At 42.0% G+C, this 57,671-nt stretch carries 50 protein-coding genes and 2 pseudogenes (1 of these 52 running past the window's edge); 27 read left to right on the top strand and 25 right to left on the bottom strand.

What is annotated here, in order from left to right:
• The 6 genes from ruvX to RMZ41_RS26065 all read right to left on the bottom strand — a co-directional run.
• Positions 1 to 137: the 5' end (the start) of a Holliday junction resolvase RuvX gene (ruvX, locus tag RMZ41_RS26090; RefSeq protein ID WP_322639956.1), read on the bottom strand. The gene continues 340 nt to the left of window position 1, outside the view; the window shows 137 of its 477 coding nt (coding positions 1-137); its start codon is at positions 135 to 137; its stop codon lies beyond the left edge, outside the window.
• Positions 137 to 1,375 (bottom strand): GNAT family N-acetyltransferase, encoded by a 1,239-nt coding sequence (locus tag RMZ41_RS26085; protein WP_322639955.1) that lies wholly within the window; start codon positions 1,373 to 1,375, stop codon positions 137 to 139. The genes ruvX and RMZ41_RS26085 overlap by 1 nt, the downstream gene beginning before the upstream one ends.
• Before the next feature lie 222 nt (positions 1,376 to 1,597).
• Positions 1,598 to 1,804, bottom strand: coding sequence for a hypothetical protein (locus tag RMZ41_RS26080; RefSeq protein WP_322639954.1), 207 nt, complete (start codon positions 1,802 to 1,804; stop codon positions 1,598 to 1,600).
• A 144-nt stretch (positions 1,805 to 1,948) separates the two neighbouring features.
• Complete coding sequence (locus RMZ41_RS26075; RefSeq protein WP_322639963.1) at positions 1,949 to 2,440, bottom strand: hypothetical protein; 492 nt, start codon at positions 2,438 to 2,440, stop codon at positions 1,949 to 1,951.
• A 209-nt stretch (positions 2,441 to 2,649) separates the two neighbouring features.
• Positions 2,650 to 4,806, bottom strand: coding sequence for a pentapeptide repeat-containing protein (locus RMZ41_RS26070; RefSeq protein ID WP_322639953.1), 2,157 nt, complete (start codon positions 4,804 to 4,806; stop codon positions 2,650 to 2,652).
• A 185-nt stretch (positions 4,807 to 4,991) separates the two neighbouring features.
• Positions 4,992 to 5,336 (bottom strand): hypothetical protein, encoded by a 345-nt coding sequence (locus tag RMZ41_RS26065; protein WP_322639952.1) that lies wholly within the window; start codon positions 5,334 to 5,336, stop codon positions 4,992 to 4,994.
• A 667-nt stretch (positions 5,337 to 6,003) separates the two neighbouring features.
• Between RMZ41_RS26065 and RMZ41_RS26060 the strand changes: the two genes are divergently transcribed.
• Positions 6,004 to 6,435: a hypothetical protein gene (locus RMZ41_RS26060; protein ID WP_322639951.1), complete on the top strand. Its 432-nt coding sequence runs from the start codon at positions 6,004 to 6,006 to the stop codon at positions 6,433 to 6,435.
• Between the two features lie 49 nt (positions 6,436 to 6,484).
• Here the strand turns inward: RMZ41_RS26060 and RMZ41_RS26055 are convergent, their stop codons facing one another.
• From RMZ41_RS26055 to RMZ41_RS26045, 3 genes are all read right to left on the bottom strand, one after another.
• Entirely contained in the window at positions 6,485 to 6,856 is a 372-nt protein-coding gene (locus tag RMZ41_RS26055) for a hypothetical protein (RefSeq protein WP_322639950.1), read from the bottom strand.
• A 93-nt stretch (positions 6,857 to 6,949) separates the two neighbouring features.
• Positions 6,950 to 8,131, bottom strand: coding sequence for a glycosyltransferase (locus RMZ41_RS26050; RefSeq protein WP_322639949.1), 1,182 nt, complete (start codon positions 8,129 to 8,131; stop codon positions 6,950 to 6,952).
• 177 nt (positions 8,132 to 8,308) lie between these two features.
• A complete protein-coding gene (locus RMZ41_RS26045; protein WP_322639948.1) occupies positions 8,309 to 9,298 on the bottom strand; it encodes a GDP-mannose 4,6-dehydratase in 990 nt (329 codons plus the stop codon).
• A 792-nt stretch (positions 9,299 to 10,090) separates the two neighbouring features.
• On the opposite strand from RMZ41_RS26045, the gene RMZ41_RS26040 reads away from it, so the two are divergent.
• The 4 genes and pseudogenes from RMZ41_RS26040 to RMZ41_RS26025 all read left to right on the top strand — a co-directional run bounded on the left by RMZ41_RS26040 (position 10,091) and on the right by RMZ41_RS26025 (position 15,089).
• On the top strand, positions 10,091 to 11,671 hold the full coding sequence (locus tag RMZ41_RS26040; RefSeq protein WP_322639947.1) for a group II intron reverse transcriptase/maturase: 1,581 nt from the start codon (positions 10,091 to 10,093) through the stop codon (positions 11,669 to 11,671).
• A gap of 256 nt (positions 11,672 to 11,927) precedes the next feature.
• Positions 11,928 to 12,104 (top strand): annotated as a pseudogene (locus RMZ41_RS26035) (cyanophycinase); the annotation flags it as partial.
• A gap of 371 nt (positions 12,105 to 12,475) precedes the next feature.
• On the top strand, positions 12,476 to 14,116 hold the full coding sequence (locus tag RMZ41_RS26030; RefSeq protein WP_322639946.1) for an alpha/beta hydrolase: 1,641 nt from the start codon (positions 12,476 to 12,478) through the stop codon (positions 14,114 to 14,116).
• A 493-nt stretch (positions 14,117 to 14,609) separates the two neighbouring features.
• Entirely contained in the window at positions 14,610 to 15,089 is a 480-nt protein-coding gene (locus RMZ41_RS26025; RefSeq protein WP_322639945.1) for a DUF4383 domain-containing protein, read from the top strand.
• A gap of 67 nt (positions 15,090 to 15,156) precedes the next feature.
• Here the strand turns inward: RMZ41_RS26025 and RMZ41_RS26020 are convergent.
• From RMZ41_RS26020 to RMZ41_RS26000, 5 genes and pseudogenes are all read right to left on the bottom strand, one after another.
• Positions 15,157 to 15,497, bottom strand: a pseudogene (locus RMZ41_RS26020) (four helix bundle protein).
• A 91-nt stretch (positions 15,498 to 15,588) separates the two neighbouring features.
• On the bottom strand, positions 15,589 to 17,484 hold the full coding sequence (locus RMZ41_RS26015; protein WP_322639944.1) for a CheR family methyltransferase: 1,896 nt from the start codon (positions 17,482 to 17,484) through the stop codon (positions 15,589 to 15,591).
• Positions 17,485 to 18,088: 604 nt separating this feature from the next.
• The gene (locus tag RMZ41_RS26010) at positions 18,089 to 18,709 is read right to left on the bottom strand and encodes a chemotaxis protein CheB (protein WP_322639943.1); all 621 of its coding nucleotides are present in this window, start codon (positions 18,707 to 18,709) and stop codon (positions 18,089 to 18,091) included.
• A 109-nt stretch (positions 18,710 to 18,818) separates the two neighbouring features.
• Positions 18,819 to 19,724, bottom strand: coding sequence for a polyphosphate kinase 2 family protein (locus tag RMZ41_RS26005; RefSeq protein ID WP_322639942.1), 906 nt, complete (start codon positions 19,722 to 19,724; stop codon positions 18,819 to 18,821).
• 334 nt (positions 19,725 to 20,058) lie between these two features.
• Positions 20,059 to 20,652, bottom strand: a complete 594-nt coding sequence (locus tag RMZ41_RS26000; RefSeq protein WP_322639941.1) for a hypothetical protein — start codon at positions 20,650 to 20,652, stop codon at positions 20,059 to 20,061.
• 386 nt (positions 20,653 to 21,038) lie between these two features.
• Here RMZ41_RS26000 and rpmI point away from each other — a divergent pair, with 386 nt between their 5' ends.
• From rpmI to RMZ41_RS25980, 4 genes are all read left to right on the top strand, one after another.
• Positions 21,039 to 21,236: a 50S ribosomal protein L35 gene (rpmI, locus tag RMZ41_RS25995; RefSeq protein WP_174708400.1), complete on the top strand. Its 198-nt coding sequence runs from the start codon at positions 21,039 to 21,041 to the stop codon at positions 21,234 to 21,236.
• Between the two features lie 19 nt (positions 21,237 to 21,255).
• Positions 21,256 to 21,612 (top strand): 50S ribosomal protein L20, encoded by a 357-nt coding sequence (gene rplT / locus RMZ41_RS25990; RefSeq protein ID WP_010997578.1) that lies wholly within the window; start codon positions 21,256 to 21,258, stop codon positions 21,610 to 21,612.
• Between the two features lie 12 nt (positions 21,613 to 21,624).
• Positions 21,625 to 22,440, top strand: a complete 816-nt coding sequence (locus tag RMZ41_RS25985; protein ID WP_322639940.1) for a transporter substrate-binding domain-containing protein — start codon at positions 21,625 to 21,627, stop codon at positions 22,438 to 22,440.
• Between the two features lie 114 nt (positions 22,441 to 22,554).
• Entirely contained in the window at positions 22,555 to 23,079 is a 525-nt protein-coding gene (locus RMZ41_RS25980; RefSeq protein WP_322639939.1) for a tetratricopeptide repeat protein, read from the top strand.
• Positions 23,080 to 23,176: 97 nt separating this feature from the next.
• On the opposite strand, the gene RMZ41_RS25975 is transcribed toward RMZ41_RS25980, so the two are convergent.
• Entirely contained in the window at positions 23,177 to 23,314 is a 138-nt protein-coding gene (locus tag RMZ41_RS25975) for a hypothetical protein (protein ID WP_322639938.1), read from the bottom strand.
• 144 nt (positions 23,315 to 23,458) lie between these two features.
• Here RMZ41_RS25975 and RMZ41_RS25970 point away from each other — a divergent pair, with 144 nt between their 5' ends.
• Together RMZ41_RS25970 and RMZ41_RS25965 are read left to right on the top strand one after the other, a co-directional pair.
• Positions 23,459 to 25,441 carry a primary-amine oxidase gene (locus RMZ41_RS25970; RefSeq protein ID WP_322639937.1) on the top strand — a complete coding sequence of 661 codons (1,983 nt, stop codon included), beginning with the start codon at positions 23,459 to 23,461 and terminating at the stop codon, positions 25,439 to 25,441.
• Positions 25,442 to 25,742: 301 nt separating this feature from the next.
• Positions 25,743 to 26,312: a peptidylprolyl isomerase gene (locus tag RMZ41_RS25965; RefSeq protein ID WP_322639936.1), complete on the top strand. Its 570-nt coding sequence runs from the start codon at positions 25,743 to 25,745 to the stop codon at positions 26,310 to 26,312.
• A gap of 327 nt (positions 26,313 to 26,639) precedes the next feature.
• Here RMZ41_RS25965 and RMZ41_RS25960 read toward each other — a convergent pair whose 3' ends face one another.
• Complete coding sequence (locus RMZ41_RS25960; protein ID WP_322639935.1) at positions 26,640 to 27,170, bottom strand: GNAT family N-acetyltransferase; 531 nt, start codon at positions 27,168 to 27,170, stop codon at positions 26,640 to 26,642.
• A gap of 199 nt (positions 27,171 to 27,369) precedes the next feature.
• On the opposite strand from RMZ41_RS25960, the gene RMZ41_RS25955 reads away from it, so the two are divergent.
• A complete protein-coding gene (locus RMZ41_RS25955) occupies positions 27,370 to 29,250 on the top strand; it encodes an ABC transporter ATP-binding protein (protein WP_322639934.1) in 1,881 nt (626 codons plus the stop codon).
• 255 nt (positions 29,251 to 29,505) lie between these two features.
• Here RMZ41_RS25955 and RMZ41_RS25950 read toward each other — a convergent pair whose 3' ends face one another.
• On the bottom strand, positions 29,506 to 30,444 hold the full coding sequence (locus RMZ41_RS25950) for a hypothetical protein (protein WP_322639933.1): 939 nt from the start codon (positions 30,442 to 30,444) through the stop codon (positions 29,506 to 29,508).
• A gap of 1,035 nt (positions 30,445 to 31,479) precedes the next feature.
• On the opposite strand from RMZ41_RS25950, the gene RMZ41_RS25945 reads away from it, so the two are divergent.
• Positions 31,480 to 31,875 (top strand): hypothetical protein, encoded by a 396-nt coding sequence (locus RMZ41_RS25945; RefSeq protein WP_322639932.1) that lies wholly within the window; start codon positions 31,480 to 31,482, stop codon positions 31,873 to 31,875.
• A gap of 296 nt (positions 31,876 to 32,171) precedes the next feature.
• Here the strand turns inward: RMZ41_RS25945 and ileS are convergent, their stop codons facing one another.
• The gene (ileS, locus tag RMZ41_RS25940; RefSeq protein ID WP_322639962.1) at positions 32,172 to 35,123 is read right to left on the bottom strand and encodes an isoleucine--tRNA ligase; all 2,952 of its coding nucleotides are present in this window, start codon (positions 35,121 to 35,123) and stop codon (positions 32,172 to 32,174) included.
• 296 nt (positions 35,124 to 35,419) lie between these two features.
• Here ileS and RMZ41_RS25935 point away from each other — a divergent pair, with 296 nt between their 5' ends.
• From RMZ41_RS25935 to RMZ41_RS25900, 8 genes are all read left to right on the top strand, one after another.
• Positions 35,420 to 35,788, top strand: coding sequence for a Crp/Fnr family transcriptional regulator (locus RMZ41_RS25935; RefSeq protein WP_322639931.1), 369 nt, complete (start codon positions 35,420 to 35,422; stop codon positions 35,786 to 35,788).
• A 158-nt stretch (positions 35,789 to 35,946) separates the two neighbouring features.
• Positions 35,947 to 36,312: a Lin0512 family protein gene (locus tag RMZ41_RS25930; protein WP_322639930.1), complete on the top strand. Its 366-nt coding sequence runs from the start codon at positions 35,947 to 35,949 to the stop codon at positions 36,310 to 36,312.
• A gap of 169 nt (positions 36,313 to 36,481) precedes the next feature.
• On the top strand, positions 36,482 to 37,840 hold the full coding sequence (locus RMZ41_RS25925; protein WP_322639929.1) for a Rieske 2Fe-2S domain-containing protein: 1,359 nt from the start codon (positions 36,482 to 36,484) through the stop codon (positions 37,838 to 37,840).
• A gap of 178 nt (positions 37,841 to 38,018) precedes the next feature.
• Positions 38,019 to 38,357, top strand: coding sequence for a hypothetical protein (locus RMZ41_RS25920; RefSeq protein WP_322639928.1), 339 nt, complete (start codon positions 38,019 to 38,021; stop codon positions 38,355 to 38,357).
• A 747-nt stretch (positions 38,358 to 39,104) separates the two neighbouring features.
• The gene (locus RMZ41_RS25915; RefSeq protein ID WP_322639927.1) at positions 39,105 to 40,289 is read left to right on the top strand and encodes an AbrB family transcriptional regulator; all 1,185 of its coding nucleotides are present in this window, start codon (positions 39,105 to 39,107) and stop codon (positions 40,287 to 40,289) included.
• A gap of 197 nt (positions 40,290 to 40,486) precedes the next feature.
• A complete protein-coding gene (locus tag RMZ41_RS25910) occupies positions 40,487 to 40,864 on the top strand; it encodes a hypothetical protein (RefSeq protein ID WP_322734417.1) in 378 nt (125 codons plus the stop codon).
• Positions 40,865 to 40,893: 29 nt separating this feature from the next.
• Positions 40,894 to 41,553 (top strand): phosphoribosylanthranilate isomerase, encoded by a 660-nt coding sequence (locus RMZ41_RS25905; RefSeq protein ID WP_322639926.1) that lies wholly within the window; start codon positions 40,894 to 40,896, stop codon positions 41,551 to 41,553.
• 177 nt (positions 41,554 to 41,730) lie between these two features.
• A complete protein-coding gene (locus tag RMZ41_RS25900) occupies positions 41,731 to 42,546 on the top strand; it encodes a DUF1838 domain-containing protein (protein WP_322639925.1) in 816 nt (271 codons plus the stop codon).
• 15 nt (positions 42,547 to 42,561) lie between these two features.
• Here RMZ41_RS25900 and RMZ41_RS25895 read toward each other — a convergent pair whose 3' ends face one another.
• The 5 genes from RMZ41_RS25895 to RMZ41_RS25875 form a co-directional block, all read right to left on the bottom strand.
• A complete protein-coding gene (locus RMZ41_RS25895) occupies positions 42,562 to 46,032 on the bottom strand; it encodes a PAS domain S-box protein (protein ID WP_322639924.1) in 3,471 nt (1,156 codons plus the stop codon).
• Between the two features lie 122 nt (positions 46,033 to 46,154).
• Complete coding sequence (locus tag RMZ41_RS25890; protein ID WP_322639923.1) at positions 46,155 to 46,472, bottom strand: hypothetical protein; 318 nt, start codon at positions 46,470 to 46,472, stop codon at positions 46,155 to 46,157.
• A 269-nt stretch (positions 46,473 to 46,741) separates the two neighbouring features.
• Positions 46,742 to 47,977, bottom strand: coding sequence for an LL-diaminopimelate aminotransferase (locus tag RMZ41_RS25885; protein WP_322639922.1), 1,236 nt, complete (start codon positions 47,975 to 47,977; stop codon positions 46,742 to 46,744).
• A 213-nt stretch (positions 47,978 to 48,190) separates the two neighbouring features.
• Positions 48,191 to 48,592 carry a biopolymer transporter ExbD gene (locus RMZ41_RS25880; RefSeq protein WP_322639921.1) on the bottom strand — a complete coding sequence of 134 codons (402 nt, stop codon included), beginning with the start codon at positions 48,590 to 48,592 and terminating at the stop codon, positions 48,191 to 48,193.
• Entirely contained in the window at positions 48,576 to 49,229 is a 654-nt protein-coding gene (locus RMZ41_RS25875; RefSeq protein WP_322639920.1) for a MotA/TolQ/ExbB proton channel family protein, read from the bottom strand. Before RMZ41_RS25875 ends, RMZ41_RS25880 begins: the two co-directional genes overlap by 17 nt.
• Positions 49,230 to 49,572: 343 nt before the next feature.
• Between RMZ41_RS25875 and RMZ41_RS25870 the strand changes: the two genes are divergently transcribed.
• The 5 genes from RMZ41_RS25870 (at position 49,573) to RMZ41_RS25850 (ending at position 53,690) form a co-directional block, all read left to right on the top strand.
• Positions 49,573 to 51,138, top strand: a complete 1,566-nt coding sequence (locus tag RMZ41_RS25870; protein ID WP_322639919.1) for a TonB family protein — start codon at positions 49,573 to 49,575, stop codon at positions 51,136 to 51,138.
• 350 nt (positions 51,139 to 51,488) lie between these two features.
• The gene (locus RMZ41_RS25865; RefSeq protein ID WP_322639918.1) at positions 51,489 to 51,986 is read left to right on the top strand and encodes an Hsp20/alpha crystallin family protein; all 498 of its coding nucleotides are present in this window, start codon (positions 51,489 to 51,491) and stop codon (positions 51,984 to 51,986) included.
• Between the two features lie 37 nt (positions 51,987 to 52,023).
• Positions 52,024 to 52,164, top strand: coding sequence for a hypothetical protein (locus tag RMZ41_RS25860; RefSeq protein WP_409875977.1), 141 nt, complete (start codon positions 52,024 to 52,026; stop codon positions 52,162 to 52,164).
• Positions 52,165 to 52,396: 232 nt separating this feature from the next.
• Positions 52,397 to 52,642 (top strand): hypothetical protein, encoded by a 246-nt coding sequence (locus RMZ41_RS25855; RefSeq protein ID WP_084227393.1) that lies wholly within the window; start codon positions 52,397 to 52,399, stop codon positions 52,640 to 52,642.
• Positions 52,643 to 52,652: 10 nt separating this feature from the next.
• Positions 52,653 to 53,690 carry a hypothetical protein gene (locus RMZ41_RS25850; RefSeq protein ID WP_322639917.1) on the top strand — a complete coding sequence of 346 codons (1,038 nt, stop codon included), beginning with the start codon at positions 52,653 to 52,655 and terminating at the stop codon, positions 53,688 to 53,690.
• A gap of 70 nt (positions 53,691 to 53,760) precedes the next feature.
• Here the strand turns inward: RMZ41_RS25850 and ilvA are convergent, their stop codons facing one another.
• A complete protein-coding gene (ilvA, locus tag RMZ41_RS25845; RefSeq protein WP_322639916.1) occupies positions 53,761 to 55,272 on the bottom strand; it encodes a threonine ammonia-lyase, biosynthetic in 1,512 nt (503 codons plus the stop codon).
• 287 nt (positions 55,273 to 55,559) lie between these two features.
• On the opposite strand from ilvA, the gene RMZ41_RS25840 reads away from it, so the two are divergent.
• Positions 55,560 to 56,561, top strand: coding sequence for an aldo/keto reductase (locus tag RMZ41_RS25840; protein WP_322639915.1), 1,002 nt, complete (start codon positions 55,560 to 55,562; stop codon positions 56,559 to 56,561).
• 4 nt (positions 56,562 to 56,565) lie between these two features.
• Here RMZ41_RS25840 and RMZ41_RS25835 read toward each other — a convergent pair.
• Positions 56,566 to 57,671: hypothetical protein (locus RMZ41_RS25835; RefSeq protein ID WP_409875974.1), on the bottom strand; the 1,106-nt coding region annotated here is incomplete at its 5' end.

Raw genomic sequence — 57,671 nt, 5'->3', positions numbered from 1 at the left:
AAAGATGTGCGCTCAATTGTGGTTATCCCAGTAGCAATTAAACCCGTGCGATCGCACCCAGCCACACCAATTCGCTTGCGACCAAAATCTAGTCCCAACGCTGAAATAAACGGTTTTGGCTGCTCCTGGGATATCACTAATTCTCCTGCTCTGCATCTGCTGATTCAGTAATCGGTGATGCTTCTATACTAGGGTTTTTTACTGGAAAGTTAATCGGTTCTGACTTGATTGGCAGTGGTTTATCTGAGGATGGCAACTTTCCTGGTTGTATCCATGACATTCCACCTGGTATAGGTTTACGTGCTGGTTGTAAACCTTGCAGCATATCAGTCCACTGAATACCTTCTAGGGAGACAAATTTAGACTCCCGTAGCTTGTGCCACACAGAGCGAGACATTACTAATGTATGTTCTATCCGTTTTGCCCCAATTCGTTCCAAATACTCTTCTCGCTCTGCCTGATAGTCAGAGGAAGCTAATTGTAGCCCTTGCTGGGGAAAATCTTGAGCAATCCGAGCTAGTTGAGATAACAATTCTGGATACAGCCAAGTGTAAGCAGGATGAACCGTTAACGTTGCCACGTGGGGAACTTCGCCCTTTCGGTCAAGTTGTACTTGAAAATAGCCGATCGCAGCTTTGCGTTGTGGTTCAAATACGTAACCACTGACTACTTCTGTTTTCGTTAGCCATTGCTTCACAGCATCAGTTAAAGCGCCAAACAAACTGGTTTTAAAGTCGCGGGTATTTCTGTCAAAAACCTGACGTACCAGAGGTGGCATAGATGCTGTGTCTAGTTGATATAGCAACTGGGCATCAGCATTACTCACTGGCAAAAGGTTGGGTAAATCTGGCTCTGCTTGTGCCAATTCAGCCAGTAATTCTGGCCCTATTTCCCAGTATGTCATTTCTGCCAGACGTTGGAACCCATTTTGTCGATATAATGCCAGCGCTTCAATATCGTTGATGTTAACTTCTAGTAGCCAAGTGCGAGCTTCCAAAATCGATTCAAAGCAATGGCGCAAAAGTTGCGAACCAGTTCCTTGTTTATCGATACCACGCTCTAACAACACTTGATCGATGCGCCAAGTGCTGCGTGTCCGGTTAAAGGGTGATACTTGAATCATTCCTAGAAGCATCCGCCCTTGCTCTGCAACATAAGCACAGAGGCGATACTGAAGCGGGTTAGGGAACCAACTCAAAAACTTGAGTAATCCATACCAGCGACGCAGCCTTTGCATCTGACTGATGGCAAAACCTGCTCCCTGGGGAGTAAGGGCTGCGAATGACTCTTGAGTTATGCGCTCAATTCCGTCCAGATCCCGGTATTGGACTGGTCGAATAACAACGCTGAGGTTTCTGGGAAGTAATGAAGTCATTTTTATTCGAGCCGCTATTTAGCCTTAACTAACTGCTCTTCAAAGGAACTGCTGCAATAATATTAACTGCTTTTTGCCCTTTACTATTGCGCCAAAAGGGTGATTTTAGTCACTCAATACTTAAAAAAGCAGAAAAAGCAGACGTTGTGAGCATACCATTGGCATTAACCCAACAACATCTGCCTTTATCTTATTGGAATTTTGATTAAAATTTGTATATATTTACAGCCCTTGTCGAGAAACTAGCTTTTCAAAGTGAGCTTGAGTTTGATGGAGTAATTGCTGGCGACTATCTACCATTGTTTGTTTCAGGGATGGAACAAGATTGCGAGCTTGCAGAGTCATGTGAAGTTGCAGGTTGGCGACATATTCACTGAAATCTTGATTCACTTCATCTGCGCCCGCATCTGTTAATAAATTTGATTCCATTGCCACTGTGTTCTCCTGTGTTAATCCTATTCTGTCTCTCTTCATGACAAAAAATTATCATGTTGCTTGGACTAACTTCTTAATTTGCAATGAAGTTTAACGCTTCTTATGGATAGCGATCGCAGCAGGGTTTTGATTTGCCCATTAAAATCTAAAACCAACACCACCTTGTACAGAGATAGCTGTACCACCGCTATCACGGTAGGCATCAAAAGCGATGATGGCATTACCAAAAAGGACAGTATTGCTATTCGGAATCATATAATCAATACCCGGTTGTAAAGCAAAACTGATTTTGTCGCCCACAGGAGAAGATCCACCACCACCAGCCAATACTAACCCAGCACCCAGGTATGCATCAGCTTGCCAGTTAAGAGGAATATCGTAAGAAACCGTTGGCACAACTGCTGTATTACTACCTATTAAAACTTGGGCACGGAGTGAAAGGGGTGCTTCTAAAAGCTTGTAGCGCCCAGCTATTACTCCCCCAAATTGGATACCATCAGTAAAACCAACAGTGGGGCCTATACCTATATAACTGCCATACGCTACTTGAGCTTGTGCTGGTTTAGTAGTCGTCAGACTCAAAACCAAGCTAGCCCCCAAAACTGAAACAAAATATGGAATATACTTCATAATCGACTCCTCACACCAATTAGTCATTTGTCATTTGTCATTTGTCATTGGTCATTGGGCATTGGGCATTGGGCATTGGGCATTGGGCATTGGGCATTGGGCATTGGGCATTGGGCATTGGTTATTTGCCTTGTCTCCCTCATCCTCCCCTGCCTCCCCTGCTCCCTGCCCCCTGCTCCCCTGCTCCCTGCTCCCTGCTCCCCTCCATTCTACGGGCAACGAGGATGAATGCCCCCTTGAGTACAAATGTAGGCTAATTGCTTGGGATCTAAATTTTTAGCTTTAGAAAAATCAACCCCTTGGACTACAGCAGATACTGAGCCTAAATCTGGGGTTTTGACAAATTGATCTGCTGGATCTTCTTTGCTAGGAGCGAGAATTGCTCCCTTAAAATCTGCTCCTGCTACATTTGCTCCCCGTAAATCTGCAAGACTCAGGTCAGCATTTTGTAAGTTAACGTTTTCCATCTGGGCAGAACGCAAAACAGCACCAGCAAGACGAGTGGCGCTCAGATTAGCATTGCTGATATTGGCACGATCCAAATAAGCTCCTGATAAATCTGCCCCTTGCCAATCAGTATTAGTTAAGTTGGCAAAAGATAATTGTGTTCCGATAGCAGTGACGCGACCTAAACGGGCCGCGTACAGATTAGCTTCGTTCAATTTAGCATCGCCTAAATCAGCCCCAGTTAAGCTGGCTCTCTCCAAAACTGCGTTTCGCAGATCGGCTCCTACTAGTTGGGTGCTGTTGAGTTTTGCGTCATATAAACGTGCGTTGGATAAGTTGGCTCTGTTAAGAGTGGCACGGCTCAAATCGATCCGGTTCATCAAGACACGACTAAGATTAGCATCAGTCAGATTAGCTTGCTGCAACTGAGCTTGGCTTAAATCAGCCATTACATCGTCGTAGGTATCCCAACGTCCATCTTCACCCGCACTCCGAAAGCGGCTACCCTTAAAGCTAGCTTGGTTAAGATTTGCAGATTTAAACTTAACTCCTGATAAATCAAGGTTGTCTAGTACCAAGTTGAAGAATGAACTTCCTGAAGTACCGCTTTGACCTAATTGGGTACTACTAAGGTCAACGCCCTCCATTTTTCCGCTATACACAGAGAGAATTTTGTTGATCGTTCTCTGGTTTCTTTGTAACCGCCCTTGCCGTAAATCCCGTTCTTGGGTTGCAGCGCTGCCTACAGATTCCAGTTCGCTAACCAAAAACTGATTCTTATTTTTTAATTCGGGGATAGCTTGGGGGCCGACAGTTGTCAAAGCTTGTTGAATCGTATCCAGAAGGCTGGGGTTGGTTTCGCTAACCAATAAATCCGCCAGATATTTAATAGATTGTGGATCGTTAAGACCACCCATAGCCAAAATTGCACTTTGGCGTTGCTCATTAGTCGCCCCAGAGTTGGGAGTTAATTGTTTCACAAGTTCGAGGAACTGTTGGCTATTAATTTGCTTAGTTGCTCGTTGGGATTGTTGAATTTGGATATAAACTTGAGTACCGATTAAAGTTGCCAACACAGCAGTCATACTCGTAAGCCCTACCCCAAACAAAGTCAGGTTAGGATTTTGCTGTATCCGCCGCCACAGGTTGGGTGAATAGTTGGTTTCATCTGCCGCTAATTCTTCTCCCTCTTGCCTTTCTGCTTCATCATTCCCGTCAGCAGATTGAGTTTGTCTGTTATTAGCTAAGAGTGAGGAGGGTAAGGGGCGAGTTGCATCTATGGTATAAGTACCTGCAAGTTGATCGTGTAGGGCGCGACGACCGCGACGTGACGGTAAGCCGATGCCTTCACCCACAATCATTAATAAAGACAAAAACGTGAATAATCCCAAATTCGGGAAAGCAAAGCTGTAGCGCCACAGCAGATAGGCGATGGAAATGGGTACAGTCCAACGTCCAACTCCTTCTCTAATGACAACTGCCCCCAATCCGGGCGGCTTCCCTTGCTCGTTCACAACCCGCACTTTGAACCAACGTTTCGGAATTGTTCTACCAGTTTTAGCTAGTAAATACAATTCCCACCACGAAAGGGTTACAGGCGCTAATAGGGCGATTGTCCACAAAATATTAGTCGGCCATGCCACGTTACGGATGCCATAGCTCACAGGTAGAGCTAGGGGTCTAGCGATCGCTCTTTCTGTAACTACCAGCACGGGGTTAAGCGGTACTCGGTTCAAATCGCTTCTCGAATTGGCATATACACCAATGCCGAAGGGAATCAACCCAGTGGCAACTACTAGTGTGATTTCAGCCGCCCAAGCAGCAAAACGCCTACTTGCTAGCAACATCGAACTGGCTCTCTCCGGTTCTTTTGACTGACCAGATTGATTACTACTTCTCCTGACAATTGGTGATGTCATCGAATAATTCCCTTTGATATTATTTCTACGCCGCGATCGGCACAATTAAAATAGACTCAGCTAGCTAATCAGCAAAAAGAAAAGCATATTGAAATAGAATTTAGGAGTTATGAGTCAAGAACCTTTTGTATTATGGCTCGTAACTTTCATAACTCCAGGCAGATTGCCAAGTAATTGCATATCAACTATTGCTTACGTTGAAAGCTACTAGACACAAAAAATTTGTATCCAACATACACTAACGCTGCCAAAAGTGCCAGAGTTATTACAGATGCAACTAATTTAAACACTGCTTGCAGCATCGCCAAGCCTACTAGCACCGTCACACCCGAAACTACCAGCTTTTTCGTCCCAGATAAGCCGTTAAACCAAATCTGAAATCGCTCCAGTTGCAAGTTTAAGTTCGCAAAAACAGACTGAGGCATCTGTTTTTGTTCTTGTGGTTGAGAAATAACCCCAGGTGGTGAATTAATCTCTGCCTCTAGCTTATCGAGGCGACGCTGTAAGTCTTCTTCTGGTTGAGGATTCATAAATCTTTATCTACCTCAGCTAGGTAACTTAGTTTGGATAACAAACCAACTAGATTCTATTTTTGGTGGTTGTCCTAGTGATTTTAGCGAATGTCTGTGTATGCAATATATTTATCACAGGTAAAAATTATGTTTTTTTGTTGTTGTCTGCTAATAAATATTTTTTATGCAGTATTCTAACTTCAATAAAATGTGATAAATATTACTTTAAATACAGAAACGAGGCGAATATAAAGTATAGAAAAGCATTTAAAACTATGAAAAAAGCACGTATACAACTAGGAGAAATAGCGTTACTTACGTAAGTAAATCCCCATTAAAATGATGCTTATAATACTTGTTGAATATTTTGTTAGACTAGCGATCGCTAGCAATTATCATATATAGCACAAGCCTTGGTGATTAGGACATCAAGAGATGATGAAACTTAGACACAAAAAGGGTTTTTACCCAGTCCCCAGTCCCCAGCCCCTCGCTATGAGTTAATTTCCATGACAAATCTAGAGCCTTTACTTGACAACATCTCTACATCCCATCTTCACAAACAATTCTGAATTTAATGGTGTTAGGTTATACGGCAGCTTTTGGAACCAATATCGATTGATATCGTCAATTAAATTAGACCGTATAACAATATTGCTCTAAAAAATATGGAGCATTAATTAAAATGAAAACGCTTCGGCTACTTGCAATTGTTCCCACAGCTTTGGTGATGAGCTTGTTTTTTGCTAAGGCTAATTTGGCAGAGACACCAAAAGTCCAAATAAATCGGGTCTTCCAACCAGATCCATTGGTTTTGAACGGAAAGTCTGGGGGAACTGTCAAAAGTAATTGTGGCAATATTACCACTGAACCTAGCCAAGTTATCCAGGTTACAGAGTCACTACCTTATTTACGATTAACAGTAGAAAGTCAAGGAAAGCCAACGCTGTTGATCGATGGGCCAGGGGGGCGTTTTTGTGTAATGGCAGATAGTTCCTCTGGAGGCAAGGCAGAGCTTCCTGGTTACTGGCAAGCAGGAAGATACACGGTGCATGTGGGCGAACTATCCCAGCAGCAGTTTAACTACACCCTCTCAATCTCGCAACAAAACAAATAGTCATTAGTCATTTGTCTTTTACTAATGACCAATGACTAATGACCAATAACTAATCCTCCAGTGATTTGGCTGAAACTTCCACAGCAGTGACATCAATTGTGCCTTCTGGTGTAAAGCGCTGAAAATGACTATTTTGTACTAACAGCGACTCACCACAGTTAGGACATTGTAACTGACTGTTATTTAACCCCGTAAATTCATATCTACAGACGGGACACTGATCCGCAACCAAGTTGCGTTGCAGCCACCAACGAAAGCCAAAAAAAGCAACAACGGGTGCTAAAAACAGCAACCCGACAATAATTAGCAACGAATTAACCAACCAGCCTAAGCCCAGTGATGCCAGCAACCAAAAAACTGCTAGCAGGGTGAGCCAAGGCCGGAGATTTAAAAGATTCAATTGAAATGACTTAAAGCTCATTTTTTAAATGTCGTCCTGCTCTCCTTCTAGGATAGCGATTTTGGTCATTGGTCATTTGTCATTGGTCATTTGTCATTTGTCATTGGTCATTTATCATTTTGACTTGATGACTGAGGATAGAAGCATTTTTTGCAAGTGCTGTTGGAAGGCATCTATGCCAAACAGAGCGATCGCTTGTTCTCGCAACCACTGTCCATCACATCGTTGGTCATTCCCTTGAAGCATTTCTATACAAGCTGCTGCTACAGCATCAGGATTGCGGTGTGGTACTCGCCATCCCAGTTTACCATCTTGTAGGGGGTCAGCCGAGCCATCGTCATCACCGGATAACACTGGCACTCCACAAGCCATTGCTTCTAGATAAACAATACCAAAGCCTTCTTGTGAAGGCATGATATAGGCATCGGCAAGACGGTAATGTTCCATTAATTCTTCTGTGGCAACGAAACCAGCAAATACGACGCGATCGCTCACACCTAAATATGCAGCTAGCTGGGCTAATCGCGGTTGGTCATCACCGCGACCAATTACTAAATATTTCACTTCTGGGAAAACCTGAGCAATTTGTGGTAGTGCCCGAATCGTGACATCTACACCTTTGTAAATATCCCCTGACCATAAGCGTGCTACTGTCATTAACACCTTAGAACCAGTTAAACCATATTTTTGAACTAATTCTGGGTGCTTGGAACCAGGAGTAAATTTATCCCCATCAATTGCACAAGGCATCATCTCTACCATTTTGGGGTTTAGACCATTTGCAAGACAAGCGCGATCGCGGCTGTAACGGCTAATTGTCCAAATTCTATCTGCTGATGTCAGGGCACGGCGTTCTTGATTTTTTAGAGGTTCCCAGACTTCTTTGCCGTAAGTTAGTACGGTATAAGGAATTCCCAAAGGCTGACAAAGAGTTTGGATTAATACTGCTAAGTTAATATGACCGCAGAAAACTTGTTGCGGACGGTCTTGCAACAAACATTTAAGTAAAGCTGCTGCCATTTGCAGCCTCCCTAAATGAGGGGACTGATTTTTAAAGTAATGAAATTTTAAGTTTTCGGCTTCAAACGGATTTAACCGATCGGGGCTATCTCGCAGCAAAAAAACTTCCGCCTTATAAACTTCACTCAATCCCAAATAGGCGCGGAAAATATCTTTTATATATGATTGGATGCCACCTTCGTGAGCAAAAATTTCTAAAAATACGAAGACATGGTTAGTTTTTTTGTTAACTTGATCACCTAACTTGAGGTTTTCCGTGACTGTACTATTGTGCATATTAGGTTATAGGAAAAGTCTGAAGGCAAAGGGAAAGAAGTATGAATGAAACCCAGTTCACAAGAAGATATTGTTATGAGACACGCCATAACATGATACAAAGTGTTCACATTTTACTCCCACTTGTATTTTTAAGCGTGAGTAATTCCTCTTGCCTTTTGCCTACTAGCTCCCCAATTACACTTGCGAGAAGGGCGCGATCAAACCGCTTTGTAACCGCTCTAAATCTGTTTTTACCATTTTTTCTAAAAGTTCCTCAAAGCTCACTTGGGGTTCCCAGCCAAGCTTCCTTTTAGCTTTATTAGGGTTAGCTACTAGTTGAAAATGCTCATCTTGTCGCAATAAGCTGGTATTTAAAACTATATGATGCGTCCAATCCAATCCGACAGATTCAAAGGCTGTGGCAACTAAATCTCTAACACTGTGCAGTTTACCAGTGCCAATCACATATTCTTCTGGCTCATCAACTTGCAACATGAGCCACATTGCTTCTACGTAATCTCCCGCAAAGCCCCAATCGCGTTTGGCATCTAAATTACCCATTTCTAAGGTGTCAGTTAAACCCAATTTAATCGATGCAGCTGCTAAAGAAACTTTTCGGGTGACAAACTGAGGTGCGCGTAGTGGAGACTCATGGTTATATAAAATTCCACTACAGGCAAATAATCCATAGCGCTGTCTGTGATGCACCATCGTCCAGTGGGCGTGCATCTTCGCCGCAGCATAGGGATTTTTGGGACGAAAAGACGTTTCTTCGTCTTGAGGCGAACTAAATACATCGCCAAACATTTCCGAACTGCTGGCTTGATAAAATCTAGTAGACAAACCAACCTGTCGTACTGCTTCCAAAAGTCTGGTAGCTGTACCAGTAATTAAATCTAGGGTTCCCAACGGATCGTTCCAAGAGTCGGGTACAAAACTCGGAGCCGCCAAATTGTAAATTTCTTGAGGACGCAGTTGTTCAACTGCGGTCAATAGCGCTGCATTATCCCTCAAGTCAACCGTAAAAATCTCTACCTGATTGGCCAGTGTTCCTAGCTTTGTCAAATTAGGTTGGCGATGTGGGGGTACTAATCCGACGACTCTGTAACCACGGTTGAGAAGCAAATGGCTGAGATAGTAGCCATCTTGACCAGTTATTCCTGTAATTAGGGCTGTTTTAGTCATAATCTGTCCCCTATTATCTCTATCTCTTTAAGGACTAAATGGCATTTGTTAGAGAACAAAAATTCAGGCTCTCAACACTGCTGACAAATCTTAACAAGGGAGCTAGTGTAACTCGAATGCTATCTTTACTGTATTCACTAAATTATTTTTATACAAAAATCTTCTTTGAGATTTTACAAAAAAATCATAATGAGTAAGCAATTTTACGTAAAAAATACATTATTCCAATTCGTGCGATTCGTTGATTAGTGAATCACGGCAATCAGTCCGTACATAACTAATCCAGCCCGTCAGCAGATTACTGACACTAAAGGCTGAACTCTCGGATTGATGCAGGTGTAAGTCCTGTCATTCAGACTCAGAATTGACTCCTTATCTGCCCACACTGACCAGACTCGGTTTCTGGAGGGTGAAGCTGGGAACAGGGCGCAATCAGACGACCGTTGCGGGTTGACACTGGCGCTAACAGGGAGTTCCTATGATGAAACAGAGCCTAAAAAAGCGACTTAATATCTAGACAAGGGCGCAACACAAAAATCCCTGACCTCACTGGAGTCAATTCCCGCCGTTCTGAATTGGAAAACGGTAAGAGTCTAGGGAATCCAGCAGTCGAATTGGCTACATCTAACGGAACTATCAATCTCTCCGAGGGAACGAATAAAAACGAGTTGTGGGTCTAGGGGCTTTTCGTTCCCCAAGTAGTCCAGACGAGCGGAGGAATCCCCACAATTCGGGTAGGACAGACCGTAATTGGTCTGAGGTGTTCAGAATACACAAACTCTAGAAGAGAAAATGATTAGGCACAGTTACAAAACTAGTGAATCTTGGAGAGCGTTACCGTGGAAGAAATTCCGCCGTAACCTTTTCCGCCTTCAAAAGCGCGTGTACAAAGCTGTTCAAGTTGGAGACAAACGGAAAGCTCGGTTACTCCAAAAGCTTATTCTAAAATCAACCTCGGCTCGATTTCTTGCAATAAGACAAGTATCTCAGCTAAATGCTGGTAAAAAGACGGCTGGTATTGATGGCAAAAAATCGCTCTCATTTGAAGAACGCTTCAACCTTGAAGAATTACTGAGGATGAAAAGTGGAAATTGGAAGCATCAAGGACTGCGGGAAATCCCCATCCCTAAGAAGGACGGGACTACCAGAATGCTTAAAATACCAACCATCGCGGATAGAGCTTGGCAATGCCTCGCAAAATATGCACTCGAACCAGCACACGAAGCCACATTCCACGCTAGGAGTTATGGGTTCAGAACTGGGCGCTCTGCCCATGATGCACAGAAGTACATCTTTGATAACCTACGCTCCATCTGTAACGGAATAGAAAAACGAGTAATAGAACTCGATATCGAGAAGTGCTTCGACAGGATTAACCACTCAGCAATAATGGACGAACTCATCGCCCCTTTTGGCTTAAAACTCGGTATCTTCCGATGCCTTAAGGCTGGAGTCAACCCAGAGTTCCCGGAACAGGGAACACCCCAAGGAGGAGTGGTCAGTCCTTTACTAGCAAATATTGCACTCAACGGGATCGAGAGTATACACAGATACCACACCGAATACAAATTCGGTAAAAGGATCACAAACAACACCCCAGAAAATAGAATCGTCGAGCCATCAATCCGATACGCGGATGACATGGTTATTATACTCCGACCCGAAGATGACGCAACAGAGATACTTGAAAGAATCAGCGAGTTCCTCCGCAAACGCGGAATGAATGTAAGCCAAAAGAAAACCAAAGTTACCGCCACGACAGATGGGTTTGATTTCCTCGGCTGGCACTTTAAAATCCAGAAGAACGGAAAGTTTAGATGTACTCCCTCAGTGGACAATTTCAAAGCATTCCGGAAGAAAGTAAAACACATCGTTAACAACTCGAATTATGGTGCTACCACAAAGGCTGAGAAATTAGCCCCGGTAGTTAGAGGCTGGAGGAATTACCACAAGTTCTGCAAGATGGACGGGTCAAGGTTCTCACTTTGGCACATGAATCACAGAACTTATACGGTATTCAACAAGGAAACCAAGCAAAACCGCTACTCTAGCAAGAAATTACTAGACAAAGCATTCCCAAAAGTTCCTTACTCCGAAAACAAACACGTTTCTGTCAAAGGAACTAAATCACCTTACGACGGAGATACAGCTTACTGGAGTGAACGTAACAGTAAACTCTATGATGGCGAAACCTCTAAAGCTCTTAAGAAGCAAAACCACAGATGTGCCTCCTGCGGCTTAAAGTTCATCGATGAAGAACGGGTTCACCTGCATCACATCGACGAAAATCACGCCAACTGGAAGAAAAATAATCTTGAAGCAATTCACGAGAGTTGCCACGATTACAAGCACATGAGCAAAAGCGCAAGCTAAGAACATCGGGAGCCGTGTACACGGAAACGGGTACGCACGGATCTAACTGAGAGGTGCGGGAGATAATACTCCCCATCGACTCAACCGAAGGATTGAAGAATTCAGGAGTCAGGAATCAGAATTCAGAATACAGACGCTCTTAAGTATTGCGTAAAGGCTGCGGCATCGCAACATTTAGAGACGCTATGCGTAGCTTTCCCGAAAGGGTACGGTTAAAACGGATATGAAGCGGATGTTCGACACCAACGTTGATGTAGAGGCTACATATAACAATATGGATCAAATCTTAAAAGATGAGCCTTTAGCAATTTGTGGAGCAAAGCTTCATATCTTACTCCGTGGCTATAAATTTGATTTGAAAACGCGCCAACCTATCTTAAATAATAACTCTATGCCAGATGTGTCTAAATTCGCAGGTTCAGTAAATACTTAACTTTTAGCGGAGTCAGAAACCAAGCTTTTATAGCTAAAATTAATGAGTTCAAGAAAAGCATAATAGCTTTAATTCGTTGATGAATTAAGCTTAAAAAGGCAGAAAGTAGGAAAAATCCCCATAAACAAATTTAGGGATTTAATAAGGACACCGTATTTTTTGCGGTGCGAGTCGAGGCTCGATAGTGTAGGGTTAGCGACGTAGAAGCGTCTGACTCGCTAATGCTGCGCTATCGAAATACATCTTTCTTTTTATTTTTCATAAATAAATTTACTTGCTTTAAAAGAAAGTGGCAAAAGGCAAAAAATATTTTCCTCCTACCTGCTGTCCTCTGCTTTTCTTGGGTAATGTACTCTTTAAAGTGGCATGTAATGACTCCTATTAGAAATAAACAAACTGTCTGGCAATTGGCTTTGAGGGTTTTTAGCGTAGGATTACTGCCTGTACTAACTGCTTATCCCGCTTTCGGTGCAGAGCGGATAAAATTTAATTACGGTGCTTTAGAACGCTCTATCTCAGTTAGTTCACTTGAAACCTATGCTAGAACTGGCAAAATGGATGATGAGTTGGTTGCATATAGTCGGTATATAGATAAAAAACAACTAACTCAACTGCGTCAAACCTTATTAACTCCTATTAACTTAAATGAAGTAGCTGTTTCGCAGTTTCTTTATACACCAACTGGTGAGCGTCTATTAAAAACATTAGGTAAAGTTATTCAGACAGAATCTAGATTATCAGGGTTTTATGCAATTCGTGCAGCACTGATTTTAGCCGCCGCAGATTCAAATAATTTTACTCTTTTAAATGTCTTAAATAAATTTCCTGCTAGTGAAATTTCAATTAGTTTAAGCCAAAGTTTAGAAATTGTAAATGCATTACAGAATTTAGCAAATCAAACGCAAGATGCAGTAGCACTGATTAATCAACAATCACAACAAAAAACAACTACTGGTTCTATAGTTAATCCGGCTCAATTGATAGACTTAGGAAAAAGTGGAAATTTTCGTTTTTCTAAGCAAACTATCGTTCTCAATGACTTAAGTCGTAACAGAAGTTTTCCAGCCGATATTTACCTTCCTGTTGCCCAAAATCCTCGTTCGATAATTATCATTTCGCATGGGCTGGGTTCCGACAGGACAAGTTTTGCATATTTAGCTGAACATCTCGCTTCTTATGGGTTTGTAGTTGCTGTTCCAGAACATCCTGGCAGTAATTCAAAACAAATAGAAGCTTTATTAGCAGGTACAGCAGATAGAGTTACCAATCCTAGAGAACTCATTGATAGACCTTTGGATATCAAATATTTACTAGATGAACTCACTCGGTTATCAAAGTCTAACTCAACATTTAGAGGGCGTTTAAATCTAGAGCAAGTTGGTGTAGTGGGGCAATCCTTTGGTGGCTATACAGCATTAGCATTAGCAGGGGCTAAGATTAATTTTCAGCAATTACAAGCTAGTTGTCCGACTTTTGAAAATACATTAAATGTTTCGCTCTTACTTCAGTGTTTAGCTATCAATTTACCAAGTAGTAGCTATAATAACTTATCTGATGCAAGGATAAAAGCAATAATTGCAATTAATCCTGTTGATAGTAGTATTTTTGGTCAAGCTAGCCTCAGCCAAATCAAAATTCCTGTGATGATTGTATCTGGCAGTGCTGATACTGTTACGCCTGCTTTACCAGAGCAAATTCAGCCTTTTATTTGGTTAACAACTCAAAATAAATATTTAGCTCTGATCAATGGCGGCACACACTTTTCTACTATTGCAGAATCACCAAATGCAATTGTTCCTGTTCCTAGCCAAGTAATTGGTGCTAGTCCAGCTTTGGCACGTCGTTATGTTAAGGCTTTGAGTATTCCCTTTTTTGAAAGTTATATCGCTGGACAGCCAAATTACCTTTCTTATTTGAGTTCAGATTATGTGAATAATATTAGTCAACAACCATTACCATTAAGTTTAATTAATTCTCTGACAGATGAGCAACTAAAACAAGCATTTCAATGAACTTAAATTGTGGTGAATTTTATTTTCAGAGCTAGAGTGGGCATCTTGCCTACTCCACAAAAAATTTATTTATTGGAGGATGTAAATTAAAATATTTTCAGCTAGTAAATTCCCCAATAATAAAAATCTTGAGATTCTGTAGAGGTAATTCATGAATTGCCTCTAAATTTTGTATTTAATGTATAAATTATAAAAATTGAAAAAAAGCTGTTTTAGCTATCACCTTAGATGTATAAAACTAAATTTAACGCTGAAACTTCTGATAGATAAGAAAAGATTTTTTTTGGGTTAAAACCTTAGATATAGGATTACTATTTGATTTTTGAACGAAATTAGATATTGTAGCGTGTGTTAGAACGGAGTTCGTAACGCACTATTATCACAGGTTTGATGCATTACGCTGTCGCTAACACATCCTACGGATATTTTCTCCAAATCGAACCGGATTCCTATATATCAGTATTAAATGATGGAATTAAAAGGATTGACTGCAATGGAAAATATCAACGCGGCAAAAATGACAGAGCGTTACATTTCTTTGGCGATCGGAATCTCTTATTTACTTTTAGGTTTAGCTGGATTTATACCAGCTTTGGTTTCATTACCAGGAACAAGTGAATCTTTTATTCCACTTGATGAATCTGTTGGCGCTTATTCTGCGGGCTTTGGTTATATATTTGGTTTAATTCCCACCAATTTCTTACATAATCTTGTACGCTGCGCCGTTGGATTGTTTGGAATTACTTCTTACAGCAATGCTAGTACTGCACGCCTATTTAATCGTGCTTTTGCAATTTCTTATGCCTTGCTAGCTGTTATAGGATTGTTGCCTTTGGGTAAGACATTTTTCGGCTTAATGCCACTATTTGGTTACAATGTCTTGCTCAATGCATTAGCTGCGATCGCATCTGCCTATTACAGCATTATCATCCCAGCTAAAGTTGCGGGTGTTAATGTATCAGAAAACGTTTAACCTCCTCTTGTATCCAATCAGGTTTGCAGGCAAGGGAGGCAGGGGGCAGGGGGCAGGGGAATAGAAATTAGCCTTTTATGAGCCAAGGGGATGGATTGTTGGTTATAGTTACCAGAATGCTTAAAACTCGGTTGTAAACTCCATAAAGTTCTCTGCCTGTATCAACGTCTAAATAACCACATTTCACAGCAAATTTAAGCCAAGTCTGAGTTTCTGCCGCAACAGAGCTTCTGAATCATTCAATTTTGCAATAAAAGCGGCTTCATAACGACGCTTTCTCCAAGATCCAGCAAGGTTTGCACAAACGGAGCGTGACGATCTACGAATTTGGTCAGTTAACGAATATCTTTCCTCTATAGGAAACTGCTTAGATAATTCAAAAATTTTCATGGCTATATCAAATGCCATTTTATATACTTCCAAATCTTCAGCCCCCTGCCCCCTGCTCCCTGCCCCCTGCTCCCTGCCCCCTGCTCCCTGCCCCCTGCCCCCTGCCTCTTTATCCCTGCTGTCGCCGTTCTTCCATTTCTTGACTAGAAATCATACTATTGACTCTCTCTACATCTGCCATCATCAAAATTGCTCCCTTTATATCCATGCCAAGCAATGGGGTGATTGCCAGGTAACATTTTATTTGCCTACCTCGACGATTGGTAGCGTCAAGGATCATTTCTTGAAATTGTTTTTTACCAGATAGAGAATCGCGGATAGGCGATCGCAACTGCTCAAGGGGTAGCCCAATGTCTAGGCTAAAAATAGACTTTCCGAGAACTTCATCAGTTCGCAGTCCCCATAAATCCTCTAACATGTAATTCCAAATTGAGATGTTAAAGTTGCTGTCAAATACCACTATTCCAGTTTGGAGACTTTTGAGAATAGAGATCATGAAAGTATTTGTACGATTAAGTTCTGTGGTGCGCTGGCTCAGTTCGTTATTAATTGTTTGTAATTCTTCATTGGTAGATTGAAGTTCTTCATTCATTGTTTCCAATTCTTCATTAGTAGATTGAAGTTCTTCATTAGTGGTTTCTAATTCTTCATTGGTAGATTGCAGTTCTTCATTAGTAGTTTCTAATTCTTCATTGGTAGATTGCAGTTCTTCATTAGTGGTTTCTAACTCTTGTTGCGAACGTTGCAGCGCATCTTGGAGTTTAATATAACGGGTGACATCATGAAAAGAGATGCTAACGCCTAAAAAACTGCTGTCTGCTTCTTGTAAAGGCGTAATTCGCACATCCAAATATTGGGTTTCTGTATTGGATAAATAACGCTCTACATTTGTCAGGGTAATTGGACGGCGTTCAGTATAAGCGCGTTCAATTAGCGATCGCAATTCAATCGGTCTATAGGAAAGTTCTAAATCGTGAAAGGGACGAGTTAAATCTCTGGGCGAAAGACCGAACAAATTCCGCGCGTGGTCGTTCACCATTACCAAAGTACCATTGATATCAATGACTACTTGGGCAATTGGTGATGTGTCAAAACCCAAGTCTCGCAGCCGCAGATGTCGAGATAAACGGTTGCTAGATTCCTCATCTGCTGTATTTGCCATAACTAAAAGGCGATCGCGGATATTAACCGATGATACCCGATTAAAGATTCGGTTTCTTAGGTCTATTGGGGTAAACAAAGTTGAATGCATCAATAACATCTCTGCTTTCCCCAAAAACAGATAGCCATTATCATTTAAAGCAAAATGAAACCGGGCCAAAATTCGCCCTTGAGCCTCAGAATTAAAGTACATTAATGCATTGCGGCTGACCAACAAATCTAAGCGTGAAATGGGCGCATCTTGAAGCAGATCGTGGCGACCAAAAATCACTGAGCGGCGCAAGTCTTGACGGAAGATATAACGATTACCGACAACCTCAAAATATTTCTGCCGCAGTTCATCTGATACCGCCTGGACATCTTTTGCTGAATAGACAGCTTGACGAGCTTGGTTGAGAGCATCTTCATCTATATCGGTGGCGTAGATTTTCACCCGTTGGCGAAATTCCTCTGCTCCCAATATTTCAGCCATTAGCATTGCTAAAGTGTAAGCTTCTTCTCCAGAAGCACAGCCAGCACTCCAGATGCGTATTTGTTCAGAAGATTTTTTATTGCTAATCAAATTAGGTAGGATTTGCTCTGCTAGGTATTCCCAAGCTGATGAATCTCGAAAAAAAGAGGTGACGTTAATTAGAATGGTGTTGAAAAGATAATTAAATTCTTCTGGATAAACTTCTAGGTAGTCTAAATACTCTTCAAAGCTTTCTATAGTCAATGACTGCATCCGCTTAGATACTCGACGCATTAAAGTCGAGCGCTTATAGCCTGTAAAATCAAATCCCCGGCTTTGTCTGAGATAAATGAGTAGATTTTCAAATTTGGGATCTCTTTCTGCGGAAGTCATAAGGTAGGGATTAGGGGTAGAAGGCACAAGAGTGAAGTTTTTATCCGTGCCTACGAGTATAAAAGGCTCATTAAAGGAGTTCTGAGCCTCATTAATGAGTATCAAAGGCTCATTAAAGGAGTTCTGAGCCTCATTAATGAGTATAAAAGGCTCATTAAAGGAGTTCTGAGCCTCATTAATGAGTATAAAAGGCTCATTAAAGGAGTTCTGAACCTCATTAATGAGTATAAAAGGCTCATTAAAGGAGTTCTGAGCTTCATTAATGAGTATAAAAGGCTCATTAAAGGAGTTCTGAGCCTCATTAATGAGTATAAAAGGCTCATTAAAGGAGTTCTGAACCTCATTAATGAGTATAAAAGGTTCATTAAAGGAGTTCTGAACCTCATTAATGAGTATCAAAGACTCATTATTGTATATATTTTCTTTGCCCCCTAATCCTTCAATTAGTTAGATTATCGTAAATAGATGGGCATAAAGTAAATAAATATAATATGTTCCGTCATTGCGAGTGTTCGCGGAGCGTCTCGAAGATAAGCGAAGCAATCGTAGAGTCTCTGAGATTACTTCGCAACGCTTTGCAATGATATTTTATACTTAAGTATGCCTACGTACTTACAACTAAATTCATCATTGTGCTGGAGATTTCATTTAGGGGGAGAATAAAATCTACATTGCCAGTTTCAATGGCAGCTGAGGGCATCCCCGGAAATTCGGCGGTTTTTACGTCTTGGACAATGATAATACCGCCCATTTTTTTTATTGCTTCTACTCCCATCGCTCCGTCGCTACCTGTTCCAGTTAGGACAATAGCGATCGCTCTTTCTTTATAAGTGGCTGCAACCGATTCAAATAATAAGTCAGCCGAAGGACGTAAAAAATGTACTAATTTCGACTGTGATAAGGAAAGTGTACCGTCATCGTTAACTAACAAGTGACGATTGGGTGGAGCAATATAAGCCGTTCCAGGGGTGAGGTAATCTCCTTCCTTTGCTTGCTTGACAGAAATATCCGTGCGCCGACTGAGAATTTCTGCCATGAGTGACCGATGTTCAGGGGCAAGGTGTTGCACAATAGCGATCGCGGCTGGGAATTTTGCGGGTAGAGTCGATAGCACTTTAATTAGAGCAGTGAGTCCACCTGCTGAGGCTGCGATCGCTACAATATCAAAGGCAGCATTAGTAAAGTGAGGTGGATTATTGTTGGCTTCTTCTGCCGTTTGAATCATGATTTTTTGGCTGTCAGTACCAACCAACCTTGTTAGCTACAGAGAGCATTAATAAATTTACAATTATTTATCTTTCCTGATATAAATCATACAATATATTTGACCTAATTTACTTTTTTTTGCCTTTATCTGTTGAACTTGTCTGTTCATCTTCTTGCTCTAGAATGCGTTTTGCCTCTAAAAGTTGCTGCTTATGTTCATCGCTAACTGTTGGGTATTGCAGATTTAGTTCTTCTAATTTTGTGCAGATGATATTGGCAACTACCAGGCGTGTAAACCATTTGCGATCGGCAGGAATAATATACCAAGGGGCGGATTTTGTACTAGTATTGTTGAAAACATCTTCATAAGCATTCATATAATCATCCCAAAAAGCTCTTTCTTTGACATCGCTATCTGAAAACTTCCAATTCTTTTCAGGAAATTCAATCCGTTCTAAAAAACGTTTTTTCTGCTCTGCTTTAGAAACATTGAGAAAGAACTTCAGAACAATCACACCATTATCTACTAAATATTTTTCAAAGTTATTAATTTCTTCAAAACGTTGTTTCCATATCTTATTCCCATCAGGAAAATAAGGAAGTTGTTGCTTTCTCAGCATTTCTGGATGGACACGAACCACTAGAGTTTCTTCATAGTAAGAGCGGTTGAATATCCCAATTCGGCCTCTTTCTGGCAAAGCCTTAGTTGTTCGCCACAGGTAATCATGGTCTAATTCTTCCGTACTAGGACTCTTGAAACTGAACACCTGAAATCCTTGTGGGTTTACACCAGAGGTAACATGTTTAATTGTGCTATCTTTACCAGCAGCATCCATTGCCTGAAAAATAATCAGCAAGGAATATGTGTTTTGAGCATAGAGAATATTTTGGTAATTTGCTAATCGCTCAATATCTGTCTGTAATTTGGTTGCAGCATCAGCTTTTTGATGAAAATCAGTTTTATAAGCAGGGTCATAGTCTTTTTTCAGAGAAATCTTTGAACCTGGTGGAACAATAAAAGCGTCGTAATTCATACAAGTAAGTAGGTGTGAATATTTATATCAGGATAACGCAGGAGGCATAGTTAGGTTCTTGCCAGTCGTTCTACTTATAACATTTCCTAACTGTTGCTTATACCGAAGCATATTGTGAAGTGCTGTAGGATTACTATTTGATTTTTGAACGAAATTAGGTATTGTAGCGTGTGTTAGAACGGAGTTCGTAACGCACTCTTATCACAGGTTTGATGTGTTACGCTGTTGCTAACACATCCTACGGATATTTTCTCCAAATCAAACCGGATTCTAATAGCGTAGGCGTTAGAAAATCCGCAAATGTAATTACGAATTACGAATTACAAATTACGAATTACAAATTACGACGCATCGCTTCCCGCCCCAACATAAACATCCCCGCAACACCCAAACTGACAAACCAAACATATTGATACCAGTATTGTCGAATCTGTTCACCAGTGCTGAGTTCTGGATGCAAGGTGTTCAAGTACAGCAGCAGCACTAATATCATCAGCGCCCCAAAACCAATAAAGCTTAAGCCAACATAAATTCGGACAGGTCGCAGTTCAAAATCACTAATACTGTCTAGGTCAATCTCTGCCAATTCCTTAAAGGATTCATCTGCAAAAGATGAGGTTGCTTGGAATTTATTGCTCAGTTTTGCTGGCAAAATCGGCAACAATGTTGCTACAGTCGGGCGGCGTAGTAAAGCCTCAGTATCTCGTAGTAATCGCAATGGCTTACGGGTAGTAGTAGTTTGCCAACCCAAAAATGCTGCGTGATGACTGGGTAAAGGGGAAGGGGTAAGGGGTAAGGGACTTGAAACCTTTGCCCCTTCCCCTTTACCCTTTACCCCGCCAAGTTCACTTGGTAAAGTAGTAGGTTGTTGAGTAAACTCTATATTGTCTGTGGAACTTGGTGTATTGGCTTTACTTTCAAAATCCATAGTGCGCTTCACAAGAACCAGGATATACATAGACTAGCGAATCAAGAGAGAAATTCGTGAAAAAGCAGAGGGCAGGGCGCAGGGCGAAGACGAAAAGGTACAAGCCAAGCCCAATACTACTCGAGTTTTGGATTTTGAACTTAGAATTGGGTTTGGGGAAAAGGTTAAAGGGGAAAGGTTCAAAGTTTTTTCTTTCCCTTTTCCTCAAAACCCGACAAGTATTGAAACCAAGCCGAATTGTGGACAAAAGCCCCCTTGCTCCAACTCTGGCTTGGTTGAGAGCAACAACCGCAAGTGCCGTGGTTTTTCTCCCCTGCGTTTACTTAATTTTCATTCCAGCAATTTTATTAGTATAATAATGGATCGTGTCGAATTAAAGCTATACCATGCCTAAACTCAAGACTCGTAAAGCCGCAGCGAAACGATTCCGTGCCACAGGCACCGGTAAAATCGTCCGTCGGAAAGCTGGCAAAAGCCACCTTTTAGAACACAAAACTTCTGACAAAAAGCGTAGCATGTCCAAAACCGCCCTTGTACATGAACGCGATGAACTCAACGTTCGCTTAATGCTCCCCTATTTGTAAGTCCTTCAGGAAATAAGTTATGACACGGGTAAAACGCGGTAATGTAGCTCGGAAGCGCCGCAATAAGATTCTCAAACTAGCTAAAGGTTTTCGCGGTTCTCACTCAACTCTGTTTAGAACTGCCAATCAACAAGTAATGAAGGCGCTACGCAGTGCCTACCGCGATCGCAAAAAGAAAAAGCGCGATTTTCGTCGCTTATGGATTACCCGCATCAATGCTGCTTCAAGACAACACGGCTTGAGCTACAGTCAGTTGATCGGTAACTTGAAAAAAGCTGATATCCAACTAAATCGCAAAATGTTGGCACAATTAGCTGTCCTCGATCCGGCTAGCTTTGGCAAAGTCGCTGAACTAGCAAGTCAAGCTAAAGGATAAAGGTGGCCACGGATGCATAACAGATGTAACAGATGGCAAGTAATTTCTCGGTTACATCTGGTATTATCCGCCATTATTTTTTGGATATCTTGCTTTTCCATAGTGGGGACAGGATTCACTGCATCTGCCGCCGAAATGCCAGAAATTCAGCAGCGCGGCTATGTGACTATTGCTGTCAAAGACAACTTGCGTCCCTTGGGATTTAGAGATGCCAGTGGCAATTTGCAAGGCTTAGAAATTGACTTGGCACAGCGATTAGCACTTGACTTGGTTGGGAAAACAGATGCTGTCAAATTGCAACCTGTAGCGAATCGCGATCGCCTGTCTGTAGTCTTAGACAAGAAAGTTGATTTTGCGATCGCTAGGGTGACAGCAACCGAGTCACGCTCTCGCATAGTTAGTTTCAGTATTCCCTACTATTTAGATGGCACTGTATTAGTTACAAAAGATCCCTCTGTGCAGCAGTTAAGCGATTTGGCAAAACAAAAAATTGCCGTCCTGAATAACTCCAGTACCATTGCTAGAGTTCGGTACTATGTGCCAAATTCCGAGTTGGTAGGAGTGAATTCTTATGAAGAAGCACGAGAAAAAATAGAAAGTAATGCAGCTTTTGCCTTTGCCGCAGATGCCAGCGTTCTGAGCGGTTGGGTACAACAATATCCTCAATATCGGCTACTGCCAACTAAGCTATCAACTGAACCCTTGTCTGTAGTTATGCCCAAGGGATTGCAGTACGATGAATTAAGACGAAATGTGAATCAAGCGATCGCTCGTTATTTAGAGCAAGGTTGGCTCCAGAAACGCTCTGAATATTGGGGTTTACCATAGGAGACGCGATGAATCGCGTCTGTACAAGAGTTAGAAGTGAAGAATTATCTTCCTCATGCCCAATAAGTTGATAATAGATTACAGAAGCAACTTTTAATATTTGTATTTGCAGCAATGGATAACAGTCTAGCCGTTGTTTATCTCTCAGTTTTGGTGGTTATACTCACAATTGCAGCCGTGGGTGTTTTTCGCCAAATTTTCAAAACTCGCAAAATGGAAGGCTCTTTTGCGAGATTGCGAAAGAAGTTAGAGAAAGAAAAGGGTACGACTCAAGAGTATTATGAGTTAGCCAGTATTTATTCAGAAAAAAAGTTGTATTCCCAAGCGATCGTGCTGTTTCAAAAAGCGCTCAAAGCTGCTGAAGAAGAGGGAGAAGAAAATATTGCCCCTATTTACAACGGACTGGGTTATATTTATTTTACTCAAGAGCAATATGACCTCGCAATCCGTCAGTATAAAGAAGCTCTGAAATCGAAACCAGACTATGTAACAGGGTTGAATAATATTGGACACGCTTATGAGAAGAAAAAGTTAACTACTCAGGCGTTACAAAGCTACGAAGAAGCACTAAAGCTCGATCCAAATAACCCTATTGCTAAACGCCGCGCTGAATCTTTACGCCGTTTGGTTTCTGCGTAATTGCTGAAGCGTCAAATAATTTTGGATTTTAGATTGAGCAACGCAAGATCAATGCGCTTGCTCTTTTTGATTTTGGATTGACGATAGCACAGCCTATTTATTTTTCAAACCTGAAGTAATCTACCCTAACTAAATCAGGTACAGAAATGACTTCCCGCCTACGCCCATCTGTGTCATAACCAAGAACTAAACCGAATCCTGGATTTTGAACTTGATAGCGATCGCCATGCCTCATACCATTTCACTTTAAGGTTGATACGAATAGGGAGCAGGGGGGACACTATCAGCAAATTAATTTAGCTTTAGCTCTTTAATTTATCGGGTTTCAGGCTTCGGCTTAGAAATAGATAACTATACGTCTTTTGTAAGAATGTAAAAGATGATTAAACGGCTAAGGCGTTTTTCGTGGCTAGCTATTGCCATAATTGTTTTCATATCTATCTCACTTGGATTAACGGGAATATTGACGGCTCAACAGCCTTCGATTTCTCATCCTCTCACTTCATTAACCGAGGTAGAAATTAGTACAGCCGTTTCGGTCATCCAAAGAGAAAAAACTTTGAGCGAAATGGCAGTTTTTCCCCTCATTACTTTACAAGAACCAGATAAAGAAGAAGTCCTGAAATTTAAACCTGGTAAAACTTTTGGGCGAAAAGCTTTTTTGGTTATTTATGAGCGATCGCAAAACAAAACATACCAGGGAATTGTCGATCTAACAAGCAAAACCTTAAGTTCCTGGAAAGAAATTCCCTCTGTTCAGCCTGCGATCGTCGCTTCAGAATATGAATTGGCAACTCAAGCTTTTAAATCAGATCCCCGATGGCAAGCCGCGATGCGAAAGCGGGGAATTACAGACTTCAACCAAGTAAAAATCAGTTGTTGGGCCCCAGGAATTTTGAGTAAAGAGGAAGAAGCAACAGGAAATCGTCTTTGTCGGGGTTTATTCTACTACAAGGGGAATCGCTGGAATTATTACGGCAGTCCAATTGAAGGAATATTGGGAACCGTTAATTTGAACACAGGTAAAATTTCCAGTTTGGTGGATAGGAGGATAGTTCCTTTTTCTAAGGAAAACTGGAACTATGATGTCAAGTTCTTGGGGAAATTACTTTCACCGCTTAAAGCCTTGAAGATTCTCCAACCTAATGGTAAAAGTTTTCAGATTAAAGACAATGAAATTAGCTGGCAAGGTTGGAAGTTTCGCTATGTAATGCATCCCCGCAGTGGGTTGGTGTTGTACCAAGTGACACACAGCGACGGCGAAAATATCCGACCAGTTTTATACCGCGCTAGCTTATCAGAGACGGTAGTACCTTATGGCGATCCAGATCCCACTTGGTCATTCAGAAATGCCTTTGATGTTGGGGAATACAATTTTGGTTCCCTAGCAACAACGATGCAATTAGGTAAAGAAATTCCTGAAAACGGTCTTTTGCTGGATGCTGTGTTTGCTAATGGCGACGGAGAACCTTATGTCATGCCAGGAGCGATCGGCATATATGAGCGAAATAACGGTATGCTCTGGAAGCATTATGATTATGGCACTCAGCGTAATGATGTTCGTCGCAGTCGAGAATTAGTAATGACCATGACTGCGGCCATTGACAACTATGATTACAGCCTTAATTGGATTTTTCACCAGGATGGGACTTTGGAAGTCCAAAATGAGTTAACAGGTATCGTCCTGGTGCAAGGAACGGCTGCACAAGAGCAATCTGAAGATAGTCCTTATGGTCGGCTAATCGCTAAAAATATCTTTGGAGTCAATCACCAGCACTTTTTCAATTACCGCCTAGATTTTGATGTCGATGGTCAGGCTAATTCTGTGATGGAAATGAACGTAAAAGCTTTGCCGATGGATGAGAAAAATCCATTAGGAAATGCGATCGCAGTTGCAGAAACCCCACTCGCAAAAGAAACGGCTGCTGTGCGCGATTTGGATATGAAAAGCAGTCGGGAATGGATGATTGTCAGTGCAGACAAGAAAAATTCGCTAGGGGCTGCACCTGGATATATGCTGATGCCTGAAGGAAATTCTAGATTTTTCCCAGTGGAAGGCTCAAAAATCCGTCAACGGGCAGAATTTGCGAATCATCACATTTGGGTGACAAAATATAAGCCTGCTGAACTCTATGCTGGGGGCGATTATCCAAACCAAACTCAACCAGGACAAGGCTTACCAAAATATATTGCCGACGATGAATCCTTGATGGGTGAGGATATCGTGCTGTGGTACACAATGGGCGTAACTCATATTCCGCGATCGGAAGATTGGCCTGTGATGCCCGTTCACCGAGTTGGCTTTAAGCTAGTCCCTAGAGGATTCTTTAGCCGGAATCCTGCAATAAATTTGCCTGAGTAAAATATTTCTAGCACTAGCCCTTTCAACGTGGGTAAAATTTTGTACAAGAAATTTCTCTTTAACCTCTTACCTCTGTGTTCTCTGCGCCTCTGCGGTTAAATAAATTGCTTTTCAACCGCAGAGGCACAGAGAACACAGAGAGAAAAAAGAGATTTTACCAGTTAGCTTGAAAGGGCTAGTCCTAATTTCTTTGCTCAAGTTTTCTCACTTCAGTTTTTTTGTCATGTCTAAAGAGAGCAACTTGAATGCTGATAAACTTATATAGGTCAAATACAGGCACTTGTTAAAAGTAGGATATCTAATGAACTTTCCAGAAATTAATATTCCCGGTAATGGCAAGCTGCACGCTCGTTTAATTACTTCCTTGGGTGAAATTGTAGTTCGTTTGGAAGAAGAACGAACTCCCAACACCGTCAAAAATTTTGTAGGTCTAGCAACTGGAACAATCGACTGGAAAGACCCTAAAACTGGTGCATCTGGCAAAGGAACTCCAGCTTACGATGGAGTTCGCTTTCACCGGGTAATTCCTGATTTTATGATTCAGTGTGGCGATCCCCTGAGTCGTTATCAGGATATGGCCAACCGATGGGGTACTGGTGGCCCCGGATATCAATTTGAGGATGAATTTCATCCTGAATTGAGACACACTGGTGCAGGTATCCTGTCAATGGCTAATGCTGGACGCGGTACAAATGGTTCGCAATGGTTCATTACAGAAGCACCAACGCCTCACCTTGACAACAAACACAGCGTTTTTGGTGAAGTTGTCGAAGGTCTAGATGTAGTCAGCAAGATTGCTAATGTGCCCACGACTAGAGATCGTCCGAATCAAGAAGTCGTGTTACAAAAAGTAGAAATTTTTCGGCAGTAATTAACACCATTTCCCTAAAATTTATATGTCCTAACATTTTAGGGAAATGGTCTAATATTTGGGATTTTGGGGCAATTATTTGCAGATTATCTTTGCCCATCTGCCGTTGATTAACCAAGGGTTTCTTACAGCACCATTGAGTTTGTAGCAGTGGTTATTATGAGCAATTGCTTCGCCGATGATTCTGTCGGTTGCGGTTGTGAGGGAACTGACATAGCACAAGCCTTGGTGGTTAGGACATCAATAAATGATGAAACTTAGACATAAAAAGACTTTTCACCCAGTCCCCAGTCCCCAGTTCCCAGTCCCCAGTCCCTTACTGTATTTTTAAGATTTCAAAATGTAAAGAGAATCATCAGGCTGCCATTCTGTGTGTGAGATAGCGTAGTACACTACATTATGACCGTAATGCCGAGTATTCTTTTCATACTTCATCCCTAACTTTTGAATCACACGTACTGAAGCGATATTTTCTGGATCGGCGATCGCTACTATCCGATCTAGCTTCACTTCCCAAAATCCAAACTTTAGAGTTGCAACAGAGGCTTCAGTTGCAATTCCCATATTCCAATAGGACTTGTCAAACACGTAGCCAAGCTCAACTTCCGGCGTATTTTCCAGAAAACCAAGTCCACAACGCCCAATCATTGTACCAGTTTCTTTGTGTATTACTGCCCACATCCCAAAGTTATGTTGTTGCCACTGTTGGATATGTTGGCTTAAACTAGCTTGGGTTTGTTCCCTTGTTCTTAACGACAGATACTTCATGACTTCTGCATCGCTGTAGAGGCGAAATAGGCAATCAAAGTCGTTGAGGTTGAAGTTTCTTAGTCGCAGCCGTGGAGTTTCTATTTCCATAATTACCCCAATTCAAATTTAAATTTGCAAAAACTCCATCCCGTAAGTGGCGTGGAGTTTTTCATCCAGGTCTTGAGGAGTATAAGGTCTTAATAGTAGTCTTGCCGTTTCTATCTCTGGCATGGTATCAGGGTAGCAGGCTAAACACTACTTTAAACAAAGGTATTTTTTTTATAAACATTAATATAATGCTCTTACTATGAGCATCTACCAATCCCTGAAAAAATCTTATACGCAACCTCGTCGGCGTGAAAATGACTGGCGATTGTTTTTGCGTTTAGTGCCCTATGCCCGTCGTAACGGGAAACTATTGGCACTATCGATGTCCCTACTCGTACCGATCGCACTAGCTAATGCCATCCAACCTCTGTTGATTGGTCAAGTTATCTCTCTAATTCGCCATGAACCTAGCGCTTACGAATTTCTCAGGAATCGTCCCTTGTCTCAAGGGCTGAATATTCTAGAGGGATTATTGTTTGTTGCGATCGCAATCCGATTGGTTTTAACAGGCTACCAGGGTTATTTAGTACAAAAACTAGGGCAACAAATCACCGCCGCCATTCGCCAAGACTTATTTCAGCACGTAACATCTCTAGCAGTACGGTTTTTTGACCGCACACCCGTAGGTAAATTAATCACCAGAATCACCAGCGATGTGGAAGTGCTAGGCGATGTCTTTTCTACTGGCGCAATTGGCATTGTGTCCAATATATTTTCTATGCTGGTGATTTTGGGTTTAATGTTCTCCATCCAATGGCAACTTACTTGCTTATTGCTATTTATGCTGTTACCAGTAAGCTGGTTAATTGTTTACATTCAGCAGCAGTACCGCAAAGCCAACTACAAAGGGCGGGAAGAACTTTCTATATTGAACTCACAGTTACAAGAAAATGTCCTTGGTATTAACGTCGTGCAGCTGTTCCGCAGAGAAAAATTTAATGCCGAACTGTTTCGCGCCACCAACAGCCGTTACACTCAGCAAATGGATAAAACCATTTTTTATGATTCATTTATTTCAGCAACTTTAGAATGGATTGGGCTGATTGCGATCGCAGCTGTTTTATACATGGGTGGTTGGTTACTCTTAGGAAAAAGTTTAGCTTTTGGGACTTTATCTGCATTTATCTTGTATGCCCAACGATTATTTGACCCTTTAAGGGACTTTGCTGAAAAGTTTACAGTCATTCAAGCTGGTTTTACTGCCATTGAGCGCGTAGGCGATATATTAGATGAACCAATAGAAATCCGCGATCGCGCCAACGTCCGCTTCTCAATATTTGATGCTAAATTCGGTTACATAGACGAGATCGTTGCCAATTTAGAATCTCCAGATGTTACTTCCCCGCCTGAACTGGGAGAGATTCGCTTTGATCGCGTTTGGTTTGCTTACAAAAATGATGATTACGTAATTAAAGACTTAGATTTCACCATTCGTCCTGGTGAAAAAGTGGCATTAGTGGGCCCCACAGGTGCGGGTAAAACTTCGATCATCCGGCTTTTATGCCGCCTCTACGAACCCACCAAAGGACGTATTCTCATCGATGGCGTAGATATTCGAGAAGTGCCACAAGCGGAACTGCGGCGCTACATGGCAGTAATTTTACAAGAAGGCTTTTTGTTTGCTGGTGATGTTAAAAGCAACATTTCTTTAGGAGATGGCTATACCATTGAACAGATTCAACAAGCAGCAGAGCAAACCAATATTGCTCAGTTTATAGAAGAACTACCCCAAGGTTATGATACTCAACTTCGAGAACGGGGGACAAATATTTCTAGTGGTCAAAAGCAACTTTTAGCCTTTGCGCGGGCTGCTATTCGCAATCCCCAAATTTTGGTACTAGATGAAGCTACCGCTAGTTTAGATGTTGGCACAGAAGCTTTAGTTCAAGAGGCATTAAATCAGCTATTGCTTAGACGTACTGCTATTATTATCGCTCACCGCCTATCTACAATTCGCAATGTTGACCGGATTTTTGTTTTGAAGCGTGGCGAATTAATCGAACAGGGAAGCCACGATCAATTACTGGAACAAGGAGGACTTTATGCTACTCTGCATAACTTGCAGATGTTGGGAACTTAAGATATTTTCAGAATAAACTCAACGGATGAAAAAGCGATGTTTTTTAACGCGGCGATTAGTGTAGAACAACTCCTAGCGCCGCGCTAAACGATTCCTTCTTTTGCATAAAATGCTTTATGAAGAAAATTTAGGTTCAAAACCTCGCCCCTTGTGGGCGAAACAATCTTTATATCCCAAGGTAGGTAGAAACCCCACCCCTTCCTTATAGGTGGCTGTATTTAATTTTTAATTTTTAATTTTTAATTTTTAATTGATTCATATCTCTTTCGTTCCTTCAAGTAATTTAGTTGTTTCTCCACTCGAACCATATAGCTCAACAAACCTTTTAAATAGCAATGCAGTTTCGTGATTTGAAGCCCTACTTGATTTGAATAAACGCCCGATGTTTTTATCAGCTAAAGCTCTTAGATACGGCAAATCTTCAAATAGTGTCAAACAAGAAGCAAAATGCAATATTATTTGTAATAAGGGCTTTGGCCATTCTAGATCACTATAAATATCTATAAAGAACTGGTGTTCTGAGTCATTTAACGGAAAGGCATGAAATATAACAATTATCCTTTTGTTATTGTAGACCGGAATACTCAGTTCAACAGTGTAGGGAGTATGTAATATTAAATCTACCTCCACAATCGGTTGTCGCCACATTCTCAAAGGATTAGCTGGCGAGTCTAGTATTGTCTGGAATTTGATTATTCCACCCGTTTGGGTAGGCTGGAAGTGGCTAACTTGAAAAATTTTCAGGTTATTCAGGCTAAAATGATGAACGGTTTCTAGATGTTTTAGATTTAACAGATGATAAATTTGGCAAATATAAGGAAACGGTAGAATATACTCTTGGCTAATCATGTGAAGCTTTTTTACTTGAAGCTTATTAGCTTGAGTCCGAGCGATATATTCTTGATACTGACTAGGCTCTAAATCATTGCTGTTGAAGCTTTCATCAGGCTTGAGATATAGCCAACTTACAAAAAAGAAAGAGGCTGTAAATAATTGAAATATCTCTGTATAAGATAAATATCCATCAGCAAATGCAGCTATACTTCTATCGGTTATTCCAAAAAGCCAAGATGGAATTCCAAACATCCAGATATTACTTTTGATTTGATCTATCAAAAGCGCTATATCAACATTTGAAACATTACTGTCTTTATTGATACTTAATTGATTATTCTTAAAACAACTAGAAAACATAATGTTTTGATTAACTTAATACTAGTAATCAATAGCTGTAACACATGTATTAAGTTTAAATAAAGATATATAAGCGCAACCTCTACCTTTAGCTATATAATGCGATTTTAGATTGATTATTTTTATCTTAAAGGCTTTGATGATTCCATCTGTTGCAATCATTTTCTAACGGAAATAAGTATAAGTAAGTAGATAGGTGTAATTACATATAAGATCAAACCTCACCCTCAATCCCTCTCCTTACTAATACCATTTCACGAAAATAATAAAACAGATGCAAACCCTGAAAGCCTGACTAGGTAGGACTTTCTTAATTACGAATTACAAATTACGAATGATTCTTCCATACCAGTAGAGTAGTTCCAACAGCGATCGCACTTCGTCTAGGCTTTGCCAACGCATTTTTCGCCGTCTGCATTCACTACACCAATTACCCAGTCTTCTGTTTGTGCTGTATATTTTAATTTTTCTAGTGCATCAGCAGAATCTAATAATTCCACTCAACTAATTGTTTTCTACACTCTCAATTGCACAAAACCAATATTTTAATTACGAATTAATTTTTTAATAAATCGCCACAGCAGGGAAAAGGGTAGAATTAATATCGCCTTTAATATTTGTATCCTGCCCTTGAATATGGTTTGCTATCTAACTTATTAATACACTGCCTTTGTTCTAAATTCCAAAGACGCGATAAATCGCCGTCTCTACAAAGGATTGATTATTGTAGAGACGGCGATTTATCGCGTCTAGTGCTTTATCATCGCTGTTTCATCAACAAAAGCAACTGTTTCATCAATAAAAGCAACTATTTCATCAATAAAAGCAACTGTTTTATCAATAAAAGCAACTGTTTCATCAACAAAAGCAACTGTTTCATCAATAAAAGCGACTATTTCATCAACAAAAGCATAATTTTGGTGATAAATACTGATAATTATATCGTATTTAATACTTTTAAATGAGGGTTTTACTGAACTTAGATACAGCTTTAGTAAGGCAAACTAGCTCTAAGGCAATAAAAAGGATACATTTATGACTGCTCAAAAACGTACATATCGCGTTTTAGAAAAAGCTGAATTAAGACTGGCGGGATTTAAAGCGATCGATCCGAGTATGGATTTTGGGGATATTCGCAACTTGCAAAACGTGACACAACTAATTGAGCAGTATCGTAGCAAGATAGATGCTTATAATACTGCTCTAGCCGTGATCAACTCTTCTAGAACTGAAATGGATGAATTAGACAAAAACTTAAATGACTTGGTTGAGAAAATGCTGATTGGAGTTGCTTTCAAATACGGTAAAGACAGCCATGAATATGAAATGGCGGGTGCTGTTCGCAAAAGCGATCGCATCCGCAAAAGTCAGGCGACACGTTTGAAGAATTCAGAGCAAAAATCTAGTCAATACGCAAAAACCACTGAGTAATTTTGAATTTTATACCAATTTCAAAAAGAGACATCTCCGACAATGAATAGACTTCTTGGCAAAAGTCGGGAAAAGGGGAAGGGGAAAGGGGGAAAGGTTTGTTATTTTTCCTTTACCCTTTAACCTTTACCCTTTTCTCCTCTCTTGCAAAAAGCACTTTTGCAAGAGGTCTAATATAGAGACGTAGCACTGCTACGTCTCTACAAGGGTTCTAGATAACGCATATTTAATTTGTGGAAATGTCTAATTTGGGCGGGCAAGATGCCCACCCCACAAGAGTTATGAGTTTTATTCTGTTAAAACTCTCCGGCTAAGGCTGCAACACACCGTTCGCAAATTAAGGGATGTTCTGTTGATTCTCCCACATGGGTAGAGTAGTTCCAACAGCGATCGCATTTTTGACCATCTGCATTCACTACAGCAATTCCCCAGTCTTCTGTCTGCGCTGTATATTTTAATCCTTGCAATGCTTCAGCAGAATCTAATAATTCCACCTGGGAAGTCAGCAATAAATACCGCAGTTCATCAATTCCGTTACCCTTAACAGGATTAAAGGCTTTGATAGCATCGCCTAACTGTTTGTCAGGTATATGAATCAAAGCTTTCGCTTCTAAGGAAGAACCAATGAGTTTTTCTATCCTGGCTTGTTCTAACACCTTATTAACATCGGTGCGGAGTTGTCGCAGTGTTTCCCAAAATTCCGCCAATTCTGGATTACGCCATTTTTCCTCAATCTGCACCCAACCCGCCTCAAACACAGATTTGTAAGGTGTTTTGTAAGGGAGAAATTGCCAGATATCCTCAGCGGTGTGGGATAACACTGGTGCGATCGCTCGTGCTAAATTATCTAAAGCTATTTTCAGCACCGTTTGACAACTGCGACGGCGAAAAGCATTTGGCGCACTGATGTACAGCCTATCTTTGGCAACATCTAAATAAAAGTTGGATAAATCCACCACGCAGAAATTCTGCACTGTTTGGAAAAAGCGGAAGAATTGGAAACTCTCAAAGGCTTCGGTAACTTCCTCAAACACTTCGCTGATGCGGTGCAGCATATAACGGTCAAGTTCTGGTAATTCCTCGAAGGGAACAGTATCTTTTTCTGGGTCAAAATCATCCAAGCTACCCAGCAAAAACCGCGCCGTATTGCGAATTTTGCCTCTAACATCATTCATCTGCTTGATGATATTTTTCCCAATGCGGACATCGCCGGAGTAATCAACCGATGATACCCACAATCTCAAGACATCTGCACCATAAGCCGGTTCTACTTTTTGATTTTTACCGCCTTCAATGATTGCATTTGGGTCAATCACATTTCCTTCTGACTTACTCATCTTCCGCCCTTGTTCGTCTAAAGCGAAGCCGTGAGTTAGCACAGTTTTGTAAGGTGGAATATCATTTACCGCTACACTGGTGAGCAAGCTTGACTGAAACCAACCGCGATGTTGGTCGGAACCTTCCAAATATATATCAGCAGGGTAGTGTAATTCTGGACGCTGTTGGACTACAGATGCCCAAGATGAGCCAGAATCAAACCATACATCCATTGTGTCTGTACCTCTGCGGTAAGACCGTCCATTATGACGATAGGATTCCGGTAATAACTCTTCAACAGGTAATTCCCACCAAGCATCAGAACCTTTTTCAGCGATAATTGCTTGAGCGTGGTTGATAACTTCCTCATTCAGCAGTGGTTCTCCCGTAGCTTCATCGTAGAAAACGGGAATAGGTACACCCCAACTGCGCTGACGAGAGATACACCAATCGGAACGTTCCGCCACCATTGGCGTGATGCGATTTTCACCTTGGGCTGGAATCCATTTTACCGTGGCGATCGCCTTTAGTGCTTCTTCTCTAAATCCTTCCACAGAAGCAAACCACTGTTCAGTGGCGCGGAAAATCGTCGGCTTCTTCGTCCGCCAATCATAAGGATACTTGTGCGGATATGGTTCTTCTTTCAACAAAGAACCAGCCGCATTTAAAGCATCAATCACCGCCTGATTCCCATCACCCAGCACATTCAACCCAGCAAATTCTCCCGCCTCTTGGGTAAAATTGCCGTTGTCATCCACTGGCGCAAGGATGGGCAAACCGTAGCGCTGACCAACGATGTAGTCTTCTTGACCATGACCAGGTGCAGTATGTACTAACCCAGTACCAGACTCAGTTGTAATATAATCACCGCCGACAACAATCGGGCTTTCGCGGTCAAATAGGGGATGACGGTAAGTTGTATGTTCTAAATCACTACCCTTGAATGTGGCTTTGACAGTTAACTCAACTCCCAAGGTTGAAGATAAACGTTCGACTAAATCAGCAGCAACGATGAGATAGCGGAACCTCACCCCCTCAGTCCCCTTTTCCGTTAACAGAGAGGGGGAAGCCACTTCTTCACTCCCCCTCCCTGCTTGCGGGGAGGGGGTTGGGGGGTGGGGTTCTACTTCCACTACTGCATAATTCAAATCTGCATTCACCGCCACCGCCAAATTCCCCGGAATTGTCCAGGGTGTAGTTGTCCAAATAGCCACACCCAAATCAGACTGATATTCTGCCAACAGTGGTTTTACAGCTTCCGCCAAACTTGTGATTGCAAAAGCTGCATAGATACTGCGGGAAACGTGACCTTCAGGATATTCCAACTCAGCTTCAGCCAAAGCGGTTTTAGAACTGGGACTCCAGTGAACCGGCTTTAAACCGCGATAGATGTAGCCTTTTAAGAACATTTGACCAAACACGCCAATTTGAGCCGCTTCATAAGTCGGCTTCAGAGTTAGATAAGGATTATCCCAATCACCCCAAATACCGTAGCGTTTAAAATTTTGGCGCTGATTATCTACCGTAGCTAAAGCAAATTCTTCCGCTTTTTGGCGCAGTTGTAAAGGTGTTAAATTTTGCCGTTCTGCTGACTTCATGTTCTGCAAAACTTTTAACTCAATTGGCAAACCGTGACAATCCCAACCAGGAACGTAGCGAACTTTACGCCCTTTTAGCATTTGGTAGCGATTAATAATATCTTTGAGAATTTTATTTAAGGCATGACCAATATGGAGTGAGCCGTTAGCGTAGGGAGGCCCATCGTGCAGTATAAATAATTCGCCGGGGTTATTTTCAAAAAGGCGATCGTAAATTTTATTTTCTTCCCAAAATTTTTGGATTTCAGGCTCACGCTTGATAGCGTTTGCCCGCATCTCAAAGTTAGTCTTGGGTAGGTTTACAGTATCTTTGTAACTTCCTGATTCGGTCACAGTCTCATGCCTAAAATTAGGTGTACAGGTTTTATCAATTATAGAAGATGGCATGAAAACCAAAATTCCCTATTTGAACATGAGTGTAAAGGGGACTGGGGACTGGGGACTGGGGACTGGGGATTGGGTACTGGATTGATAAACTCTTTCCTAGTCCCTAGTCCCTGTTCCCAGGGAAAGGTTTCTTGGTAATTAGGGGACTAATCAGAAATTTTGCGGAGATTGGGAGTTAGCCAACAGAAAGTAGTATACTTTTCTGGATTCGCCTAAAAACCAATAATTTTGGGGTTGCTCTAATGCTAAGTCCTGTATTAACAGTCAGTATCTTTCAAAAACAACCCGATCCTAAAACATTTTCAGCAGGTGAGGTCATCTTTGAAGAAGGACAGCCTGGTAATGAAATGTACGGCATCATCGAAGGAGACGTGGAGCTATTAGTGAATGGCAAAGTTGTAGAAACCATTGATACAGGCGAAGTTTTTGGTGTCGGGGTACTTGTAGGAGTAAAAAATAGAACTTATACAGCTATTGCAAAGGTGGATACCAAACTGGGTTTCCTTGATGAAAGCAAATTTCTCTTTGCTGTTCAGGAAACACCCGTGTTCGCCCTACAGGTGATGAAAAGTTACTCAGAGCGTCTGAGTCGTTTGCAACGTATGGTGTGAATGGGGTAGGGGGCAGGGGAAAAGAGGTATGTCTGGATCTTATTGCAGAACTCTGTGTGAAGAGTGTTGTAGAGAAGGGATGCAGTATTGTAAGTGAGCCTCCTGCCCTCAGCAAGCTCTTTTGGTGGCGAAAGGTGTAGAATCTACTGGAGATAGCAATGGCACGTAAACGATTAATTATTGAAATGGGGATGGGAATAGATCAACATGGACAAGAACCAACAGTAGCAGCATCTAGGGCGGTACGTAATGCGATCGCTCACAATGCTTTACCTGGTGTTTGGGAAGTCGCAGGTTTAAGTCACCCCAATGAAATGATTATAGAGGTTCAAGTAGCAGTGCCATACCCAGAACAAGTTAGAGAAGAAGAGGTATTAGCTGTATTACCCTTTGGTCACAAAAGCCTAACTGTAGAATCAGGGGGGATGATAGTTCAAGGGACGGCTATTCCTGAACTCAATGATAAAAATGATGAAATGTTAATTGCGATCGCAGCTGTTACAGTTCTAATCGAAAGTGATTAACTGAGGTAAAAAAGACAACATTTAGTTAATCAAATGACATATCTAAATAGGAACCTTCCAACCCATTTACATTGTTAAATATTGCAGTTTTAACCTAAAAATATTCTATCTCTAGGACTAATAATTTCCTCATTCAAAGGTATAAGATTATAGAAACCTGGAGAAAAATATGTCATTAGAAACAGAGACACTACAGGCTACACCACCAACTTCTACCTTTGAAACAGTTGAAGAAAAGCAAGAGTTTAACTGGAGGCAATGTTGGTATCCTGTTACCTTTGTGCAAGATTTACCTGTAAACCGCCCTTATAGCTTTTCGTTGTACGATGAACCCTTGGTTTTGTTTAAAGACCAAAATGGACAGTTTATCTGTTTAACAGATCGTTGTCCTCACCGTACAGCAAAACTTTCTGAAGGACAAATTATTGACGGCAAAATTGAGTGTTTATATCACGGTTGGCAGTTTGGTAGTGATGGTCAATGTCTGCACATTCCCCAATTACCAGCAGATGCGAAAATTCCAGCGAGTGCTTGCGTGCAATCCTTTAAGGTTGTGGAACGCCAAGGCATGATTTGGGTTTGGGCTGGCGAAAAAGAAACTGCTGTTGATGAAATTATCCCGATTTTACCAGATTTAGACAAGCCAGGATTTTTGCATACAGACTTTATCTTGGATCTACCTTATGACCAAACATATTTAGTAGAGAACGTCATCGATCCGGCTCATGTTGCTATTAGCCATCATGGGATGAGAGGTGGTAGTAATCGGAAAAATGCCCAGCCCCTAGAAATGGAAGTGCTAAAGAGTTCAGTTAAAGGAATTCAAGGTAGGTGGCGAGGAATTAATAAATCAAATGAAGCCTGGAAGTATGTTGATTTTGTGGCTCCAAATCTTGTTCTGAACAATGCTTATATTGAAGATAAAGGCTGGACATTTGGGTTAGCTTTGTATTCAATTCCTTTAGGTAAAGGGCGATGCCGTCTTCTAGCTAGAGGTTATCGTAATTTCATGAATTTAGGAGTCAAGCTCAGACCTCGCTGGCTGGATCACTTAAATACTAACAAAATATTAGAGCAAGATTTACCTCTGATTGTAGGACAACAATTAGAAATTGAACGTTTACAAACAAGTCTCAAGGAACTATATTTGCCTCTGAAAACATCTGACACCTTAGTGGTTGAGTACCGCAAGTGGCTAGATAAATTTGGATCGTCTTTGCCTTTTTATCAAGGCTATTCTACATGGAATAATGTTGAGAATGACGAGTTGAATCCAAAGCCGATTTTGTTAGATAGATTCTCGCGGCATATACTTATTTGTAGTTCATGCAATCGAGCTTATCGAGTTACAAATAGGGTCAAGCAAAGTTGTATCGGGATAGCGATCGCTCTAGCTGCTGTAGCCATACTTGCAGATGACTTTAAAATCAGAATAGCTGCAATATCGCTTTCTGTAGCAGCAGTTACAATGTCTGCTATGGCACAAAGGCTTAAAACTCACTTTGAGCATTCCTACACTCGTCACTAAAATAGGGATTGGGGATTGGGGATTGGGGGTTAGAGTCAGAATTCTTCCTAAGATTTAATTCATAATCCATAATCTTAGTCAAGATGAAGTTAGCTACTCTGCGCTAAAGTAAAAATATTGGGATCAAAATCTCTGGCAGTAAGTTCAAATACCACTAATCTTTACCACTGCGGCGATAATGTCTCAAGAGCATAACGAATCACTCCAAATTCAAGAGATCACCAAACTCAAACCGAAACACTTTGCTGATTTAATCAGATCGGCACAATTGATTTTCGACCCCACAGCCGGAGTTTCGGGAAGACGTATCACAGTTGACTGGGAACAATTTGGAATTCCCCGTGATGTGGCGGATAATCTCAGATTACTTGGTCAACAGTATCAATATGCATCACCTCACATCCCTGTTGAAGTCATTTGGAGTCAATTAACTCCCGAAACTCGTATTTGGTTCGTTCAAAACAAAGATAAGTTGTGGCAGCTTGAAGAAGCTTTCCCAGCCCTTGACGAAGATTAAACGGCTGAACCATTGAAAGGAATAGGAATTATTGCTAGGGGTATAACGACCCAATACTTTTCGGTTAAAGGGGAAAGTGAAAGGGGAAAAGGAGAAAGAAAACCTTTACCCTTTACCCAATAACTTTTCCCAAAACCCAATTCCAAGTTAAAAATGCTTAAGTGAACAGTATTGGTTGTGCCCCTATCCTCTCTCTATAGACATTTTTATTTGAAGGCAACACGCGGTAAATTTAGACTTAGTAGACCGTGGGGGAAATTTGCCTACCTTTAAACAAGGGGATTTTGCCCCAAGTCTTGTTAATTGAGATGGTAGCCAATACTTGTCGGGTTTTGGGGAAAAGGGGAATGGGATAAGGGAAAGAAAAAACCTTTAACCTTTACCCTTTAACCTTTCCCCAAATCCAATTCCGAGTTAAAAATGCAAAACCCGGAGCAGTATTGAGATGGTAGCTGATTTAGGGTGTGTTGAACTAGTTATCTTAGGCGATGGTGCAAGCTTCCACCGTAGGCGATCGCATTAGCTTGAGTACTTGAAGAAGAATCCAGAAGTCAGAATTCAGGAGTCAGAATCAATTAGTGGGGGATTGAGACCCACCAGTAATTGTAGACCGCTAAATTAAAAATTTAGCGGGGGTCTTAAACCCCTTTATTCATTCGCCACTCGCACAGAATTCAATTCTGAATTCTGGCTCCTGACTCCTGAATTCTGCTTTGATAAGTTAAATTAATAAAAAAGCTTGTATAGATGAATCAAAGCCTAAGTGTTGCTCCCAGCCTGGAAGAACACACTCATGAAACTCCTGTTGTCACCAAACAACAGCTATTTACAAAGCAACTAATTGTCCTTGTCTTAGAAATCCTTTTAGCATTACCTCTAGGTTTACTTCTTGCAAAGTTCCAAATTGGCAGGGTTGGCTGGATATTTGGCGGGATTGCTGCTGGTACTGTAGTTCTTCAAGGATGTCGAATTTTTTATCAATATTCCCCCAAACCTAACCGCACTGCGAGAAAAGTGGGAATGGCACTTGTAGGTTTAACTGTCGGCGCTTCTAATACCCACGGTAATCTAGCTAGTGTTGCTTCTGGTATTCCCATATTTATTTTTTTAACATTGTTTCTGCTGCTGAGTGGAAGCTGTATTGGTTATATTTACGCCCGTCTCAGCAAAATCAACCTATTGACAGCAATGCTGGCAACAGTTCCTGGTGGTGTCGGAATTATGGCTGCGATCGCAGCAGATTACAATAAAAATGTCAGCTTAGTTGCCCTAGTTCAAGCAATTCGCGTCACCTCAGTTGTTGTTTTTATCCCCTTCATCGCTAGGACATCAACTGGTAATTACTATCCGCAAACACTCCCAATTAACAGCACTTGGCTCAATTTCGATCCATCTCAACTGGAATTACTCTTTTTAGTACTCCTAATCACTGGATTAGTAATTTATCCAGCTATATTATTTAAAATTCCCGCAGGCGATTTCTTTGGTGCATTGTTAATTGGTATCGGGTTTAATCCTTTGCTACATTGGCTGCCTTTTGTGGGTGATATTAGCTTTAGTCCGCCGCCTTTAATTAACTTATTGGGTCAAATGTTGCTGGGAATTACCATTGGTGAGTATTGGGGAGACAAACCCAACTTTCAAAAGCGGACTGTCGCCTATGCCTTGATGTCTGTAGGGATGACCCTCATTGCCGGAGCGATCGCTGCTATACTTGCCATGAAATTAACCTCTTGGGACTGGTTAACGTGTCTCTTAGTCACAGCACCAGGAGGATCGGCAGAAATGATCTTGGTTTCCCTGACATTGAATCATAATGTGGAAATCGTTACAACTGGTCATTTAGTGCGACTGATTGCGATTAATAGTTCTCTACCTCTTTGGGTATTTTTGTTTCGCCGTCTTGATGAGCAACTTTCTGAATCAGTTTAATTGAATTGGGGATTGGGGATTGGGGATTGGGGATTGGGAATTGGGCAAAAGAGTGGGGTTTTTATGCTTGTTTGTAAGTAAGCTGAAAACTATCTAAAATTGCATAATCGAATTAAATCCAACTTTTGTGGGGTGGGCAACATGAGCGCCCTAATTATGCAAGGTTATTCATGGAATAGCTTATCAAAGCCTCTTTAATGGAGCTAAAAGGTTCATTAATGGAGTTCAAAGCCTCTTTAATGGAGCTAAAAGCCTCATTAATGGAGTTAAAAGGTTCATTAATGGAGCTAAAAGCCTCTTTAATGGAGTTCAAAAGCTCATTAATGGAGCTAAAAGGTTCATTAATGGAGCTAAAAGGTTCATTAATGGAGCTAAAAGCCTCTTTAATGGAGTTCAAAGCCTCTTTAATGGAGCTAAAAGCCTCTTTAATGGAGCTAAAAGGCTCATTAATGGAGTTCAAAATATATCTCTTCTGCCCTTTTTACTCACCGCCTTTTTGCTCTTTTCCCTTTAAACTGCCAGCTTCAAAGATTATTCTAAATTTAGATATTGCGGTTTTTGTCAACTACTTTTAAGGGACTGGTGCTTTAGGAGTTTGGAAAGAATGGAAAGAACAGCAAACCCAAGAGTTAAAATTTGCTGTATTAGCAGTATAGAGGAAGCATGGATTGCTATTCGTTGCGGTGCATCTGCCCTCGGCTTGGTTTCTTATATGCCCAGTGGCCCTGGTGTCATCTCTGAAGAATTAATTACCAAAATTGCGGCTTGTGTACCACCCCCGATCGCTACTTTTTTACTTACTTCAAGCCAAGATGCTCAGGAGATTATTCAGCAGGTAAGGCGCTGTCGGACAAATACTGTGCAAATTTGCGACTCCTTAGAATCAGGAAGCTACCAAGATATACGAGACGCTTTACCTGGAATCTCCATTGTCCAAGTAATTCACGTCATGACGGAAGAATCCATAGACGAAGCAATCAGTGTCGCGCCCCATGTAGATGCAATTCTACTAGACTCCGGCAATCAATCATTGCTGATTAAAGAGTTGGGCGGCACAGGACGGTTACACGACTGGAATTTAAGCGCTAAAATCCGCGAACAGGTAAACGTGCCAATCTTCTTAGCTGGAGGGCTAAAACCTGAAAATGTTGCGATCGCAGTCAAACAAGTTGCTCCTTTCGGACTTGATTTGTGTAGTGCCGTTCGCACCAACGGCAAACTAGATGAAAATAAGCTCAAACTATTCTTCCAGCAATTGAAATAGGAAATTGGGCATTGGGCATTGGACTGAAAAGAGATAAAATCCTACCTTTTGTACAGACGCGATTCATCGCGTCTCTCTTGTACAGACGGGATTCATCGCGTCTCCTAACTCTTAAAGATGCAACTTCAATGCTGATTAGCTTATCCTTTTGTTATTCAAACACTAAGGATGCTTTAGATGGTTGCCCAAATCCAAGAACTTGAAGCGCAGCACTGGGTTAAAACTCGTTCTTCCCTCGACCCTAGTGAATCCACTTTCCTGATGTGGAAAGGTAAAATCTACGCCTTTATCCCCGGCGAGAAAAGACAACTCTTGTTTAAGATGCTGGGATTGAGTGTTAGCCGATGTATTCCCACAGCAGAGGGTAGCTGGGATTTTACTTCTAGAGAACTAACTTACTACCTCAACCCGAAAACAGATGAAGTCTTACGCAAATGGGAGAATCCTTGGACAAGCGAGACAGTTCCGGTAATCCACGTTGCTAATAATCCAGTGCAGGGTAGGTTTGAGGGAAATTTCCCTGCACAAGTAGATGGTGACAGCACAACCTTTGTTTTTGATATATTTCCCTATTACCCAAATCCCCTCGCAGACGATCGCAAATTTGCCGAATATAGCCCAAATCCAATTTATCAAGCAGCCGAATTGTTTAAATTAACAGTGCCAACCGCAGATTTATTTAACACAGCCCTTTCCTCTGTTTCTGAACTCAAACTGAGTTGGGATCGCATTGGTCAATGGCTTCCCTGGATGAAAATGGGCGATCGCCCCGGTCAACTGATCTACAGTGCTGTTGGCAGCAAAGTCAATGGTTTAACAGAATTGCCTCCACTGCTGCAAGACGAAATTAATAACCGTATTCCTCTATATAAACAAGCCCCAAAAGCATTGATAGATGGGGAAGATATGACTTCCTGGTTGTATTTCCAAAAGCATTTTCCAGCTTACTTGGCTGGTGAAATCTTCCCCCTCCCCCAAGCAGAAGAATTTTGACATCTCAAGTTAGAGCTAAGTAGACTGAACCAGGCTAGAGATTGCTTGCACTAACGTACTTGGCTCTATTGGTTTAGAAATATGCTGTTGGAAACCTGCTTTTAGTGCCTGTTGCTGATTCATCTCCCCGGCGTAGGCAGTTAGGGCGATCGCTTTTATCTGCTCACCTTGTGGCAACATTCTGACTTGTTGGATCAACATATAGCCATCTACATCAGGCATCCCAATGTCACTAAGTAACACATCAAATTTAGACTTGATGAGTACCGTAAGTGCCTCGGAAGCTGAAGACACGGCTGTGATATTTGCTCCAAACTGCTCCAACACAAAACAAGTCAAATCCCGCGTGTCGGTATCATCATCCACTACTAAAACTTTGATTCCATTCAAATCGAGAAACGGATCGAGCAGCGTACTGTCCTGATTCGTTACTGGCTGAGTGGACATTAGCGGTAGCCGGATTGTAAAGGTTGCTCCTTGCCCAACACCTGGACTTTCTGCCTCAATTGTGCCACCATGCAATTCGACTAAGTGACGGGCGATCGCCAACCCTAATCCCAGTCCACCGAACTTTCTTGTGGTAGTGCCATCTGCTTGCCGGAAGTAATCAAACACGTAGGGAATAAAATCAGGATGAATACCCTTGCCTGTATCGCTGACGGTGATTTGGGCAACAGAGCCAAGTTGCTCTAAACGAATATTTACCTGTCCCCTTTCAGGCGTGAATTTAATAGCATTTGAGAGCAGATTCCAAATTACTTGTTGCAAACGAGTTGAATCACCCAAAACTTGGCCAACCTTGGGTTCGATGACTGTCTGCACTGAAATTGATTTGGCTTGGGCTGCTAGCCGCACCGTTTCCATTCCCGCTTGAATTGTAGTTGCGAGATCGACTGAAGCAACATTAAGGCTGAGTTTACCCCGCAGAATGCGGGAAACATCCAAAAGATCCTCAATCAGTTCTGATTGCAATTTGGCATTGCGTTGAATAGTTGCTAGAGCGTACCGTATCTTCGCTTCATTCAACTTCTGGCTCTGAAGTAGACTAGACCAACCGAGAATTGGGTTGAGAGGCGATCGCAACTCGTGAGACAACACCGCTAAAAATTCATCTTTAACTCGGTTTGCAGCTTCAGCTTCTTCCCGTAATGCTTCGGCTGTCAACCGTGCTTGCTGTTCTGCTTCGTATAACCGGGCATTCTCAACTGCGATCGATGCCATTTGCGCTAACTGCACAAGTATCGCTTCATCCGCTTCGGTGAACTCACCTTCATATTTGTCTGAAAGCTGAATCAACCCAATATTATGTCCCTCTCGTCCCCTTAGAGTTGCTGCAAGCCAGCCCCGCATCGGAGGGTGGTTTTTTGCCTCCATACCAAAACCTCGCCAACGGGGATGACTTTCAAGTTCGGCTTGTGTCATCCGCATTGATTGATTCAGCTGACATACAAAGGCGTAAATTCCAGACCCATCTGGCTTTTCATCGTAGTCTCGCCACTGGGCGTACTTTTCAGACATGTAAATAGCGTTAATTCCCTGTGCCCAGTTTTGGCTAATAGTCATGCTGGTAACGCACTGGTGAACACTAATAATCGATGCTGCCTGCTCGGTAATTATTTGCAGGACTTCTTCAACAGAAAGGGCAGAATTGATTGCCAACGCTGCTGTTGTCAATCCCTGCAATTGATTGGCATAGTGTCGTTCGCGGGCAAGGAGTTGTTCGCGCTCGGCTTGGGCTTGTTTGCGATTGGTGATGTCAATGATAAATTCTACGCCATCTTCTTCATTAAGACGCTTGGCACAGAACAATCCCCACCAGCGTGAGCCGTCCTTGCGAATGTATTCCTTTTCGTAAGGAGTAGTGCTACCAGTTGCTTTAAACTCTTCGATTGCTTTGAGGGAATGCGACATCCACTCCGGTGGTGTCATTTTGTCCCACCATACCAATCCTTGCTCAATATCCTCACGGCTGTAGCCGCTCATTTGCAGGAAAGCATCGTTGGTTTCGCTGATACTGCCGTTGATTTTAAAGAAAATGACACCGACCGTTTCGATGGCGATCGCGCGACGTAGGCGCTCTTCGGATTCGCGCAAGGCTGCTTCGGCTTGCCTGTGATCGCTAATATCACGAGAGATACATAGCAACCGTTCGACTTGCCCATCCGCTCCTTTAATGGGACTAATTTTGTTATCCCACCATTTTGGCTCACCTGTTTGAGTTGGACGATAGCCTTGAAAAGTGGAGACTCTGCCTACTTTTGCATTATCGATGGCGTTCAGTGCGGCTTGCTTGTCGGCTCCTTGCCAGAACTCGCTCCATGAAAAGTTGAGGAACGGTGTGATGTCATTGATGTTGAGCGCCGCCTGACCCCCTGGACTCATGTACACGATCCGCCCTGACAAATCCAATACCTTAATGCAGTCGTCGCTACTGCCAAGGATTTGCTGATTGAACTCTTCACTTTGGCGCAACGCCTCTTCTGCTTGTTTTTGATCTGTGATGTCAATCAGTAATCCATCCCACACGTATCCTTGTGTTGTTTGCACGGCTCGGGAACTGCCGTGAATCCATTTGAGTTTACCTGATGGCGTAACGATTCGCCCCTCCCACTGCCACGGGAGAAAATTTTGAGCAGCCTCAGCAACGGACGTTTGAAATGATGGCAAATCCTCTGGATGAATTAATCTCACAAAAGAATTGGCATCTTGAATAATTGTTTCTGGCTCCAATTCCAATAGTTCACGGCTGCCAGAATTGACAAAGATAAACCGATGGGGACTATCCGTGCAGGGCAAGTAGCGATAGACTACACCTGGCACATTCGCAACCAGTGCTTCGAACTGAGTTTGACTGTGATGGAGTACTGCAAGGGTTGCTTGCTCCTGGCTTTGAGCTTTAAGAGCCATTTGCCGCAGATGAATACTTTGTAAAGCAGAGGCACTAAAGCCTGCCAAACTCTTCATCAGCCGACGATCCTCAGCATCAAACTGTCGCGCCTGATGATGCGACACAATCCAAAGAGTGCCTAATGGTTGATTGTTTACACAAAGCGGAATTAGCAATCCCTCAACAATGGGAAACTGCGGGTGGTGCAAATAGGTGAAATAGCGTTCAGGATAGGCATATAGTTGCGGCTGCCGAGATTGAAGTGTGGTGCTACAGGGACTAAAATTACCTGGGGTGGTGGTTTGTTCTAAGAATTTTAATGCGCCTGCGATCGCTACCCAGCGAAATCTGGATTCGCCATTAGCATCTGTTTCCAGTAAACTGACTCCGGCAGTATCGGCTCGACATAAATCGATGGCAATCTGAACTAGGGTTTTGAGCGTGGATTGCGGATCGTCAAAGAGTTGTTGGGCGAGAGCATGAAGCGCTTGATTTTCAGCCGCTAAGTCTGGCTGTCTTGCTGGACGACCAGCCAGTACCTCTGTAATCAAGACATCTGCTTCAGTAACTGCCGGAGTAATCTTTTGGGGCAAACACATTATATATAAGCAACTCGACCGTGTTTAACTGAAAAAAGAACGCCCAAGTAGATATTTTCCTTCTAATACGCTCAATGATACATCTAGCTAAAAGCAGATAAATTTAATCTCCAATTAATAATTTAAGCTGGCTGCTGTATTTTTTGAAATTCCTCAATTGCTTTGATATGGACTTCATTTACCTTTATATGCTCCTTTACTGCTTCTGAAAATACTTCTGTTGAAGGATCTTCTGTTAGTCTATACACCAGATCGTGAAATTTCTGCGCGTGTTCGTGCATGGTTTCTACATAGGCTTCGATACGTTTTTTTTGTTCCGGATCTATTTGGTCATCTGTTTCTAAACTCTTACTCAACTCTTGTACCTCTTTGCTATGCTTAATTGCTTGTTGAGCATGTTTTTGTGCTGTCTCTATACTCTGCTTTGAAATTTCATGCATAATATTAATCCCGACTATCGCTTTATAAAAAACTACAAAATAGCAGCCATCTCGCCTATCTGTAAAAGTTAGTGAGAACTAACTAGCATAGCAACAGCCAAGGTGGTTAGCACATCAACAGATACAGATGATGAAACTTAGACACAAAAAGATTTTTCACCCAGTCCCCAGTCCCCAGTCCCTAGTCCCCAGTCCCCAAAGGTTGCGGTGGATGATATTGCCCACCGTAACCTTGAGATTAATAGAATGAGTTTAACAAAAGCGATCGCCTACACCTTAAACTTCTCGGTAATCCGCTTCATCGCCTCTTCGACATTCTCACGACTGTTAAACGCCGAAATGCGGAAGTAACCTTCACCCGCAGCACCAAACCCTGAACCGGGTGTCCCTACAACGTTGACAGTTTGCAGCAATTTATCAAAGAATTCCCAACTGGATAAACCATTAGGGGTTTTCACCCAAACGTAAGGTGCATTCACGCCACCATAGACTGATAATCCGGCGGCTGTAAGTTTTTCGCGGATAATTTTGGCGTTTTCTAGATAAAAATTAACCAGTTCTTTGATTTGTGCCTGTCCTTCTTCAGAGTAAACCGCTTCGGCTCCCCGTTGGACGATGTAAGAAACACCATTGAATTTGGTGGACTGGCGACGATTCCAGAGTTTCCATAGTTCTACATCGGAACCATCGGCGGCTTTTCCTGTAAGTGTCTTCGGTACCACAGTTAACGCACAACGGGTTCCTGTAAAGCCTGCATTCTTGGAAAAAGACCGAAATTCGATCGCAACTTCTCTTGCACCTTCAATTTCATAAATTGAGTGGGGAAGTGATGGATCGGTAATGTAAGCTTCGTAGGCTGCATCAAAGAAAATAATCGAGTTATTAGCCTTGGCATAGTCCACCCATGCTTTGAGATATTCCTTGGTAGCAGTTGCGCCAGTAGGGTTATTGGGAAAGCAGAGATAAATTAAATCTACTTTCTTGGAGGGAATCTCGGCGGTGAAGTTGTTATCAGCCGTAATTGGAAGATAAACTAAGCCTTCAAACTCGCCTTTGTCGTTGGCATTTCCCGTATTTCCCACCATAACGTTAGTGTCTACGTATACGGGGTAAACTGGGTCAGTAACGGCAATGATGTTGTCATGACCAAAGATTTCTAGAATATTGCCGGTGTCGCACTTAGAACCATCAGAGATAAAGATTTCTGAGGCATCAATTTCGGCTCCCCGTGCTTGGAAATCGTGAGTAGCAATTTTCTCCCTTAACCAAGCATAACCTTGCTCTGGCCCGTAACCTTTGAAGGTATTGCGATCGCTCATATCTTCCACAGCTTTGATCATCGCTGTGCGGCAAGCCTCCGGTAGAGGTTCGGTAACATCGCCAATGCCCAGCCGGATGATTTTAGCATCAGGATTGGCTTCTGCAAAGGCATTCACCCGCCGAGCAATTTCTGGAAACAGATAACCCGCTTTTAGTTTCAGGTAGTTGTCGTTAATAGTTGCCATTGTAAATATGAAAAAACGCCCTCAAACAGCTTACTGCTAATTTATGAGGGCGATAACTTGTAATTAACAGCGACCACTTTTTTTATACTTGTATCTCAAGAATTGCAGATGTGTAAGCGTACCTGGTAGTAGTCATCAGGTAAGAAGGAGTTAGGAGCCAGAATATATCATTTTCCTGACTCTCTGAACTTGTGATGTACAATATTTCTACTTTTATTTTTGGGTAGCGATCGCTAATTTTGCCCCTTCAACTTGACGTACCCGATCCATCACCGCTACTACCCGCCCATAATCAACTTTCTCATCAGCATTAATAATCACCAAGACTTCTGGGTTAGAACCAACTATAGAACGCACTTGCGCTGTCAAATCATCAACTTCAATTGGTTTACGGTTCAGGCTTACCTGTTCTTTTTCATCTACCGTAATCGTAATTCTGGTGGGAACTTGCTGTTGTTTGGCTGTGCTAGCCTTCGGTAAATTTACTGGTAAACCTTCTGAGCGGGTTAAAAACAGAGTTGACATGATGAAAAATGTCAAAATTGCAAAAATCACATCAATCATCGGCACGATGTTGATCTGTAACGGAAGTTCTGGCTCATCTTGTAGACGCATAGGTTTTTTCTCCTCGTTCATAGCGACGGCGGTAAAGTAATTCTAGCTGTCCCCCATACTCCTGAATTAGCGCAATTTGTCGCTGGTACAGTCCCCGGAAGGTATTGGCAAACATGAGTATGAATATAGCAACTATCAATCCTGATGCTGTTGATACTAAAGCCTCACTAATCCCGGCGGTAACACTTGCCGTTTTGCTACCTCCCACGTCACCAAGATTTAGGGAAGCAAAGGAAGCTATCAATCCTAATACTGTACCAAGAAGACCTAACAGTGGTGCCAGACTAATGATTGTCTCGAACATGTTTTGGAAACGTTTTAACACAGGTATCTCAGCCTGCGCTTCGCTTTCTAACGCCAAACGAAATTCCTCTGGATTTGGCTCCTCTAATTCTAAAGCCGCCAGAAAAATCCGGGCGAGTGGCAAATCTGCGTTTTTCTGAAGTTTATCCATTGCACCGACAACATTATCGAGACGGTAGAGATTCAAAACATCTCGCACCACGCGGCTTTGACGCTGATTAATCCGTACCCAAAACCTGATCCGCTCGATAATCAGTGCCACACCCAATACCGAAAACGCCAACAGGGGCCACATGACGATACCACCTGCTACAAACAAATTCTGAATTCCCATGTAGTGCCTCTATAACGTCGTCCACAATACAAAATCAGAGTACCAGAATCTAGAGAGAAGCTGAAACTTTTTCTCAATAAAATATAAAATATAATGATAAATTTTTCAAATTTAATACTCATGATTTTTATTTACTTATCCGTTTGTTTTACATAAACTAATTTAATTCAATTGCAACAAAAATTAATTTTATCCAAAAACGATGATATCGGTGGTTAGAAAAGATGTTTTTGCTTAGTGCAGGGTTCCGTAAGGCTATCCCAAGTAATTTTATTTTTTTACTTGATATTTATACCTTTGCATTCTAAGATGGCTAAATTAGTGAGAATAGGTAGCAATAGCTATGAGCTTTTCCGGCATTACTGTCGAGCAACGTTCCAAAGAAGTTGAGGCTCTCAAGTCTTTTCTGACTTACAGTCTGATCGGTTCACTGGCGCTGCATATCGGCGTACTGTCCTCAGGCATAAGTAATTATTTGACGAGAGTGCCCACAGAAGAAGAACCAATAGAGGTAGCGATCGTGGATTCTCCGACTGCGGAACCAGAAAACTCAGTTGAAAAAATTCCAGAAGAACCCAAAAAAGAACCAGAAATTGTTCAAAAACAGTCTATAGAAACTCTACCAGTACAAAAACCAGTACAAGAATTTATTGAAAGATCAACAATTCAAGCAGTTCAACAACAACCACAACAAACTACTCGAAATCCACAGCCAATTCAACAACAACCACAACAAACTACTCGAAATCCCCAGCCAGCAAATAGGGAAACTGCTCTCAAACCAGAAATCCCTGTGAAAACTGTTGCTCCTCAGAGTACTGGCGGTGGCGGTGGCGGTGGCGGTGGCGGCTCAGGTGTTGGTTTAGGCTCAGGTAGTGGTATTGCTGTAGGTACAAACAGTGGTACTGGCCTTGGTGGAGGAACTGGGACTGGGACTGGCGGTGGCATTGGTAGTGGTACTGGCTCAGGAATTGGCTCAGGAATTGGCTCAGGAATTGGCAGTGGTACAGGTTCCGGAATTGGCTCTGGTACTGGCTCAGGAACTGGCTCAGGAATTGGCAGTGGTACAGGTTCGGGAATTGGCTCTGGTATAGGCAATGGAGTAGGAAACCGTCCGCCAGTAGCAACAGCGCCAACAGCGCCAACACCTCCAAAAATTAACACTACTTCAGGTAATGGGAATGGTCGTGCAGCCTGCCGGGAATGTAATGCTAAGTATCCAGAGGCAGCAAGACGGCGAGGAGTTGAAGGCAGAGTAGAAGTAGCGGTCGATACAGATGCCCAAGGTAATGTTACTAATGTGCGGATTGCCCGCTCTAGTGGAAACCGCGACTTGGATGAAGAAACCGCTAGACAAGCGCGTGAGTGGAAATTAAAACCCGCAGAAGGTGGTAGACAAGGAGTATCAATAGCCACTGAATTTGCCATCAAAGGTTCACGGCGATCGCGCCAAGTTCAAGAACGGCAAGCACGAAGACAAGCACAAGAGAGAATCGAGCAAACAACGGCTGCTAACTCCACACCAGAAAATCCAAGACGTAGGCGCAGAGAGTTAGTACCTTCATCTAATGAAACTACAGCTATAAAACCAGCCCAATCTAGAGCCACAAAACCAGCTATATCTGGATTTAGTAGACGGTTGGAACCTCAAAGAGGGGAAAATTCTGCTACAAACTCATCATCTGGAACTAGCACAACTCGCACTCAAGGAAGTCCTAGAGAGTCTTTACGCCCCATCCGGCGCGAGCAAAGGGCTACCGATTCATCACAACAGCCACAACCAACCACAAATCGGCGGCGGCGAAGAGATAACACTAGCCAGAATAAGTTGCGGGAATCTTTGCGTGGTTTACGTCAACAACCTCAATCGCAACCTGCTGCACCGTCTACTGCTCCTAGTCAGCAGTAGAGCGGCAATTTAAAGTAAGTCAGGAGTGAGAATATATAGCAAGGGACTGGGGGAAAAGTCTTTTTATGTCTGAGTTTCATGTTGATGTCCTAACCACCAAGGCTTCTGCTATATAAAGCTCCTGGCTTGTAAATTATGTTTATAGAGGTACGGTTATTGCGATCGCACATGGCCATAAAACCGAACCCGCTCAATTTGAACATTAATATAGTCTAATAACTAGGAAGCTTGAGATTTAGCTTCGTGCAATATAAGATTGCTCAACAACCATTTTATCAGTTGTTCGTAAGCTAAGAAGCTTGAGATTAAGCCTCCTAATGACTAAATAGTTCATCTTAGAGGTGATAGTTATGGCAGTAATTCGTTGGAATCCATTTCTGGACATTGAACGTTTAGAACCATTCAGAGATAGTGAACGTTTAGAACCATTCCGAGAAATCGATACCTTGCAAAGACAAATGAATCGTTTGTTTGACAGATTGATCCCAACTACTAATGGTGGTGAAAGGTCTGGGTTTATATTTAGCCCGGCTGCTGAACTAGAAGAAACTGATGATGCAATTCGCTTGAAACTAGAACTACCTGGTCTAGAAGCAAAAGATATAAATATAGAAGCAACTCCCGAATCAATTTCGATTAGCGGTGAGCGGAAGACTGAAAGCAGGAACGAAGAAAACGGTGTTACTCGCTCTGAATTCCGTTATGGAAAATTTCAGAGGATAATCCCCTTACCTTCTCAAATTCAAAACAGCAAAGTGCAAGCTGAATATAAAAATGGTATTCTCCATCTAACTTTGCCGAAAGCGGAATCAGAAAAACACAAAGCCGTCAAAATCAATCTCGGTTAATTCAACACTAAAAATTAGGGAGTGGGAAAAAATTCTTTTGATCCAATTTCCACTCTTGTTATTAGCGATCGCCGCCTTCTATAAACAGGAGGCGGTTCTTTGTTATACAAGAATAGTTTCGCTAATCAATACACCTCTATCACGAGGAGGAGCAATTAGAGTTAGCGCGGCTCACTAAAAATTTTTAATTATTTACGCCGTCCTACTTAATAGTGTTTGCCGATCACCAATTATATGCTGAGATGATAGTCAGGGGCTAACTCTCAAGTTGTTCATCTGCACTTTATGTCTAATGTCAAATTCACTGATTTGAATAAAACTTCTACATAAACACACACTGATGCAGTTTGATTTGCTTGAATAGCTATATTGATAGGACATTGATCCGAAGGCAATTCACAATCCTAATTATGGCAAGTAAATTCATTGATGTTAGAGAATACACTGTCAGGGCGCACAAAAGACAGATTCATACTCGTGTTTTCCAGTTTGTCTGTAAAGAGTGTAACGATCTGACAAAACGCGAGACATTCGGGCCTCGACCCTTATATTGTGAGAGATGTCGCCCTCCCCAAGCACCGAAGAAATCCCAGCCGACATCTCAAAAAGCAAAACCCAGAGCAATGTCTTACAAAAGTGATATCGATTTAAATTGATTGAAGCCTTATGACTCAAAATGGACAATTAGAACCGCCTCCAGGAAACTTTCTCTCCCCATTGTTGGAATTACGAGACTATTATGCTCGCCTCACAGAAGAGTATGAACGCCTCTTTGTGCAAGCGCGATCGCAACTCGATCATGTAGAAGCGTTGTTGTCTAACTGGTCTTATTCCGATCCCAATAAGCAGATATCAAGACTGACTGCGGTTGACGAAAGCTCAAATGTTTCCCAAGAAGGCTCTGTGCGGTTTTTGTCACCTCTTGATGACATCGACGAAATCAAATTGGTGGAGTCTCTAGAATCAGAACTCACAGATTCGGATCGGGTTAAGATCGATAATTCTTTTTCTGCTGTTGATACAAAAGAGAGAAAACCTCCCACTACATCATCAGATGCAAAGATCGCTCCAGAGAACAACGATAGTTTAACGAAGGTAGCAGAAATACCCATGTTACCCCAGTATAATCACGCTGTTTCACGAATGGAAGCCATCAAACAGCTATTGCAAGAGCAGATAGGTACTGTCTGTCATATTGATTTTATCGTGCGATCGCTCTATGGAGAGTTAGATCCCTATCTATTCAAAGTAGTTAAAGGTAGGGTTCAATCTTCCCTCACTCAAGGTAGAGAAAGGAATTATTGGGTAACTATTCCCGATGAGCCAGGTTGTTATACTCTGGATTTAAATTTGGTAGCCCCAAGTAACCGCAATGGTGCTTCTAGGAGCATCAAAAATAAAAATAAAAAGCCTTTCATACCCCCGACAAAAACAGTACCGATGCTCAAAGCCTTTGAAGGTCAATTCTTAATTGATGCCCTCACCTCTCTGTTTGAAGACAATCCAGGTAAAGTTTTCAGCGTTGCTCAAGTCATCGCCGGAATTTATGGAGAACTAGATTCTCAGCAAACTAGAGAAATTAAAAATAAAGTGCTGAATGAATTATCTAGAGGCTATCGGACAGGCAGATTCTCTAGGGTTCCTAACGAAATTGGCTTCTATACTTGGGATTCAAATCTGATATCAAAAAGTAGTTCTCGTTAAATTGGGCATTGGGCATTGGGTATAGTTATGCTCCTTGTTCCCCTGCCCCCTGCCCCCTGCCCCATTCCTCCTATCCCAAAAACAGCTTATATGCTGGGTTTTTGTTTTCATCCCAATAGCGATAGCCCAGGTTATCGAGAAAAGCTTGCCACTCTTCCATCTCGTGGGGGGGAACCTGGATACCAACAACGATTCGACCGTAGTCTGACCCGTTGTTGCGGTAGTGAAAAAGACTAATATTCCAGTCAGGACTCATGGAAGTAACAAACTTCATCAATGCGCCAGGACGTTCGGGAAACTCAAAACGGTAGAGTAATTCATTGTCAGCTAGGGGAGAGTGCCCACCCACCATGTGCCGCAGATGTAATTTAGTTAGTTCGTCGTCGGTTAAATCAAGAGTTTCAAATCCTTGAGCTTCAAAGGTTTCAACCATCTTTGCAGCATCGGCACGGTTTTGAATTTGTACGCCTACAAAAATATGGGCTGTTTTTTCATCAGCAATTCGATAATTAAACTCGGTCAGATTACGGTTGCCGATACATTCACAAAAGTGGCGAATACTTCCCCGTTCTTCAGGTATTGTGACTGCAAAGATTGCTTCTCGGCGTTCGCCCAACTCTGCTCGTTCTGCCACGAAGCGGAGACGATCAAAATTCATGTTTGCACCGCAGGCTACAGCAATTAAGGTTTGTCCCTCGATTTGTTCTCGTTCTGCGTAGGCTTTGGCAGCTGCGATCGCTAATGCACCGGCTGGTTCTAAAATGGATCGCGTATCTTCAAACACATCTTTAATCGCAGCACATGTATCATCTGTATCCACCAGAATAATTTCATCTACATACTGCTGACATAAACGGAAGGTTTCTTCACCGACTTCTCGCACCGCCACACCATCAGCAAATAACCCCACTTGAGACAAGCGCACCCGATGTCCAGCTTTGAGCGATTGAGACATAGCATCAGCATCTACTGGTTCAACGCCAATAATCTTGATTTCAGGACGTAACCGTTTCACATAAGCCCCAATCCCAGAAATCAATCCACCCCCACCAATTGCAACAAAAATTGCATGAATTGGTTGCTGATATTGCCGTAGAATTTCCATCCCGATGGTTCCCTGTCCGGCAATTACATGAGGATCGTCAAAGGGATGAATAAAGGTCAAACCTTTTTCTACTTCTAATTGACGGGCATAGCTATATGCATCGTCGTAGGTATTTCCATGTAACACGACTGCCCCGCCCCTCATTCTAACTGCATCCACCTTGACTTGAGGTGTGGTTACTGGCATGACAATAATCGCCTTGGTTCCCAAGCGATTGGCTGCAAGGGCGACTCCCTGAGCATGGTTTCCCGCCGATGCTGCGATTACACCCTGTGCTAATATATCTGGTGGCAGTTGCACCATCCTGTTATAAGCACCCCGCAGTTTAAAGGAAAATACTGACTGCATATCCTCACGTTTCAACAGGAGTTGATTATTTAGCCGTGCAGACAAATTTGGTGCATATTCTAGTGGTGTTTCCTGGGCAACATCATATACACGGGCAGTCAGGATTTGAATGAGGTAATCGCAAAACATGGGTGTCAAAGTGTTAGCAAATGCCGGATGGAAATTAATTTTATGTTATAAGCGATCGCACTGGTTTTATTTAACTGTTGCCTCTTCCCCCTGATACCATTTCACAAAAAATATGATACAGATGCAAACGCCTAAACCTATGCTACGTCTTACTTTTTTAATTTTTAATTTTTAATTTTTAATTTTTAATTGGTATGACTCCTTTCCTCATAAGCAAATAAATTCAAAAATTAAGCGGACTGCAATGTATACCTGATAATTAATAAGGCAATCTACAGAGAGCAAAGATGCAGATCCAAAAACTTTCCCTCCCAAGCATGGGCTGTGGAACTTGGGCTTGGGGCAACCAACTGCTTTGGGGATATAACGAAAGTATGGATGACCAGTTGCAAGCAGTGTTTAACCTCTGTGTAAACAACGGTGTGGCTTTATTTGATACGGGTGATTCTTACGGTACTGGGAGATTGAATGGTCGAAGTGAATTACTGCTGGGACGATTCAACCGAGAATATGTAGGTTCAAACAAAGAAAATATTTGTATTGCGACTAAGCTTGCTGCTTACCCGTGGAGATGGACACGCAACTCAATGGTAAGTGCTTGCAAGTCGTCTGCCCAACGCCTGGGGAAAAACGTAGATTTGGTACAAATGCACTGGTCAACAGCGAATTATGCTCCTTGGCAAGAGAAAGGGCTTTTAGATGGTCTTGCCGATTTGTATGAGCAAGGACTAGTTAAAGGAGTGGGATTATCTAACTATGGGCCTAAGCGGCTCAAACAAGTGCAAAAAAAATTTGCAGAACGAGGTGTTCCGATTACTACTCTGCAAGTTCAATACTCTTTATTGTCTACATATCCTGTCACCCAATTGGGGCTGAAAGACCTTTGTGATGAGTTGGGAATTAAATTGATTGCCTACAGCCCTTTAGCTTTGGGACTGCTGACAGGAAAATACTCCCAGCAAGAACTGCCCAAAGGTATCCGAGGTTTGTTATTTAGGCAGATGTTAGCAGGAATGGGTAAACACGGAGGGACTTCTGTTAGCAAATCGCTTTTGCTATGTTTGCAAGAGGTGGCACAGTTTAGAAACAAAACTATGTCACAAGTAGCAATTAATTGGTGCATCTGTAAAGGAACTATTCCCATCCCTGGAGCCAAGAGTGTGGAACAGGCTAGGGAAAATATTGGTGCGTTAGGTTGGCAATTAAACGACAGTGAAATTACAGAGTTGGATCGGGCGGCGGCGAATACAGATAAAAAAATGGTACAAAATATCTTTCAAACTAAGTAAAATTTCAAGATGGATTAGAAGAGGAATGAGTTAAATGCTTTCCAATGCCCCTGTTTACTGTGTCTGTGTTTCTGCCGTTGAAACCAGAAGTGGAGAGTGCTAAGGGTGAACCGATGAGTTGAGCAACTCGAAAGGCAGACGCGATCGCACCTTCATGCAAGCCATCTCCTAAATAGGCTCCTGCATAGTAGGTATTGTTCTCTCCATTTGTGGCAACAACTTCATCTCGGTATCGAAAAGATTCAGTTGTATACAACGGCGTGTGATGTTCTTGAGTGTGAATAATCCGATCTTTGGCAATCAACCCTTCTAGTTGAAACGATAAAAAATAATTTTGTGGCAATGAGATGCCGCAAACCTGATTCAAGCAACTGTTATATCCCCATCGAGCCTCTGTTTGGAAAAAATCAAATTCCGAGGGGTGGCGGATGTGGTGACTGTCATACATGGAAGTATCCGTATGAATTGTAGTGGTTGCATAATTGGCTTTCCAATCTGAGAAGCGTTTAATTTCAGCCTCCGTTGGGTCAGCTAACAGCGCCATCACTTGGTCGGGTGGCGTGGCAAACACGACTTTATCAAATTCTTGGATATCACCGTGCGATCGCATATCCCTACCAGGAAGCAAGCTAGATCGCTCAATTTTCACACCATCTGGACTTCTATAAATATTAGCAATCTCCACATTCAACAACACTTCACCTTTAAATCGCTCCAAAATTTTTTCAATATAAGAATATACACCGCCTTTAATTCTGAACCATTTAACTGAGAGATAATCGCGTAACATCGGCATTGCCAGTTCTGCGGGGAAGTTATCAATAAGTTCAAAGGGCATTGAGTAGCTATACATCGTCAGCAACTTTAGCCAGATATTGCTGATACTTTGGTTATTCACATATTGAGACAGTGGGCGATCGTAAAAATCTTCCATCTGGGCAAATCGCGTTTCTAGCCATAATCCAACGGAACGGGCATGGAGCGCATCGAACCGCAGATGTTCAATCAGGCGCTGGATACCTGTATAGTTTTTCTCATACCAATTCTGTATGAAGATGCGCCAAACTACGTCAAACTTATAGATGGGTGCATTTAGTAATTTTGTTATGA

Origin of the sequence: Nostoc sp. DedVER02 (assembly GCF_034530675.2) — a bacterium.
In the GTDB taxonomy this organism is placed as follows: Bacteria; Cyanobacteriota; Cyanobacteriia; order Cyanobacteriales; family Nostocaceae; genus Nostoc.
Note: the sequence above shows the minus strand (reverse complement) of the source record. Positions and strands in the feature narration are given on the sequence as shown.

Excerpts from the sequence above, each read along its gene's own strand:
- RMZ41_RS26085 (WP_322639955.1), bottom strand. The coding sequence starts at position 1,375 with ATGACTTCATTACTTCCCAGAAACCTCAGCGTTGTTATTCGACCAGTC.
- RMZ41_RS26080 (WP_322639954.1), bottom strand. The coding sequence starts at position 1,804 with ATGGAATCAAATTTATTAACAGATGCGGGCGCAGATGAAGTGAATCAA.
- RMZ41_RS26075 (WP_322639963.1), bottom strand. The coding sequence starts at position 2,440 with ATGAAGTATATTCCATATTTTGTTTCAGTTTTGGGGGCTAGCTTGGTT.
- RMZ41_RS26070 (WP_322639953.1), bottom strand. The coding sequence starts at position 4,806 with ATGACATCACCAATTGTCAGGAGAAGTAGTAATCAATCTGGTCAGTCA.
- RMZ41_RS26065 (WP_322639952.1), bottom strand. The coding sequence starts at position 5,336 with ATGAATCCTCAACCAGAAGAAGACTTACAGCGTCGCCTCGATAAGCTA.
- RMZ41_RS26060 (WP_322639951.1), top strand. The coding sequence starts at position 6,004 with ATGAAAACGCTTCGGCTACTTGCAATTGTTCCCACAGCTTTGGTGATG.
- RMZ41_RS26055 (WP_322639950.1), bottom strand. The coding sequence starts at position 6,856 with ATGAGCTTTAAGTCATTTCAATTGAATCTTTTAAATCTCCGGCCTTGG.
- RMZ41_RS26050 (WP_322639949.1), bottom strand. The coding sequence starts at position 8,131 with ATGCACAATAGTACAGTCACGGAAAACCTCAAGTTAGGTGATCAAGTT.
- RMZ41_RS26045 (WP_322639948.1), bottom strand. The coding sequence starts at position 9,298 with ATGACTAAAACAGCCCTAATTACAGGAATAACTGGTCAAGATGGCTAC.
- RMZ41_RS26040 (WP_322639947.1), top strand. The coding sequence starts at position 10,091 with ATGATTAGGCACAGTTACAAAACTAGTGAATCTTGGAGAGCGTTACCG.
- RMZ41_RS26030 (WP_322639946.1), top strand. The coding sequence starts at position 12,476 with ATGACTCCTATTAGAAATAAACAAACTGTCTGGCAATTGGCTTTGAGG.
- RMZ41_RS26025 (WP_322639945.1), top strand. The coding sequence starts at position 14,610 with ATGGAAAATATCAACGCGGCAAAAATGACAGAGCGTTACATTTCTTTG.
- RMZ41_RS26015 (WP_322639944.1), bottom strand. The coding sequence starts at position 17,484 with ATGACTTCCGCAGAAAGAGATCCCAAATTTGAAAATCTACTCATTTAT.
- RMZ41_RS26010 (WP_322639943.1), bottom strand. The coding sequence starts at position 18,709 with ATGATTCAAACGGCAGAAGAAGCCAACAATAATCCACCTCACTTTACT.
- RMZ41_RS26005 (WP_322639942.1), bottom strand. The coding sequence starts at position 19,724 with ATGAATTACGACGCTTTTATTGTTCCACCAGGTTCAAAGATTTCTCTG.
- RMZ41_RS26000 (WP_322639941.1), bottom strand. The coding sequence starts at position 20,652 with ATGGATTTTGAAAGTAAAGCCAATACACCAAGTTCCACAGACAATATA.
- rpmI (WP_174708400.1), top strand. The coding sequence starts at position 21,039 with ATGCCTAAACTCAAGACTCGTAAAGCCGCAGCGAAACGATTCCGTGCC.
- rplT (WP_010997578.1), top strand. The coding sequence starts at position 21,256 with ATGACACGGGTAAAACGCGGTAATGTAGCTCGGAAGCGCCGCAATAAG.
- RMZ41_RS25985 (WP_322639940.1), top strand. The coding sequence starts at position 21,625 with ATGCATAACAGATGTAACAGATGGCAAGTAATTTCTCGGTTACATCTG.
- RMZ41_RS25980 (WP_322639939.1), top strand. The coding sequence starts at position 22,555 with ATGGATAACAGTCTAGCCGTTGTTTATCTCTCAGTTTTGGTGGTTATA.
- RMZ41_RS25975 (WP_322639938.1), bottom strand. The coding sequence starts at position 23,314 with ATGAGGCATGGCGATCGCTATCAAGTTCAAAATCCAGGATTCGGTTTA.
- RMZ41_RS25970 (WP_322639937.1), top strand. The coding sequence starts at position 23,459 with ATGATTAAACGGCTAAGGCGTTTTTCGTGGCTAGCTATTGCCATAATT.
- RMZ41_RS25965 (WP_322639936.1), top strand. The coding sequence starts at position 25,743 with ATGAACTTTCCAGAAATTAATATTCCCGGTAATGGCAAGCTGCACGCT.
- RMZ41_RS25960 (WP_322639935.1), bottom strand. The coding sequence starts at position 27,170 with ATGGAAATAGAAACTCCACGGCTGCGACTAAGAAACTTCAACCTCAAC.
- RMZ41_RS25955 (WP_322639934.1), top strand. The coding sequence starts at position 27,370 with ATGAGCATCTACCAATCCCTGAAAAAATCTTATACGCAACCTCGTCGG.
- RMZ41_RS25950 (WP_322639933.1), bottom strand. The coding sequence starts at position 30,444 with ATGTTTTCTAGTTGTTTTAAGAATAATCAATTAAGTATCAATAAAGAC.
- RMZ41_RS25945 (WP_322639932.1), top strand. The coding sequence starts at position 31,480 with ATGACTGCTCAAAAACGTACATATCGCGTTTTAGAAAAAGCTGAATTA.
- RMZ41_RS25935 (WP_322639931.1), top strand. The coding sequence starts at position 35,420 with ATGCTAAGTCCTGTATTAACAGTCAGTATCTTTCAAAAACAACCCGAT.
- RMZ41_RS25930 (WP_322639930.1), top strand. The coding sequence starts at position 35,947 with ATGGCACGTAAACGATTAATTATTGAAATGGGGATGGGAATAGATCAA.
- RMZ41_RS25925 (WP_322639929.1), top strand. The coding sequence starts at position 36,482 with ATGTCATTAGAAACAGAGACACTACAGGCTACACCACCAACTTCTACC.
- RMZ41_RS25920 (WP_322639928.1), top strand. The coding sequence starts at position 38,019 with ATGTCTCAAGAGCATAACGAATCACTCCAAATTCAAGAGATCACCAAA.
- RMZ41_RS25915 (WP_322639927.1), top strand. The coding sequence starts at position 39,105 with ATGAATCAAAGCCTAAGTGTTGCTCCCAGCCTGGAAGAACACACTCAT.
- RMZ41_RS25910 (WP_322734417.1), top strand. The coding sequence starts at position 40,487 with ATGGAGCTAAAAGGTTCATTAATGGAGTTCAAAGCCTCTTTAATGGAG.
- RMZ41_RS25905 (WP_322639926.1), top strand. The coding sequence starts at position 40,894 with ATGGAAAGAACAGCAAACCCAAGAGTTAAAATTTGCTGTATTAGCAGT.
- RMZ41_RS25900 (WP_322639925.1), top strand. The coding sequence starts at position 41,731 with ATGGTTGCCCAAATCCAAGAACTTGAAGCGCAGCACTGGGTTAAAACT.
- RMZ41_RS25895 (WP_322639924.1), bottom strand. The coding sequence starts at position 46,032 with ATGTGTTTGCCCCAAAAGATTACTCCGGCAGTTACTGAAGCAGATGTC.
- RMZ41_RS25890 (WP_322639923.1), bottom strand. The coding sequence starts at position 46,472 with ATGCATGAAATTTCAAAGCAGAGTATAGAGACAGCACAAAAACATGCT.
- RMZ41_RS25885 (WP_322639922.1), bottom strand. The coding sequence starts at position 47,977 with ATGGCAACTATTAACGACAACTACCTGAAACTAAAAGCGGGTTATCTG.
- RMZ41_RS25880 (WP_322639921.1), bottom strand. The coding sequence starts at position 48,592 with ATGCGTCTACAAGATGAGCCAGAACTTCCGTTACAGATCAACATCGTG.
- RMZ41_RS25875 (WP_322639920.1), bottom strand. The coding sequence starts at position 49,229 with ATGGGAATTCAGAATTTGTTTGTAGCAGGTGGTATCGTCATGTGGCCC.
- RMZ41_RS25870 (WP_322639919.1), top strand. The coding sequence starts at position 49,573 with ATGAGCTTTTCCGGCATTACTGTCGAGCAACGTTCCAAAGAAGTTGAG.
- RMZ41_RS25865 (WP_322639918.1), top strand. The coding sequence starts at position 51,489 with ATGGCAGTAATTCGTTGGAATCCATTTCTGGACATTGAACGTTTAGAA.
- RMZ41_RS25855 (WP_084227393.1), top strand. The coding sequence starts at position 52,397 with ATGGCAAGTAAATTCATTGATGTTAGAGAATACACTGTCAGGGCGCAC.
- RMZ41_RS25850 (WP_322639917.1), top strand. The coding sequence starts at position 52,653 with ATGACTCAAAATGGACAATTAGAACCGCCTCCAGGAAACTTTCTCTCC.
- ilvA (WP_322639916.1), bottom strand. The coding sequence starts at position 55,272 with ATGTTTTGCGATTACCTCATTCAAATCCTGACTGCCCGTGTATATGAT.
- RMZ41_RS25840 (WP_322639915.1), top strand. The coding sequence starts at position 55,560 with ATGCAGATCCAAAAACTTTCCCTCCCAAGCATGGGCTGTGGAACTTGG.